Here is a 56,439-nt window from a genome sequence, read left to right as displayed (position 1 = left end):
CAGGGCCATGATCATCTGCGCCAGCCCGATCACGGTGGCGGCGCCGCCCATGTCCTTTTTCATCAACCCCATGCCTGCGGCAGGTTTCAGATCAAGCCCGCCAGTGTCAAAACACACGCCCTTGCCAACCAGGGTCAGCTCTGGCCCCGCGCTGCCCCAACGCAGGTCCAGCAAACGCGGCGCACGCGGGCTTGCGCGGCCAACTGCGTGGATCATCGGGAAGCCCTGCGCCAAAAGATCGTCGCCACGGACTGCGGTTGCCGTCGCGCTATGCCGGGCGGCAAGCGCGAAAAAGGCCTGCTCCAACTCATCCGGGCCCATGTCAGAGGCGGGGGTATTGATCAGATCGCGGGTCAACGCCTCGGCGTTGGCAAGCACCTCAAGGCGGGTGGCGTCAACGCCATCGGGGCATTTCAGCCGGGCTTTCAAGGCGGGGGCGGATTTGTAGCGGGTAAAGCGATACCCCGCCAGCAGCCAGCCCAACGCGGCCTCGTCGGCCTCGGTCGGGGACAGATCACCCACCAGATGCCACGCACCTTCCGGCAGGGCCTCGGCGGCGCGTGCAAGGTGAAAGCGGCCACGCGCGCGTGCCGCAAGGGTGCCAAGGCCAAACAGTGCCCCAACGGGCGCGCCCTCTGGCCCCGGCAGCACACAGGTCTGGCCCAGTGCCCCGGTAAAACCCTGCGCCTCGGCCCAAAGCCGTGTAGATTTTGAAAGCGCCGAAAAAGCCACCTCTGAGGCACCTTCTGGCAGCAGATAAAGTGGCAGCGACGGGCTGTCAGCGGCGGCAAAGCTGAGGGGCATGGTCAAACGTCCTTTTACGGTATCGCCATAGCCTAACGCACAGCGCAGCGCCCGCAAGGGGGGCTAAAGGCGGATGTCTTGCAAATCCCACACAGCGCTCAACGAGCGGTTGGTGATACGCACCAGCCGCGCCAGCGTGGCCGCCTGGCTGACGGGGTCACCCGACGCGGCGCATTGCGCCACATTCTCAGCAACCCGCGCCAGCGAGGTCATGCCCACCTGCCTTGACAACCGCGCCAAGGTTCTTGCCGCCGCAATCGGGTCTGCGGCAGCGCCTGGCAATACGGCTGCCTGAACTGCCGCCAGATGCACGGCCAATTCTTCCATCGCGGCTGAAATAACCCGTTCGGCCCCGACTTCCCCAAGTTCGGCATAAAGCGCCACCAGACAGTCAGGATCCAGCCGGACACCTTCCTGCGGCCGCAGTTTTGCAATCTTGTTCACCCATCACCCTCCGATCTTGCGTCCCCACGCTGATCGGTACTTTGACGCTATTGCCTCAAGAAAAGGTTGATGGATTCGACAAAAACCGCTCGAATTTGGAACAATTACAGCTTATCTAGAGCGCAGCCGCAAAAGGGGATGACGATGAAAGACCATGTTCGGCCGCTACCCACCTATCTTGTTCAGCGCTATCACGGTTGGAAAGCCACCACCTACGCCGAAAATCGGGCGTGGTATAGACGTTTGGCCGAAGACGGGCAGCGCCCGCGCGCCATGGTCATTTCGTGCTGCGACAGCCGGGTTCATGTGACCTCGATTTTCGGGGCGGATCAGGGTGAATTCTTCATTCACCGCAATATTGCCAACCTCGTGCCGCATTATACCCCCGACGGTGATCACCACGGCACTTCAGCGACGGTCGAGTATGCGGTGACCACGTTGAAGGTGGCGCATCTGATCGTGCTGGGCCACACGCAATGCGGTGGCATTGACGGCTGCGATGCGATGTGTAGCGGTCATGCCCCCGAACTGGAAAGGGAAACCTCGTTCGTCGGCAAGTGGCTTGATATCCTGCGCCCCGGTTACGAACAGGTCAAAGATCTGCCCGAAGCCGAACGTATCGCCGCGCTTGAGCGTAAGGCAGTGGTGGTGTCGCTGGAGAATCTGATGACCTTCCCCTTCGTGCGCGCGGCGTTGGAGGCGGGCGAAATGACCCTGCACGGGTTATTGACCGACATTGGCGAGGGCGGGTTGATGCAATACGATGCCGAAACCGGGGGCTTTGTGCAGGTCTGACCTTTTCTTGCCATTCAGTTCAGCACTTTCCCCTCGGGCCAGGTCAGGGTCGTTTCCAGCCGGATCTGTTGCGTCGCGCCTGCCTTTATATCTGACTCCCACGCCAGAACGCCGCGGGCGCCGTTGCGGTCGATCTCGCTGGGGGCGGGTGTCGCGGTGTAGCGGATTTTCAGATCGTCTTGTTCGGAATAGGGCACCCGGTCCAGAACGCGCAGGGGCCAATCCTCGTCCGTCAGGTTTTCAACCTTCAGCAATGCCACCTCTTGCAGCTCGTTCGATTTGGAGATCACCCCACGACCGCCTTCACTGCGTTGCGGCACGGTGCGGGTTAGCCGCAGCCCGTCGATCGGGCCAAAGCCCAGGCGCATCTTGTCGCCTGTGGCCGTCAGGCCCAGTGCCGCGCCCCCAACCAACGCCCCATCCAAAAACAGCACCGCCTGCCCGGGTAGCAGCACCTGACCGCTATCATTCGTGCCCTCGGCCACCAGATAGGCAACGCTATCCTCGGCCGGCACTGCCTCGGCGATGATCGTGGGTGTCAGTGCCACGTCATCCAGCTTCAGGCGCAGATCCTCGACCCCGTCGCGGATATCGACGGGCGTTGCGTAGTGATAGGTGACGGTGGCGCCCATCATCTCGACCCCGGCGGTTTCCATCAGGACCGGCGCGGCGCCGGCATAATCCATGCTTTTGCTGGCGCGAGCCAGTGGGCTGGGGGCCAACTCTGCCAAGGGCGCCGGATCGTCGATGCGCCGCAGCCAGGGCCAAAGCGCCGACGGCTCTGACCGCTCGGACGGGCGGGCGGTTGACAACACCAGATCAACCCCGCGCCAATCCTCGCCCGACGATTGCGACACGACGACGCCGCGTTCCATATCCAGCCGACCCGCCGCGCGGTCCAGCCGCATGTCATAGACCGGACGCCAACTGGCAGTGTCGGTATAGCTTGTCACCTCGACCGCGCCGCCGCCTTCGCGGGACTGCACCATCAGCGACAGGGCGGCATGGTTTTGGGCGCCATCGGTCAGCGCGGCCAACGCCTGACGGGCCTTATCAAGCGCCGTCACGTCACCTTCGCGGGCGCGACTGGCGGTATCCGCCTCTTGTCCGGCGGTCAGGGCGCGTTGGCTTGCGGCCAGAACCTCGTCAGCGACCATCCGCGACAGGGCGCGCAGGTCTTCGGCGCTGGCAGGGGCATCTGACTGATTCAGCCCGCGCAGGAATGCCACCTGTTCATTTGCCGCATCCGCTCGCAGCCGGATCGCTGCAATGGCGGCGTCCTTGCCGCGCAGGACCTCTTCCAGCCGTTTGACCTCTTCCTTGGCGGCCTTGATCGCCGGGCGGGGGGTGTCATCCGTCACCGGCAGGCGGCCATGTATCAGGCTGACGGCGCCAATCGTCACCCCGTCGCCGCTGACGCGCAATGTATCGGCCGTGGTCGCCATCGGCAGATCCGCCACGATCAGCTCATGCGCACCTTCGGGGGCCGAAAACGCGACCCGGCGGGTAACGGTCGCACCCCACGGGTAAAGCGTGACCTGCGTGACCTTTGAATTTGCCTCGATCGTTTCGGCAAAAAGTGCTGCGGGGGCGGTGGACATGGCAAGCGCAAGACAAAGGCCAAGACGGGGCATCGGACTCTCCGTGTTCAGACTGTGCACAGGTTTGGCTGCGCGGCCTGAAAATGCAAGCACCGCGCGGCACCGCCCCGGTCATATGATTGTGTCCCACTGCAAGGCGGCTGCGGGCCGCATCGCTGCAATAGCGCCCCGGTCAACCGATGGCGCTTTCATCCCCCTTGGGATGGACGTGATGGTAATAGGTGCGCAGTTTCAGCCCCGCCGCGGCCTCTTGATCCAGAACGACGGTGACGTTGCGGTGCAACTGCAAGGCGGATGCGGGGCAAATCGCGGCAACCGGACCCTCTACCATCGCCGCCACGGCATCGGCCTTGGCACTGCCGGTGGCCAGCAATAGGCAGGACTTCGATTCAAGAATGGTCGCCACACCCATGGTCAGCGCATAGCGCGGGGTATCATCGAAACTGTCAAAATAGCGCTGGTTGGCGCGACGGGTATCTTCGGTCAGGGTCTTGAGCCGGGTTCGCGAGGCAAGGCTTGAGGTGGGCTCGTTAAAGCCGATATGGCCGTTTTGACCAATGCCCAGCAGTTGCAGATCAATCCCGCCTGTCGCCGCGATCAATGCCTCGTAGCGGGCGGCTTCGGCGGTTGGGTCGGCGCTGTCGCCATGGGGCAGGTGCGTGCGGGCGGGGTCAATGTCGATATGATCAAACAGCGCCTTTTGCATATAGTGGTGATAAGAACAGGGATGATCCGGGGAAAGCCCGATATATTCATCAAGGTTGAAGGTTGATACCCCCGCAAAAGAGACACCTTCGGCCAGATGCCGGGCGCGCAGACAATCATAAAGCGGAAGCATCGTGCCGCCGGTTGCCAAGCCCAAAACGGCATCCGGTTTTTGCTGAACCATGGTCACAACAAAACCGGTGGCCCGCGCGACGGCTTGTGCGGCCGTCTCAAGAATAAGAACCTTCATACCATACCTTCCCATTCGACAGGGGCCATTTGCTTACCAGTCGTGACCACGCCAGCCCAATTACCGCTATCAGGTCAGTGCCTCGCGTGACAATGGCGGCGACGCGCCACGCGGTTTTCGGCAGCCTCCGGCTAGGCGTCAGGGCTGTGCGGGGGGCGTTCTGCGCGGTCGACGTCTGCCTTATGCATTGCTTTCAATATAGTGGCTTCCTCCAGCACCTGATCCAGAATGGTCAGGATCATGCCGACGTCCTCGGCGTCAATCGTCAGGGGGGGGCGGATTTTCAGGATGTTGTCAAACGGGCCTTCGCTGCCGATCAGGATCCGGTTTTCGCGCATCCGGTTCTTGACGTAATCCGCGATTTCGGTGCCGGGGGTGCGGGTCTCGGGGTTGCTTACCAGATCAACGCCGATAAACAGACCATAACCCCGGATATCGCCAACTATATCATAGCGATCCTTTAGCTGCATAAGGCCGTCTTGCAGCAGCGCGCCCATGTTTCGGGCGTTTTCCATCAACCCCTCATCATCGACAATATCAAGAACCTCTTTGCCCATCCGGCACGACAGGGTTGAGCCGCCGAAGGTTGAGAAATACTCGGGCCCATTGGCGAAACTGTCGGCAATTTCGCGGGTAGTCACCAAAGCGCCCAGCGGATGACCATTGCCGATCGGCTTGCCCAGCACGACGATATCGGGCGTGGCTTCCTGCTGCTCAAAGCCAAAATAATACTCGCCCAGCCGCCCAAGACCGGTTTGCACCTCATCAGCGATACACACGCCGCCGGCCGCCCGAATCCGCCGGTAAACCGCGGCCAGATAGCCCTTGGGCGGGATGATCTGGCCCCCGACACTGGGAAAGGTTTCCGCGATAAACCCGGCCAGCTTGCCGCCGCGCGCCGTAATGGCGGCCAGCGCATCATCCACTTCGGCTGCGAATTTCTCGGCCCGGTCGGGGTCATCCCGGCGATGACTGCCGCGATAATCATCGGCGACTTCGACAAGGTGTACCCAGTCGGGTTTGCCGATGCCGCCCTTGGCGTTGAATTTATAGGCCGAAATGTCAATCGCGCCGGTGGTGTTGCCATGATAGCCGTGATCGGGGGTGATCATGTCCTTGCCGCCGGTTTTGGCGCGGGCCAGACGCAGCGCCAGTTCATTCGCCTCGGACCCCGAGTTGACAAAAAAGCAGATCGTCAGCCCGTCGGGCATTTTCGACAGGATCTTTTCGGCAAAGGCAGTCTGCGCCGGGTGCAGATAGCGGGTGTTTGAATTCATCCGCTTCAACTGATCCGCCGCCACCGCCTGAATACGCGGATGGGCATGGCCCACATGCGGCACGTTGTTGTAGGCATCAAGGTATGGCCGGCCCCATTGGTCGAACAGATGGTGCCGCCAGCCCCGCACCAGCATCACCGGGTCGGCATAGCTCAGCTTTAGATTACGGCCAAACAGGCGTGTGCGGTCCGCCTGCACCGCTGCCGTTTGGGTCGGGGCAAAGCAAGTTTTGGCATCCGGCAGGTTCAATAGCGCCGCGGGGTTGGGGCAGACGGCGCCCCACAGATACATCTCATCGGGGTCGGCCACGCCGGGCCAATCCTTGTCCATGCCGTCGGTGGTCAGGGCCAACTGAAAATGGACATGCGGCGCCCAGCCGCCCGATTGGCTGACATCGCCCAGCCGGGCAAATGCCTCGCCCTTGGCAATGCGTTGACCAACCTGCAAACGCACAAGGATTTCCGGGTTCAGGTGCCCATAAAGCGTGAAGAACGGATCCCCTGCCGGGGTCTTGTGCCGCAAGATCACCACGCCGCCGTAATCCAGATGATCGGTGCGGTTTTCGACCACATGCACGGTCGCATCCATGGGTGCATGCAGCACCGTCTGCGCCGGGGCAAAAGCGTCAATCGCCAGATGCACGGTGCGCCGGTTCGACGCCTTCCAAGGGCCTTTGCGAAAGGCGGGTGCGGTGTAGATCAGCCGCGGTTCGTTGTAATAGCCCAGCCAGACAGGGCCGCCAGCCTCAAACTCCTGCCCGATCGTCGCGGCCTCGGCCAAGGGCAGATCAAAGGGGTTTTGCGGTGCCGTCGCATTTTCGACCGCCAAAGAGCCCATCGGCGCGTCATCCAGATCCGCGCCCAGAATCGGCGCGAAACTGCCGCGCTGCTGGTCAAGCCAAGTCAGAATGCGCGGTGCCGCGTCCGTCACCGGCAGGCCGCAAGCCGCCCGCAGGCGCGCCGCTATCAGCCCGTCATTGACCAGACCCGATTCAAGAAACTCCCATGCCGGCTTTTGCGAAATCACCACATAGGGGTCAGCAGGGTTTTCCTGCGCCATCAGGGTAGAGTTCACCACGCTGACCGCCAGCCGAAGGCGCAACAGCGGCCAGATCAGATCAACCTCGGGCGCGGTCAGCGGCCAGGCGGCGTGATAGCCTGCCACCACTACCGCCAACGCCTGTTCAGGGTCGGGCTGGCCCAGCACCATATAGGCGCCCACAATCGCCAGATCGCAGACACGCGGGGCGGCGCACATATCCCCCAGATCAATCAGCCCGGCAACATGCGGTGGCTGCGTCAGGCTACCGGCAACGATGATATTGTAATCGTTCACGTCATTATGGATGGCGGTTGGCGGCAAAGCGGCCAGCGCAGGTTTGACGCCGCGAAAATCGGACACGATCCGATCAATCAGGGCGCGGCGGGCCGGATCTTTGATCACCCCGGCCTGATCGGCAATCCAGTCGCCCTGCGTCAGGTTCCATTTGAAATCACGCGCCAGCGACGGGTGGGTAAAATCGGCAAGGGCGCGGTCCATCGCCCCCACCGCATGCCCGACATCGCCCAGCAACGCGGTGCTGTGCGGCCGGAAACCGGCATAGGTCCGCCCCTCGACCTTTTCCAATAACCAGATCAGCCGCGGCACCCCGGCCTTATCGGGCGCCGACGCGAAGAGATCGCCCGCTTGGGTCTTGATGATTCTGGGCACCGTCACGCCCGGCGCATGGGTGGCAATATGGTCGAACGCCCGGCATTGCAGGTCAATGAACGCAGCATCGCACCCCGCCCGCATAACCTTGAGCACATAGTCCTGCGCGCCGGTGGCCATGAAGTTCAGGTCATATTCACCGTCAAGCGGGGTGAGGGTTGCGCTAATACCCCAGATGTCCTGAAGCACCTGTTGCCAATGTCCTGTCATGCCTTGCCCCCAGCCGTTCAATGCCAAATGATTTGCAATACCCGCTCTGATATGGATCAAAGGGCGCGGGCTGTCGGGCGCAGGTTATGCTGTCTGATGCTGAGGGTTCAAGTGATGCTGATGGTGCAGCGCGGCTTTTTTACGCCGCCCACTGTTGGCGATCCTGCGCCCTTGCGAAATAAGGCTGTTGGCCCGGCCCTGCGGCTATGGCGTTTACGCCCCGGTCCTTTGCTGTTTGGGGACGACCGGCGCATCGGCCAGCCGCAATGTTGCATTGATTATACCTTTGCGGCCATCTTCATATCTTACCTCCGTCTCGGTATGGATGCTGTCCCGGTTCGTATAGAGCGCGTCAATCAGGTCAGGGAACCTGGCCGTTACGACCGTGCGGCGCACCTTGCGGGTGCGTGTCATCTCTCCGTCATCGGCAGTCAGTTCCTTATGTAAAATCAAAAACCTGTGGATCTGGCACCCGGCCAGAACCGGGTCGGCCGCGACCGCTTTGTTGACCTCTGCAATGTGGTGCCGGACCATTTCATAGACCATCGGGTGGCTGGCCAGTTCTTGATAGGACGCATGGGCGATGCTGCGGCGCCCAGCCCAGTTTCTTACCGCTGGCAGGTCGATGTTGATAAAGGCGGTGCAATGATCACGGTTTGCCCCAAAGACTATGGCTTCCAGAATATTGGGATGGGATTTCAGCTTGTTTTCAACGAATTTGGGCACGAACAACCGGCCATCGGCCAACTTTCCCACGTCATTTATCCGGTCGATGATCCGTAAATGCCCAGTGGATTTTTCAAAAAAACCTGCATCCCCGGTTGCCACCCAGCCGTTTGCATCTTTGGTGCGGGCCGTGCTTTCGGGGTTCTTGAAATATTCTACAAAAGCCCCGGCGCTACGGTAGAAAACTTCGCTATTTTGCGCAATTTTTACCTCGACGCCGGGGCTGGGCAGGCCCACCGTATCAGCCCGGGCCTGCCCGTCGGGCTGCTGGGTGATGAACACCGATGCTTCGGTTTGCCCGTAAAGTTGCTTTAGATTGACCCCCAAAGAGCGGTAGAAATCAAAGGTCGCAGACCCGATCGCCTCGCCCGCAGTATAGCTTATACGGATTTTGCCAAACCCCAGCGCAGTCTTTAGCGGCTGGTAAACAAGGATATCGCCCAGCGCATAGGCCAACCGGTCGCGCAAACCTACGGGCTTATTTTCCAGGATGTTCGGCCCGACCCTGCGTGCAACGGTCATGTAGCGATCAAACAGCCATTTCTTTAACCGTCCCGCATCCTTGATACGGGTCATCGCACTGACCAACTGCCCCTCAAACAGCCGGGGCGGGGCAAAGAAATAGGTAGGGCTGATCTCGTGTAGGTCGTCCATTATGGTGTCAGGGCCTTGGGGGCAATTCACGGTAAAGCCTGCCCACATTGCCTGCGCGACCGAAATGATGAAATCCCCCACCCACGCCATCGGCAGATAGGCCAGAACCTCCTCATTTTCACACAGGTTATCGAAATGACACGAGTTTTTGGCGGTTTCAATGATATTGCGGTTTGATAAAACCACGCCTTTGGGGCTACCGGTCGTGCCTGAGGTATAAAGCACCACACATGTGGAATCGTAGGATAGTTCCGCAATACGCCTGGTCAGTTCAGCCCTGTGTTGGCACTGTTTGGTGCGCCCTTCGGCCTGCACATCCGCCAGTGCGCGCAGGCGGCAATGACCAGCCGCTTGCGTGCCGGGCCCGTCTGTATGGATGATATTTCGAATGTTCGGGATTCTGTGCCTGATCTCAAGCACCTTGGCGATCTGTTTTTGATCGCCGCAAACCACAAAGCGCGCGCCGCAGTTTTCCAGTACAAGGGCCATCTCTTCGGTTATGGCGTCCTGATACAGGGGCACAGGCACTGCGCCGCACATCTGCGCTGCGACCATGGCCCAGTAGTGCGCCGGGCGGTTTCGTCCGATAACAGCGACAAAATCGCCCCTATCAACCCCCAGTGACAAAAACCCCATTGCCAGATCATGAATTTCGCGTTGCGCCTCGGCCCATGTCCAACTGTGCCAGACCCCGGATTTCTTTTCACGGTACGCCACGCGCGCGCCAAAACGCCCCACATTACGGGCCAGCAGCGCAGGAACGGATTGGGGCGCGGCGTCTGTCAATGTGGTTTTCGACAAATGGCCACCTCGTACCGGTTCAACGCCGCGCGCCCACGGTTGCCGTGTTGCACCCCTGCCGGATCAAGGGGCGGACTGCCCCGGTTGCCTCCGGTCAGATCATCCGGGACACATCCTCGCTCGCGTCTTCCAGCGATATGCCCAAAGCGTCAAGACCGTCTTCCAGATAATCCGCCAACATTGGAATACCCAGCAGATAGTCTTCGGTGGGAACGGTTGCCTCGGCCTTGGCGGTAGCGATGGCTTCGGCCAGCTCTTCGGCGTCATAGGTTTCGCGGCCAATCCACATGACGGCGACAAGGTTGGCCTTTTCATCGTCGTTCAACGCTTCGATAAAGTTGCGCAGTTCAGCCTCGTGCCCGGTGCCGGGAACCCCGGCGTCAAATTCGCGGGCAAGAATGATGATATAGGCAATTTTGGCTGCACTGATTTGAAGCATCTGATCCTCCATTGAAACCAGTGTCGTCGCTTACGACAAGGCGTGCAAGTTAATCATGGCAGGCGGGGGTTAGATAAGCGGTTTCAGGGGAACCACCCGCGACGGCGCATCGGGGGCAAGTTCTTCAAAGTCGAAATTGTCCAGCCGACGGGCGCGTTTGCCGGCCTTGTCGGCTGAAATCTTTATGTCTTCGATGTCCTTGGCAGCCTGCCCAAAATGCCGATCAAGGCTTTCAACGCGGGTGCCCAGACGGTCCACATCGGCATAAAGCGCGGCCAGTTCCTTGCGGATAGCGCCAGCCTGTTCGCGCATCCTTGCGTCCTTCAGTACCGCCCGCATGGTGTTCAGCGTGGCCATACAGGTCGTTGGCGACACGATCCAGACCTTGGCGGTAAAACCGTCGCGCACCAGTTCGGGGAAATTGGCGTGCAGTTCGGCATAGACCGCCTCGGAGGGCAGAAACATCAGCGCGCCATCGGCGGTTTCACCCTCAAGGATATAGCGTTCGGAAATGGCCTTGATGTGGCTACGCACGGCAATGCGCATCATTCGCTGCGCCTCGATCTGCTGGCTTTGGTTTTCGGCGCGGCGCAGGGATTCGTAGGCTTCCAGCGGGAATTTGCTGTCAATCACGATGGGGCCGGGCGGGTTGGGCAGATGCACAAGGCAATCGGCGCGCCGCCCGTTCGACAGCGTTGCCTGCATCGTATAGGCGTCTGAGGGCAGCGCCTTCAGCACGATATCATGCAGTTGAATTTCGCCAAATGCGCCGCGGGTCTGCTTGTTCGACAGGATGTCTTGCAGGCCCAGCACATTGCCCGAAAGCTTTTCGATATTGGCCTGCGCTTTGTCAATTGTTTCAAGACGTTGCTGAAGATCCCCCAGGGACCGCGCGGTGCGGGTGGCGGTGCCATGCAGCGTTTCCGTCATGCCGCGCGACACTTCGGCAAGGCGCTGCTCCATCAACGTCAGCATCCGCGCCTGCGCGCTGGCCTGCGCCTCAGAGACGTGATGCAAGCCGCCCGATAGATGGTGTTGGCCATCCGAAAGCGCCTGTATATTGGCCCCCAACTGACCAATCTGCGCCTGCATCGGCGCGACCATTCGCGCCGCGCGGGTTGTGGCCCGCAGAGTTTGAAGCAACACGATCAGCACTAAAAGCAACCCGCTGCCGACCACTATCAGACCCGGCAGATCGCCTGATATTATCGGCTGACCATTCAACGTAATCATGTGCGGCCGAAAAGCCGCTCAATATCGGCCAGTTTCAGTTCCACATAGGTTGGGCGGCCATGGTTGCATTGGCCGGAATGGGGCGTCGCCTCCATTTCGCGCAGCAGGGCGTTCATTTCCTCGGGGCGCATCTGGCGACCGGACCGGACCGAGCCATGACACGCCATGCGCGACAGCACCGCGTCGATCCGGGCTTGCAGGCGCAGGCTGTCGCCCTGATCTGACAACTCGTCCAGAATATCGGCAAGCAGGGCGGCGGCGTTGATCTCGCCCAGAATTGCGGGGGTTTCGCGCACGGCAATGGCGCTGCCGCCAAATGGTTCCAACGTCAGGCCAAGGCGGGCAAGATCAGGCGCAAGGTCCAACAATCGCGCCGCGTCAGAGGCCGACAGATCAACAATTTCCGGGATCAGCAGCGCCTGTGCGGCAATACCGTTTTCTGCCATCTGCCGCTTTAGCCGCTCATAGACCAGCCGTTCGTGGGCGGCGTGCTGATCAACGATGACAACGCCGCGCGCGGTTTGCGCGATGATATAGTTTTCATGCACCTGCGCGCGGGCGGCCCCCAGTGGATGATTGGTGTCCGTGCCGTCGGGGCCAGTTTCAACGCGGGCGGTGGGGCTGGCGAAGGGCGTGGCAAAGCCTTGGGGCGCCTCGGCAAACATCGGTGCTTGCCCGGCATAGGCAGTGTGCCGCGCACCAAGGCTGGGACGGTCCATCTGATAGATGCGCGGACCGCCAGACACGGCCGGCCCATAGTCTGGCCGCATTGCGCCCAGCGTCGCGTCGGCCACCGTCGTTGATGCCCGGTGCCCCGCCTCTGCCAGCGCATGACGCAGCGCGGTCACGATCAGCCCGCGCGCCAGACCCGCTTCGCGGAACCGGACCTCGGCCTTGGCGGGGTGGACGTTCACATCCACGCGTTCAGGATCGCAGGTTAAAAACAGCACCGCTGCCGGGTGCCGATCGCGCGACAGAAAATCCATATAGGCGGCGCGCAGCGCACCGGTCAGCAGCTTATCCCGCACCGGGCGGCCGTTGACGAACAAGAACTGTTCCACCGCAGCCCCGCGCGAATAGGTCGGCAAGGCGGCATAACCGGTCAGGCGCAGCCCGTCGCGTTCGGCATCTATCGGCAAGGCATTCTCGATGAAGGCGCGCCCGATTACACGCCGAAGGCGGCCCGCCAGTGCGCCAAACAGTTCGCCCTGTTCCGCATCGGCGCGAAAAATCTCGCGTCCGTCAGCGCCGCCGGACAGATCACGCAGGGTGAAGGATACATAGGGCTCGGCCATCGCCAGGCGTTTGACGACATCGGTGATAGCCTGGGTTTCAGCGCGGTCCGAGCGCAGAAATTTCAACCGTGCAGGCGTGGCAAAGAACAAATCGCGCAGCTCTACCACGGTGCCACGGTTCAGCGCAGCGGGCCGCACCGGCGTTTCGCGCCCGCCCGCCACCGCGATTTGCGCCGCGTCATGCCCGTCAACCCGCGAAACGATGCTTAACCGCCCCACTGCCCCCAGACTTGGCAACGCCTCGCCACGAAAGCCGAAGGTGTGGATGTTCAGCAGGTCTGACCCGTCGATCTTTGAGGTCGCATGACGCGAAAGCGCCAGTGGCAGGTCCGCAGCCGTCATGCCGCAACCATCGTCGGTGATACGGATCAGCGTCTTGCCACCATCGGCAAAGGCAATGTCGACACGGCTTGCCCCCGCATCCAGCGCGTTTTCGACCAATTCCTTGACCGCCGAGGCAGGACGCTCAACAACCTCGCCCGCCGCGATACGGTTCGCGGCGGTTTCATCCAACTGCCGGATGACGGGGCGGTCCGCGCCTTGCGGCGCGCCTATATTGGGGTGTGCGGCGTTCATGCCACTAGGGTTAGCACAAAGCCGGAACAGAGGCTATAGATTCGGGGCTGCCCTTCGCGCCCCGCATATCAGTTGGTCAACCCGACCGGACGACCCACCACCACAAAGCGCAAACTGTCAGCATCCAGCAGACGCGCGGCCACGCGGGCGACGTCTTCGCGGGTAACGGCCTCGACCTTGGCGTTGCGGGTGTTGACGTAATCAATGGGCAGATCGGAAAGCTGCATCCCCACCAGAATATCGGCAATCGGCCCGTTGCCATCAAACCGCAGCGGATAGGCGCCGGTCAGGTAGGTCTTGGCCTCGTCCAGTTCCTGCTCGGTCACGCCGTCTTTCGCCATACGCGCCCATTCCGCCCGGATCACCGCAATCGCCTCGGCCACCTTTTCATTGGCCGACGCGACCGAACCCTGCCACGTTTCGGCCAGATCCTTGGGCACCAGATAGGACGCAACGCCGTAGGTCAGCCCGCGCTTTTCGCGCACCTCATCCATCAGGCGCGATGAAAATCCGCCGCCACCCAACACCTGATTCAGCACATAGGCGGCGAAAAAGTCAGGGTCATCCATGGCAAGACCTTCCTGCCCGAACAGCACCATGGATTGCGGGCTGTCATAGTCAACCACCGTCACACCGCCGGTCAGACCCAACGTCGCCCGCAGTGGCATAGGCGCACCGGTCGCTGGCAGCGGTCCCAGCAGCGTATCCAGCACCGCCCCCAGTTCCTCGGGCGTGATATCACCCACTGCCGACACAAAGATCCGGTCACGGGCCATCACGCGCGCCTTCGCCTCAATGATATCGTCGCGGGTCAAGGCCGCCACGCTATCGGCGGTGCCGTTGATTGAACTGCCGTAGGGATGGTCGCCATAGGCCAGCCGGGCGAAAGTTTCACCCGCAATCGCGCCGGGGTCTTTTGCGTCTGACGCAATAGTCGACAGCACCTGCCCGCGCACCCGGTCAATCGCGCTTTGGTCAAACCGTGGCGCATTCAGCGCCTGCCCCAACAGCGCCACGGCCTGATCGCGATTTTCAGTCAGCATTTTGGCCGAAACGGACAGAACATCATCCGACACGTTGAAAGAAAAACCCGCGGCCAAGGCCTCGGCCGCCTCGGCAAAGCCGTGGCTGTCCAGATCACCGGCGCCTTCTTCGAGTGTAGCGGTCATCAGGTTGATCGCCCCGCGCTTTTCGGGCGCATCAAGGCTGGCACCGCCCTGAAAGCGGATTTCAAGCGCGGTAAAGGGAATCTCGTGGCTTTCCACCAGCCACGCCGTAATCCCGCCGGAGGAGGTGACTGATTGAATATCAACCGCCCGCGCCGGCAGGGCAGCAAACACCAACAGGGCCGCAAAAACGAAACGGATCATTGCGTGACCTCCACAGCGGCAGGTTGCGACAGCCAGCCGGTCACGGCGCGGCGGCGGTCAAAGACATCTTTCGCGGCGGTCATCACGTCGGCCTCGGTCACGGCGCGCAGCGCATCGGGCCAGCCTTTCACATCGTCCACCGTCAGCCCGCTGGCCAGCGCCTCGCCATAGCGCTGGGCAAGGCCCTGTACCTGGTCCAGGGCGTAAATCTCGCCTGCGGTGATCTGGGTCTTGATCCGGGCGAATTGCGCGGGGTCTACACCCTCATCCATGAATTTGGCCAAAGTGGCATCCATCGCGTCTTCAGCCTGTTGCAGTGACACGCCTTCGGCGGGAACGACAAACAGATTGAACGTGGTGTCGTCAATCGCCATGCCGTCATAGCCCGCGCCAACGTAAAGGGCCTTGGGCGTGCCAAACATCAGCGCCTTGCCCAGAACCGAGGTCGCACCATTGCCGCCCAGTACCTGGGCCAGAACGGTCAGTGCAGCGGCTTGCGCCTGATCGCCGGGGTCACGTTCGGGGGCCAGGTAGCTGCGGGTGACATACGGCTGGGCTACACGCGGGTCGGCAAAGGTCATGCGCCGTTCCGCCAATTGCGGCGGTTCTTGCGCGCGTTGGCGGGGGCCAAGATCGGGCGTAGGGGCCAGCGGGCCGTAGTATTGTTCCGCCAGCGCCTTCACCTGATCGGGCTGCACATCGCCCGCCACCACCAAAACCGCATTATTGGGGGCGTAATAGCGCCGATACCACGCCAAAGCATCGTCACGGGTCAACTGCTCCATCTCATGGCGCCACCCGATAACGGGCGTGCCATAGGGGCTATTGAGGTACTGCGCAGCCCGGCGTTGTTCACCGAAAATTGCGGCAGGGTCGCTATCGGTGCGCTGGTTGCGCTCTTCGATGATCACCTCGCGTTCGGTCTGCCAGTCATCTTCCGACAGGATCAGATCGCGCATTCGGTCCGCCTCCATCCGCATGACCAGTTCCAGCCGATCAGCGCTGATGCGCTGGTAATAGGCGGTGTAGTCGTAAGAGGTGAAGGCGTTATCGGACCCGCCATTGGCCTCGACTACCTTTGAAAGTTCGCCGGGCGCGAGGTCATCGGTGCCCTTGAACATCAGGTGCTCCAGAAAATGCGCAACCCCCGATTTACCACGCTGCTCATCGGCGGATCCTGCCTTGTACCAGACCATCTGCACCACGACCGGGGCGCGATGATCCTCGATCACGATGGCCTCAAGCCCGTTGGGCAGGATAAAATGGGTCACGTTTTCGGCGTTAGCAGGAAGGCTGAATGCGGCCAAAAGCCCAAGCATCAGAATCGGTCGGAACATGTAAACCTCCGGGGAATGCGCCCCATAGCTACGCCATGGCGTGCCGGGATCAACCCATCTGACGCGGAGTTGATTACGGATTCAGCAATTTGGCCGGCGGCGGCGCCGCAGGTGTGCGCGCGCCAACCTTGCGCCAACGCTCCAACTCGGCGTGCTGATCCAGCGCCATCGGGGCATAGGCCTTGAAATATACGTTTACACTGAACAGACGTTCCATCAGCCGGCCATCGTTTTTGCGGCGGTATTCCAGATCTTCGGCGGCCAACTGGTCACGGATCGCCGCCGAGGTGCCAAAACGGCCCGCTTGCGCAACCAAAGCCCCGTCACCCGCGCCAATGCCCCTGCGCGCCAAAGCCGCAGGATTGCCGCCCAGGGCCGCCACTGCGTCTGCCTCTGGTGTGGGGTCAGTGATGCTGGTGCCCCCCGGCGTTGGGGTAGGTAAATCGGCCAGATCCTGCGGCATCTGCAAGGGCTTGGTCGGCAGGATACCGAATTCATCCGGCCCCGCCGTGGTAGACCGCAGGTTCATCAGCTGCGGCTGCTTGTCACTACCACAGGCGGCAAGCATCAAGGCCGCCACCGCAAGCGCCCCAAAAGTGCCGATTTTCGCCCGCATGCGCCACTCCCTCACCAATATGCCCCCGTCTTAACGCAAGAGTTTGCGCGCGTCACGAGGGAAACCAAGACTTATGCCCAACCACTTAGCGCTTGCGGGCCTTGGCCGGGCTTGCATCGTTGCGCCCAGCGAAAAAAACCAGCCCCGCCGCCCCGGCGAAAATCGCAATATCAGCGACATTGAACGAATAGGGATTATCGATTCCGGGCACCGACAGGTTCAGAAAATCTGCCACTGCCCCGTAAAGCAGCCGGTCCACCACATTGCCCAACGCCCCACCGACCAACAGCCCCGCCGAGACCTGAACCAGTCTTGAATGCGCCTCGCGCCGCACCCAAAGCCAAACCCAGACCGATATTCCCAGCGCCAGCAGGATCAACCCCCAGCGTGTCCAGTCGCTTTGCCCTGAAAACAGGCCGAAATTCACGCCCTGATTCCACGCCATACGAAAATTTACCCAAGGCGGAAATACGTCAATAGTCAGTTTGCGATCCAACCCGAGAACATGAACCACGACGTATTTCGACACTTGATCCACGGCCATGATCGTCGCCGTTACCTTTGCCGCAAGTCGCATGAACGCCTCCATATATTCACTTTGGCTTTTCGTTGGCGCAAATACTCCCGCCGGAGGCGTCTTTTGCAAGGTAGGGCCTCCGGCGGGAGTATTTGCGCCAACGAAAAGCCGAATCATCAGTGGCGGAAATGCCGTATCCCGGTAAAGACCATTGCCAGACCCGCCGCATCGGCGGCCGCGATCACTTCGGCGTCACGCATTGAGCCGCCGGGCTGAATCAGGGCGGTGGCTCCCGCCTCGGCGGCGGTAATCAGGCCGTCAGCAAAGGGGAAGAACGCGTCCGAAGCGACGACAGCCCCTTGGGTCAGGGGCGAGGACAGGCCCAGCGCCTCAGCCATGTCCTGGGCTTTTCGGGCAGCGATGCGGGTGCTGTCGACGCGGCTCATCTGGCCTGCGCCCACGCCAACGGTTGCACCGTCCTTGACGTAGATGATCGCGTTCGATTTGACGTGCTTGGCTACCTTCCAGGCAAACAGCAGGTCGGTCAGTTCCTGTTCGCTGGGCGCGCGTTTAGTTACCACTTTCAGGTCGGCACGCGTTATCGTGCCATTGTCCTTGCCCTGCACCAGGAACCCGCCGCCGACCTGGCGGTAGGTCAGCACATCGCTTAGCGGATTTGCCAGTGCGCCGGTGGTCAGCAAGCGCAGGTTTTTCTTGGCAGCAAAGATTTCGCGGGCGGCGGGGTCGGCATCGGGGGCGATGACAACCTCGGTGAAGATGTTGCAGATTTCTTCGGCCGTCGCCGCGTCCAGCTTTTGGTTCAGCGCGATGATACCGCCGAATGCCGATGTGCGGTCACAGTCATAAGCCCGCTTATATGCCTCAAGCAGGGTTTTGCCTTGTGCCACACCGCAGGGGTTGGCGTGTTTGATGATCGCCACCGCGGGCCCTTGCCCGGCAAATTCTGATACCAGCTCAAACGCCGCGTCGGTATCGTTGATGTTGTTATAACTGAGCTCTTTGCCCTGCCACTGTTTGGCCGTGGCCACGCCCGGGCGGTTTGATCCGTCCAGATAGAACGCTGCTGACTGATGCGGATTTTCGCCGTAGCGCAGCGTCTGGGCAAGTGTTCCGGCAAAGGCACGGCGGCGTGGAGTTTCTTCTCCGATTATCGTTGCCATCCAGGTGCTGACTGCTGCGTCATAGGCCGCTGTACGGGCGTAGGCTATCTGCGCCTGCCGCTGGCGGAAAACCAATGAGGTACGGTCATCGTTCTTGTCCAATTCCGCCAGCAGGGCATCATAATCCTGCACGTCAACGACCGTTGCGACAAAGGCATGGTTCTTGGCGGCCGCGCGGATCATCGCGGGGCCGCCGATGTCGATATTTTCAATACAGTCGGCATAATCGCCGCCCTTCGCCACGGTCTCTTCAAACGGGTAAAGGTTGACGATCAGCAGGTCGATCGGCTCGATCCCATGGGCTGCCATGGCAACCTGGTGTTCGACATCATCGCGCAGCGCCAAAAGCCCGCCATGCACCGCCGGATGCAGGGTTTTCACACGGCCATCCATCATTTCGGGAAAGCCTGTCACCTCGGCCACGTCCTTCACACGCACGCCTGCCGTGCGCAGCGCCAAGGCGGTACCGCCGGTTGACAGGATTTCGACACCCCGTGCGGCCAATGATCTTGCAAATTCGATCAGCCCGGTCTTGTCGGATACGGAAATCAGCGCGCGGCGAAGGGGGACGAGATTGGTCACTGGGAATGGTCCTTTGGCTCAGTCAGTTTCGGGGGTGCGTCGGTGTCGTCAAAAGTTGCGGTTTCAAGATCGCGGATGGCAGCGGGGGTATCTTGTGCCTTGGCCAAGGTCCAGCCAATCTGGCACGCATAGTCCAGAACCCGCCCGGACAGAACGATCTGGCGCGCGGCACGCGGCCGCAGCCGCCCCTTTTCCAGAAAAACCGAGGGCTCCAGAGACATAGTCGCCGCGCCGTCATGCCGAAACACCCATATTTCACCGGATTTGAGCACCATCGACACGGCGGCGCCCCCCATATCCAGCGCCGCATCCACGTCGGGATGCAGATGAAAGCGGATATCAAACGCTATCCCCTGCAGGCCCGAACGGTCCATGATCACTTCAAACCGCTTGCGATCCTCGCTGGTCATTGCGCCAAGCGTATCTTCGCCTTTCAACGTCCGGCCATCGGGCGATAGCATGAGGTCGCGCATATGGGTCATTCCGTGGGTGGCGGCATAGCCATTATGCCCGCACAAAAGCCGGGGGCCATCTTCGGTCTGTTCTTGCTGGGCCCAGACCTCGGACGGAATATCGCTTAAATACCCTCGGCTGGCACTGCCCAACATGCCGTCAGGGCCAAGGCGTGACGAGGAAAAGCCAACGATGCCCAGCGTTGAATGGCTGGGGGTTGCCCGGCCTGCGCGGTGCCAATCGCGGCCAAAGGACGCCCCCGAGCCGCAATTGACAACCAGCGGTCGCCGCCCCGAGGTCAGTTCCAACGCCAAAGTAGATGCGTGAGCATTGGCCGAGGCGGGCCCCGATGGCGGAACCGCCGCGTCAACAATCAGCGTGGTGCGCCCCCCGTGCAACCGGGCAAACCCCATCGCCAGCCCGTCAGAAAGCACCGCCCGCACGCCTGCTGCTGCCAATGCCTGGTCCAGCCGTCCTTCCTGGCCACGCCCACCGCCATGAAACCGCGCCAGGCCGCCGTCGGCGTGGCGAAGGGTGCGCAAGGTGGGGGCGATACGCCCGATCGCCGCCAGATGCGCGGCCGAGGGCGTGCGCCCGGCCTCGGACAGGGCCGCGGCGGCCCAGGTCAGAAGGGTGAATACCTCCAGTAATTCTTCGGGGTTGCGGGTGGGGATGCCGCCTTCGGCATCAATCTGGGTGTTGCATTCATGGGCCAGTGCGCTTGCGGCGGCGGCAACGTGGCGCTCCATCCCGGTCAGGGCAAGACCCGCGTAGATCAGACCTGTCAGCGCTTCGAATCGCGGCAGGCCGGGGCTGGCCGCTTTCCAGCGCCGCGCAAGAAAGATGGTCTGTTGGCCAAGACTGCGGAAAAACGCATCGGCGGCGGCGCGGTTTTGCCCATTCAGCAGCAACAGTGCGTTGTTGATCCAGCGGATCAGGCGCCGCCCGGTCAGATCCGGCGTCCAGCCCGGCCCTTTGCCTGCGCCAAAATGGGTGATCCAGTCAAAGACCCAGGTCTGCGCACGGTCGCGTGCCGCGCGGTCGCCCACAGCGGCAAGATCATCCAGCCAGGCATTGCCATGTAGCGCCTCTTCAAAGCTGGGATCGGGCATCGGCAAGTCCCACAGTGTTTTGCCGGGGCCTTCGATCAGAAATCCGGCAAACAGGAAATTGCCGGCGATAAGTTGCCGCCCCCGCGCAAATGATCCAATGGTCCGGGGCTCGGGCTGGCTGACAAATCCGGTGGCGGGGCGGGCGCGGGCGGCGCGCATGGCAGCAAGGCGGTTGAACAGGCGTGTCTTGCGGTCGGGCCAACTGCCCGCCGCCACTGCCGTCGTTCTGCCCCCGAATGATGCCTGCCGTGCCATGCTGCCCCGGATATTGCGACGCCACCGCTTTTTATAACGTCGGTTTCGGGGGCACCATAGTCGGGCCTGAAAGGACTGTCACCGCAGAAGTGGCACTACCCGGCAAGGTCACGCGTAAGACAGGCGATATAGAATCCGTCCATGCCGCCGGTTTCGGGCCAATAGTCGGGGCGCAGGCGCAAGCCGCCCTCGGCGGTGATCCATTCCGGGTCGATGCCCGGCAGGGCGAGAGCGCCCGGCTGGGTGCGCAGGCCGGGGTGGCGGGTCAGGGCCGCGGCAATCTGCGCCTCGCCCTCTTCGGGCAAAAGCGAACAGGTGCAATAGACCAGCCGCCCATTTGGCGCCAACATGTCAAGCGCGCGGTCCAACATCTGGGCTTGCAGCGCAAACAGCTCGCGTAAGGACCGTGGGTCTTTTGCATAGGGCACGTCGGGGTGGCGTCGCACCGTGCCCGTGGCGGAACAGGGCGCATCCAGAAGAATCGCCTCAAAAGGTGCATCGGGCTGCCAATGCAGCGCATCATCGGTGACAATACGGGCGGACAGGCCGCAGCGGGCCAGATTCTCTGCGATCCGCTGGGCGCGTGGAGAGGAGATGTCCAGCGCCGTCACATCAGCGCCCATCGCCGCAAGTTGCAGCGTCTTGCCGCCCGGCGCGGCGCACAGATCCAGGGTGCGCGCACCCGCTGCGGGGGCGAGGATTCTGGCGGCAAGGGCAGCGGCGGCATCTTGCACCCACCACGCCCCTTCGGCAAAGCCCGGCAGATCCGACACCTGCCCCCGTGCGGCCAGCCGCAGGCTGCCGGTGGGCAACAGCGTGGCGCCTAGCGCCTCGGCCAGTTCGGGCGCGGTATCGGCGGATTTTGGAGTAACGTCCAAGGGGGCGGCGCGCAGGTGGGCCGCCTCGATCCGCATCGTTGTCTGTTTGCCCCAAGCCGACATCAGCCGCCCCCGCAGCCAGTCCGGCAAGGCCGGAGGCGGCAGGCTGTCCCATGTCGCGGGGTCGGTTTCAGCCACCTTGCGCAGCACCGCATTGATCAGCGCGGTGAAGCTGTCGGTCCGCGGGCCGCCGGTGCGCGCGATCGTCACCGCATCGTTCACCACACCGTGCGGTGCTGCACCCTCTTCCAGCATTTCGACCGTCGCAAGGCGCAACAGCGCCTGAACGTCAGGCGGCGGCGCGCGACGCATCAGCTTTTTAAGAACCGCATCGGCGCGGCCCAGGTGGCGCAGCGTGGCCAAGGCAAGCCGCTGGGCGCGGGCGCGTTCAGCCGGAGGTAGCCCGCCAAGATCGCCGGCGGCGAGTTGGTCAGACAAGGGCTGCGCGTGTTCGGTAACGCCCAGGATCAGCCCCAGCGCCGCTTTGCGTGCGTCTTCCCCCATGCTCATATGACCGTGACCCTTTGGCTTGTTACGAGTACCGCTGCCCACTATATCATGACCGGACCCTTCACAAGGAACGTGCAAGATGACCGACCTCACCAAAAAACCTGACTTGGCCCCAGCCGCGCTGCGCGCGTTGTCAGAAGCCGAAGAGCGGCGCAAAGCTGCAGGCACAACGGCATCGCCGACTGAACTGGGCGGGCGCGATGGACTGGACCCGGTGCGCTTTGGCGATTGGGAGAAGAAGGGGATGGCGGTCGATTTCTGACCCGCCGAGGGTTTTTCATCCCGAACCCCCAAAGAGCATTCAAGAGGTTGCTGAGGAAATCGGCCTTCGACCCGGATTGATCATGGCAATCGTCGCCGGTCAAAAGCAACGTCACCCTTGCCATGAAATCAGCAATGGCAGGGTGCTGTCCGTTGGAAATTGAGGCGCTGGCACGTTGTTGCTGATCTGACAGGGGGCATGACCGTGGCGTTGAACTTATTCCGTCATGCTTTTCGATGAACAAAAGGAACGGCGCCATCAAAACAGGGGCTCAAAGATCTAGGCACCGACAGGTTCCGCAGTGCGTATCGTTGGGTTTTGCAGTGCTGATTGCATCAGCGGGGTAAAACCGGCGAGCGTTGTGCCCCCTGTCAAGGGGACGAAACGGCAGATAATGCGTTGGCCGTTGGCAAGTGTGGCTTCACCTGCCCAGGCAGTGCGATTGCCAATCTGTGTGGTAAAATCGCGTGCCGTGGCCCAGATCGGACTGGGCTGGCATTTATCTTGCCATATACGAATCGAATCGAGCGCCGTCACCTGCCCCAGGGTTGTGCGCGGATCGACACCCCACATCTGTGCATAGGCCGCATTCGATGTAACCAGTTCGCCCGATGGCTGGAATACCGCGACTGCCTCTTGTAGCGCATCAAGCACCTCGTGACCCAGTTCCAATTCAGCACGAAATCGCCGCGTTAAAGACACTTCGGATGATATATCCTCAAAGAGGAACGCCACGGCGCCATCGGGATGTGGGCGGCCTGTGACCCGATAGGTCTGACCCGAAGGTAGTGACCAGGTCTCTGAATGGTGGCCCGCTGCGGCCGCCTGCTCCAAGGCTGTCATCTGCTGACGCCAGCTTCGGTAATCCTTCATCTCGGGCATCATCCTGCCTTCGCGAAGGCGATCAAGGAAAGCATAAAGTGTTGGGCGGCAAGATAGGAATTCAGCCCCAAGCTGCGTCAATTCAATCAGTGCGGGGTTGAATAATTGCAACTGCCGCTGCCGATCAAAAATGGCCAGCCCAATGGGAAGATCGGCAAAGGTTTTCGTCAATGTCTGGACGAAATCACGAAGGGCGCGTTCTGCGCGCACCGTTCCATCTATGGAAACAGCAAAGTTCAATGTTCCACTTTCAAGACGGTAGCTCTGCCATTCGAACCAAAAGACTTTACCGTCTGGCGCATTTATTTTCATGCGGCGTGGGCCGCTTTCAGGTGTCGCAGCCTCTGCCCCAAAAAGATGTGGAAGCGGCCAAGTCAGCGCATCATCGGCATTTGCAAGCGCATCTGACCGCAAGATATAGGCGCGATTTGCCCAAATCACGCTACCCGTGGCGTTCTCGCGCCAACATAAAACCGGAGCGCGATCCATTGTCACGCGCAGATGTTCCAGTTCGTCTTCCAGCGCGCGGTGTGACAGCCCGTCGACCACGACCCCGTGCCCCTCAACCTCGGGGTCGGTAAGCGCTATGCGCGCCATGCCGTTGACATCTTCTGCGAAAAGCCGCAGCGGGGCCGTGCCATCGGGTGAGCGGGCGACCATTTCGATTGTGCCACGCGACGATAAACTGCCCAGAATTGACGCAAAATCATCGAATCGCGTGGCGAGAAACGCTGATAGCCTGGCCCAATCACTACCGCCCATTGGAGAGGCGTTCAAAAGTGCGCGCGCCGGGGCGGTTGCATCAACCAGATCCTGATCGTCAAATAGAAAGACTGATTGTTCCAATGCGGGCTGCACCGCGAGCGCCGCAGCCTTGCGCCGCTGACCAAGCTGAACAGAAATAATCATCAGCGCGATTAACGCCGATCCGACCGAGGTTGCCACAATTACAAGTGCCAGCATCCACTGTTCCATCGCTTCGACCTTTCTGATCGCCTGTGGACCAGCATCCGCAACAATGGTTAATGTGCCGTTAAATGTGCTCAGGGCGTAAACTGAAGGTTTTCTCCCAATGTACCAAGATCATCGGCAACAATCCTTTCAACGGGCCAGACCACCTCAACAATTGCGCCAGACCGTGCCGGATGTTCGTCGTCACGCAAAAAAGGATCGGTTCCGTTTGCGAATTTCAACCGTGCGCCGGTGCGTTCCAACAGCGTTTTCGCAATGAACAGGCCAAGGCCCATGCCCTCATATTCGGGGCGCTGGCGGCGATCCGACTCGCCCCTGCGCGCACTGAGAAACGGGTCTCCGATACGGCCTAAAACGCCCGGGGCATAGCCGCGCCCGTCATCGCAGATGCGGACGATAATCTCAGTCGCGGTCCATTGCGCATCTATCCAGACAGTCGAATGCGCAAAATCAACGGCGTTCTGCATCAGGTTTCGCAATGCGTGGATAAGTTCGGGGAAGCGGTAGATGATCGGCTGACGCTCACTGCCGCCCGGCCCTGGCGACGTGTCAAAAAGGAGTGTCTTGCCGCGGTCCTGGTGCGGTTCGGCAGCTTCGCGCAGGACGGCTAACAACGGTGCGGCGCGCAGGTGCGTATCATCTTTTCCGGCCCGTCCCATGCTATGTAGAATGTCCCGGCAACGGTCAGCCTGACTGCGGATCAACAACGCATCCTCGCGTAGATCAGGATGGTCCCCAAGCTCGTCTGCCAGCTCCGCGCTGACCAGTTTTATCGTGGCAAGAGGTGTCCCAAGTTCGTGCGCTGCTGCAGCCACCACCCCACCCAGATCTGTCAGCTTCTGTTCGCGCGCCAGTGCGCTTTGGGTCGCAAAAAGCGCATCACCCATCGAGTGGATCTCAAACGCTACCCGGCGCGCATAGGCCCCCAGAAATATAACCCCGATAACAATTGCCAGCCAGTAACCAAAGCCAAACATCGGCGGCACGGCAATGACTGTTCCATCGTGCATCACTAGGGGCGCGCTGTAAAAGGCGACCATGGTAATCATCACGATTGTCGCTGAGCCCACAAACACGGTGGAGCGGGTCTGAAGCGCCGTCGCCGCAATGGTGGCCGGTGCAAGTATCAGCAACGCGAACGGGTTATTCAACCCTCCTGTCAGCGCCAGCAGCAGGGCCAATTGTGCCGTATCAAAGAGCAACATCGCAAGCGTTTCACCTGCGGAAAGACGTTTGCTTTCTGGGAAAAGAAAGATCGCGACCAGGTTTGCAGCCGCCGCGGCCCCGACCGTCGCCAGGCACAACGGCATGTCCAGCGCTATACTGTAGATCAGTGATGCGGCCAACAGCGCCGCCAGTTGCCCGAAAATGGCCGTCCACCGCAGCAGGATCAGTGTTCGCAGGCGCACCCAATCGCTGTGCGTTTCGTGCAGATGCGTGTGTTCCGGTAGGCTGACAGCGTTCGGCATGATGGGTCCTGTTGTCACATCGCAGCGGTTTGCATTGATAGTCGGCCCGCAATGCGCAATCAATGAGCGTCCTGCTACCAGATTCTGAGGTTATTGATGCCCATTTCCGCCCGCACCACCGCTATCGCCGCCGCTGTTGTCATTGCGGCTGGGTTGGCGGTCGCCTATTTCGTTACGCGCCCGGGCGAGGAAGACCGTTTTGCCCAATGCCGCCGTGGCGTGGTCGCGGGCGGTGGCGGCAGCATTGGCGGCCCATTCACGCTGATTGACGAAACGGGCGCCACCGTCACCGATAAAGATGTGATTACGACGCCGGCCCTGATCTATTTTGGCTATACCTACTGCCCGGATGTTTGCCCGCTTGATAACGCGCGCAATGCCGAAGCGGTTATGCTATTGGAGGATAAGGGTTATTTCGTAACGCCGATCTTCATCTCGGTCGATCCGGCGCGCGATACGCCAGAGGTGCTGGCCGATTTCACCAGTGTGATGCATCCACGAATGATCGGTCTGACCGGCACACCAGAGCAGGTAAAGGCCGCCAGTCAGGCCTACCGCACATATTTCAATATAAAGGATCCAAGCGATCCCTATTATCTGGTCGATCACTCAACCCAGACCTACCTGGTGTTTCCAAAGTCCGGCTTTGCCGAGTTTTTTAACCGTGACACGACCCCGCAGGAAATGGCGGACCGCGTGTCCTGCTTCATCGACGCCGAGAATGGCTGAGGCGAGGGCGCCTGCATTTATACCAAGCAAGAAATTGACCATCGTCGCGTGACCCCCTAGAACTTGTCTGAAGTAACTAGTTGGGGGCACAGATGGCCGAGGATGATTTTGCGGAGTTGGGTAGTGATCGCACCTTGCTTCTGGTTGATGATGATGTGCCATTTTTAACGCGCCTGGCGAGGGCGATGGAAAAGCGTGGTTTTCAACCCGAAACCGCTGAAACCGTTGCCGCCGGCAAAGCGATCGCGCAGGCGCGACCGCCCGCTTATGCAGTTATAGATCTGAGGCTTGAGGATGGGAACGGCCTTGATGTTGTCGAGGCATTGCGCGAACGCCGCCCCGATGCGCGCATCGTTGTTTTGACCGGGTACGGCGCAATTGCGACCGCTGTGGCGGCAGTTAAAATCGGCGCAACCGATTATCTGTCCAAACCTGCCGATGCCAATGACATTACAAATGCATTGCTCGCGCGTGGGGAAACCATGCCTCCGCCCCCCGAAAACCCGATGAGCGCAGATCGTGTCAGATGGGAACATATCCAGCGTGTTTACGAATTATGCGAGCGCAATGTATCGGAAACGGCAAGGCGCCTGAACATGCACCGTCGCACTCTCCAGCGGATTTTGGCCAAACGCAGCCCCAAGTAGAGTTCTTTACTAATTGTGTGAGTTTATTTCTTGATTTATTCCATTCGCCATTAGATACAGCGGCATCTTTTACAGTGCTGGAATAAAACATGGACATCAATCTCGACGCACTTCCTCTGGCAGAGCTCAAGGCCCTTCGGAACCGGGTCGAACGTGCTATCGCTACGTTTGAAGACCGAAAAAAGAAAGAAGCACTGGCCGAGTTAGAGGAAACCGCGCGCAAGATGGGGTATGCCCTCGCGGACTTTACAGGTGAGTCCAGCGCCAAGAAACGCAAACCAGCGGCGCCGAAATATGCCAATCCGGCGGATGCCGCTGTTACATGGACAGGTCGCGGCCGCAAACCACGCTGGGTCACGGCAGCATTGGCGTCTGGAAAATCCTTGAAAGACCTGGAAATCTGATTTTTGTCTGCCGGGCGGGTAACATACTGTCATGTTGGCCCGCCTCAGACTTCAGACTTGAGCCAATCTATGAATATCTGAGCCTGTTTTGTTACGGGGCCAGGCGACCAGACTATATAATAACCTAAAGTGTCATCCCGTAATTCATGCACCTTAACCAACCAGCCATTAATCAAATCTTCCTCAACCAATGCCTTACTTTCCAGATGCAGGCCGATCCCTTCGCGGGCCGCAGAAAGTGCCAATTCTTCATTTGGGAACTCGGTGAATTTCAACTCATCTGGGTTTAGGCCGATGGATTTCAGCAACTGCAACTGTTCAGGCCAGGTGCCTTCGTGCACCCAAGGCAGCGCAGACATTTCGCGTAGGCTTAGCTGGGTGCGCCCCTCCAGCAATCTTGGCGCACCAACCACAATCTGAGGTGCTGCGGTCAGGAATTCTGACACAACGTCGTTCCACCCCCCGTCACCAAAACGGATACCCAGTGTCGCCCCCTCACGGCAAAGATCCACCACGCGTGAATCGGGCAAAAGTGACAGCGGCACGTTCGGATGGCGTTTCCAAAACCGTGACAGACGCGGCATCAGCCACTCTGCGGCAAAGGCGGGCGGCAGAGTGACGGTCAGGGGGCGTTCGCCATTCTGCCTTATCATTGTGGTCAAAGCAGTCTCTATGGCGCCGAATCCATCGTTTAGCGCCAATGCCAGCCGTTCACCCTCGCCGGTAAGACGCAGGTTGCGACCATCCCGCCACACCAGGGCAATGTCCAGACGTTCCTCCAGCGCGCGTACCTGCTGGGCGACGGCGGCGTGAGTCACGTTCAGCACGCGCGCGGCGGCGCTGAAGCCACCCATTCGCGCCGTCACCTCAAAAGACCGAAGGGCCGTCAGCGCGGGCATGCTGCGCCAGTCAATATCATGCATATGTTAGCCTAACTATCAATTGCAATAAAATTACTGACTGGCTTTCACGCAGATATCAAGCGTAAAGAAGCGCAATGACGACATAATAGGAGGGTCAGGATATGATCCGTATGATAGCAGAAGTAATGACGATCGCCATGGGTGGCTATGCGTTGTCTCGTGCCGAACCCATCCAGCGTTCAGGGCAGTTGGGCAAGGATACTGGCCAGTAAAGACTGGTGGCGCGCAGTGTAGTCTGCGCGCACCTCGGCGGGGGGTCTTAGCCGGATGGTCAGCCCCCGCACCAAGGCCGGATCAAGTCTGCCGAACAGCTTGTCCGCCTCGGCCCTGGAAAACCCGGCAATCTGCTCTGCCTCCATCCTTGCGGATACTATATCGGCGGTTTTGATTGCCTTTTTGATTGGCAAGGGCAGCGCCGCAGGCAGGCCAAAGCGCAGATGCACCGCGGCCGTCAACCGCGCATCCAGATCACCGTAACTGGGCCCGATCGCCGCCTTTACCGGCGAGATCATATCCCCGATCACATATTCCGGCGCGTCATGCAGCAGTGCGGCCAACCGCCAACGCGGCGCAATACCGGGATTGGCACGGTTGAAAATATCTTCGACCAACAAGGAATGTTCTGCGACCGAATAGGCAAAATCGCCCCGCGTCTGGCCGTTCCAGCGCGCCACGAAGGCCAGGCCGTGTGCGATGTCTTCAACCTCGATATCCAGCGGCGCGGGGTCCAGAAGGTCCAACCGCCGCCCCGACAACATTCGTTGCCACGCGCGTTTCATTGCTGCACCGTCAACGGATCCGGGAACCGCGCCAGATAGCGCGCCATCGCGCGGCCCGACAGCAGGTGTTTTACCATCATCCGACGTAACCTGCTGCTATTAGGGGCAAGCCCCTTTCCCACCGCGATGGGCGGAAGGGTTGGGAAATGCACAGCCAAAAACCCGGCCAAGGCGCGGGAAAAGCGCGGCGGATATTGCCCGTCCGTATCATTCCAAGGCTTCAACGGTCCGATGAAATGCACGATATGCGCGCCTTGCATTGCCTCGAATAGCCGCGCAGCCCAGCTGTATTGCCAGTTCCAAACAGGGCTCAGTTCGGCCCAGTGGCGGTGCAATACGCAGTTCAAAAGGGTCTGATCATGCCGTAAAAGCCGCCCCTTGCATGCGGTGCCAAATTCGATGCAGTGGTTTAGCACCGCATCCGCCTGCCAACGCGCGCAGTCAATCAGCATCACCCCAGAATTGAAATATGGCGCAACGCCCAGCCCCGCTGCCTTGAATTCAGCAGGCATCCGCCCCGGCGTGCGCCATTGCTGGTTATCGCGTACCGCCGCCACCGGATTTGGCCCCATTTCTACGGCCAGCAGCGCTGACAGATCACCCCCCTGCACATAAATATCCGCATCGAGATAAAGTATCCGGTCATAAGCGCCTGCAAAAGCATCAGGCAGTAGCAGTCGCAGATACATGCTCATCGTGCGCCGGGCGTCAGTTCCGAAACCGTCCAGCAGCCCGTCGGCCGTCAATTTGCAGGCCCGCAGATGTAATCCGGCCAAGCTACGCGGTATTTCGGGCATTTCTACATCGCAGATGCAGATGTCGAAATCCCGCGCAGGGTGTAGCGCGGTAATCTGCGCTGCCGCAAACAGCGCGTAGGGCAGATAGTTGGCGTCGCAGCAAAAAGCCACAGCTTTGCGGGCGGTCGCAGGGGTCTGAGACTCAAGTGTGATTGCCATAGGTCTCTCGTTAACGGTCTGGGTGTTGATACATCGGCGCGATGGGCTGAACAACCAAGACAGAGTCAACGCGCCTCAACCCGTTTCGCACGCGCTGTGCGGCGCCGTTCAATGGCCCGTGACGTGGCGCCTATTGGCTGAGCAGATTATTGCTGATTGATTGTTCAAATGCTAAAAGCGCCCAAATTCTGAATTTAGGAGCCATCATGGCCGATTACATCGTTAAAGATATTGCGCTTGCCGCTTATGGCCGCAAAGAACTGGACATTGCCGAAACCGAAATGCCGGGCCTGATGGCGCTGCGCGAAGAGTTTGGCGGCTCAAAGCCGCTTTCGGGTGCGCGCATTGCTGGCAGCCTGCACATGACCATCCAAACGGCCGTTTTGATTGAAACGCTCAAGGTGCTGGGCGCCGACGTGCGCTGGGCCAGCTGCAATATTTTCTCAACGCAGGATCACGCGGCGGCGGCGATTGCTGAAGCGGGTATCCCGGTTTTCGCCATCAAAGGGGAAACGCTGGAGGATTACTGGACCTACACCGACAAGATTTTCCAGTTTGACGGTGGCACCTGCAACATGATCTTGGATGATGGCGGCGATGCGACGCTTTACATTCTGCTGGGGGCGCGGGTTGAAGCGGGTGAAACCGGTCTGATCGACGTGCCGACCTCGGACGAAGAGGTGTGCCTGTTCAATCAGATCAAGAAGCGCCTGAAGGAAAGCCCCGGCTGGTTCACCAAGCAGCGCGATGCGATCATGGGCGTTTCGGAAGAAACCACCACCGGCGTGCATCGGCTTTACGATCTGCACAAAAAGGGCCTGCTGCCTTTCCCGGCAATCAACGTGAACGATTCTGTCACCAAGTCGAAATTTGATAACAAATACGGCTGCAAGGAATCACTGGTCGACGGGATCCGCCGCGCAACCGACACGATGATGGCAGGCAAGGTCGCCGTGGTGTGCGGTTATGGCGACGTCGGCAAAGGCTCGGCGGCAAGCCTGCGCGGTGCGGGTGCCCGTGTGAAAGTGACCGAAGTAGACCCGATCTGCGCCTTGCAGGCCGCAATGGATGGGTTCGAAGTTGTGGTACTGGAAGACGTGGTGAACAGCGCCGATATCTTCATCACGACCACCGGCAACAAAGACGTGATCCGCATCGAACATATGCGCGATATGAAAGACATGGCGATTGTTGGCAATATCGGCCATTTCGACAATGAAATTCAGGTAGCCGCGCTGAAGAACCACAAATGGACCAATATCAAGGAACAGGTGGACATGATCGAAATGCCTTCGGGCGCGCGGATCATCCTGTTGTCAGAGGGGCGCTTGCTGAACCTTGGCAATGCCACCGGCCACCCCAGCTTTGTGATGTCGGCCAGCTTTACCAATCAGGTGCTGGCGCAGATTGAACTGTTCACAAAGGGCAAGGAATACGTCCCTGGTGTTTATATCCTGCCCAAGGCGCTGGATGAAAAGGTTGCCCGCCTGCATCTGGCGAAAATCGGTGTAAAGCTGACCGAGCTTAGCAAGGATCAGGCCGATTACATCGGCGTGGCCATGGAAGGTCCGTTCAAAGCCGAACATTACCGTTACTGAAGCATCTGCCCCGGGCGTAATCAGGCGCCCGGGGCAGGTTTGCGGGCCAAGGGTATGATTCCGGCAGAATTCCGTTTGAGCCGTGGTCGATTTCGCCTTAACCTCTGCCACAGTCACGGGCCCGTTGCCCGTGCTGGGATATATCTTATGTGGGACAGGTAGGAGTGAGAAATGGGTAAGAGAGACGATTTGATCGCCAAATATGCCGATGATCTGAAAAACAAATGCAACATGACGCCGGATATGGATCTTTTGACCAAGGTCACCGTCGGCTGTGGTCCGGCAATCTATAACGCCGATTCTTCAACTGTCGCCGCTGGCCAACCGGCTGAGCTGGAAACCGTCAAGAATAACTTTCTGGTCAAAAAGTTAGGGTTGAAAGACGGGCCGGAACTAATGGCCGCAATTGATGCCGTGATCGAAACCTATGGCAGATCCGAACGCAATAAATACCGCGCAGTTGTTTATTACATGCTGACCAAGCATTTCGGCAAAGAAAGTGTTTACGGCTGAGCCATTGGGCTTGCTGTTTGGGGGCGCCGTCAAGGCGCGCCCTTTTTCCATTTCAAAGCAGTGCCTTGATTGCGGCAACATGATCGGCATTCGCGCCACGCGCATCGCCGGCCAAGGCCACTACTTCCGCGTCCAACGCTTCGGGTGCGATAATCCGGTCAATCAGCCCCCAGGCCAATGCCTCCTCTGCGGTGATTTTTTGTCCAGCCATCAGGATCATCTTCGCCCTTGAGGGGCCGATCAGCGCGGTCATTCGCGCCGGATCCGAGGGCTGTGGCAAAAACCCCAGCTTCATCACGGGGTAAAAGAACTTTGCCCCCGGCACCGCGATGCGCAAATCACACGCAAGCGCCATACCAAAAGCACCACCCGCCAAGGTGCCGTTCAATGCAGCGATTGTCAGGCACGGCAGGGCGGCGATTGCGCCTGACAGTCGCTCCCACACCCCGTCTGTGGCTAATCCTGCGCGGGCCTCATCCAGATCGGCGCCCGCAGAAAACACTTTGCCAGTGCCGCGCAAGACGAAAACCCGCGCGCCGTCAGCCGTGGCCTGTGCAGCAGCATCCGCGATTGTATTCAACATGTCACGGGTCAGGGAATTGGCTTTTTCAGGGCGGTTGATAATGACGGAACAGATACCATCGTCTTTTGTTACCATGATCATGCCGCACTCTCCTTGCAAAAACCGCTCAAGCGTTCCTAACAACAGCGCAGACCCTTGACCATTGCTTGTTGGCACAGGATGCTTGACGCAACATATTTCAGCAAGGACACGACATCATGACAAAATGGAACAGGGTGGGCGCCGGTGCGGCGTTTGCAGCTTTTTTGGGCTCTACCGCAATTTATGCAGACGTCACCGCACAACAGGTCTGGGATTCCTGGACCGGGTACTACACCTCATTTGGCTATGATGTGTCCATCGGGGCGCAGAACATGGATGGCGATACGCTGGTCGTCACCGATGCGGTCTTTACCTCGACCATGCCCGAGGGCAAGGGAAGCGCGGTCATTACCGTGCCCGAAATCCGCCTGAAAGAGGTGGGTGATGGCACCGTCGACGTGGTGACCTCGGAAGTCATTCCAATGGACGTGACCACGCAGGAAGATGATGAAACCGTCAAAATGGCGATGACCCTGCGCCAGACCGATACGCTGACAAAGGTTTCCGGTACGCCCGACAATATGGCCTACAACATCACCGCCCCCATGATGGCGGTGGAAATGGGCGAAGTGGTGACAAATGGCGATGCAATACCGGTCAAGGTGCGTGTTGCCCTGACTGACAGTAGCGGCACTTATGCGGTGGACACCGCGTCCGGATCGCAGATCAAATCGGATTTCTCCAGCGCCAGGATGGACTTTACCGTTTCGGGGGCAGATCCCGAAAGCAGTACCACCTTCAATCTGAATGGCGATCTGGTCGATCTCAAGATGCTGGGTGATTTCGTCTTGCCCGCCAATATCGACATGAACGATATGGCTGCCGCCCTGAACCTGGGGCTGAAAATGACCGGCAACTTTACCTACGGCGCCGGCCAATACATGATGGATTTCGACGGCCCTGATGGTGCAGGCAAAATCAATGCCTCGGCTGACACCGGCAAGCTCGACTTTGCGATGTCCAAAGAGGGGCTGCACTATGGCGCGGGCGGCACCAATACCAAGATGGAAATGGCCGTCCCCGACATGCCGTTCCCGATAAACGCCGCGATTGACGAGACATTGGTCAGTTTTGCCATGCCGCTGGCCAAATCCAGCGATCCGGCCCCGTTTGCCGCTACGTTGAAGCTGGTCGGTGTTTCGGTGTCCGAAGAGCTTTGGGCAATGTTTGACCCAACGGCGCAGTTGCCGCATGACGCAGCGACGCTGATTGTTGATCTGGCGGGAACGGCCACGCTGCTGGCCGATATTTTTGATCCCGCCATGGCAAGCGCTGATACCCCGCCGGGCGAGCTGAACTCGCTGGACGTCAAGGCGGTGCAGTTGACCGCCGCCGGTGCCGAGCTGACAGGCAATGGCGCGATGACGTTTGATAATTCTGCCGGGGCGCCAGTGCCTTTGGGCGCCATAGACCTGAAACTGGTCGGGGCCAACGCGCTGATGGACAAGTTGGTGGCGATGGGGCTGTTGCCGCAAGATCAGGTGATGGGTGCGCGGATGATGCTGGGCCTGTTTGCCGTGCCTACCGGCGAGGATGAACTGACCTCGAAAATCGAGTTCAAGAAAGGTGGCAGCATCTATGCCAATGGCCAACAGTTGCAATAGGCTGGCTTGACCGAACCGGGGCCGCCTGGATTTTCCTGGGCGGCCTTGCCATTTCATTTGTCACAGGTGCCCTTTATGCAAGACCGGCTTTCCACGCTTACCGCTTCGCTTTTGAAAGCTGCCGCTGATGCGGGGGCCAGTGCTGCTGATGCCATGGCTGTCGAGGGGCGATCCGTTTCGATTGACGTACGCGAAGGGCGGCTGGAACAGGCCGAACGCTCGGAAGGGGTCGAGATTGGCTTGCGGGTGCTGATTGGCGGGCGGCAAGCCTGCGTCTCGGCCTCGGATATATCCACGCGCACGATTACAGATATGGCGGAACGCGCGGTTGCCATGGCGCGTGAGGCGCCCGAAGACCCGTTCGCCGGGCTCGCGGACCCCGCTCAACTGGCCCGCGCGTGGGATATTGCAGCACTGGAACTGGTCGATCCGACCGAAGAGCCGCCAGCCGCTGCGTTGGAACAAGACGCCCGCTCCGCCGAGGCGGCCGCCCTTGCCGTGGGTGGAATTTCGCAGGTCCAATCCGCCTCGGCCAGCTATGGCCGGCGCAGTGTGCATATTGCTGCATCGAACGGTTTTGTGGGGGGGTATGCGCGGTCGTCCCGGTCCACCTCGGCGGTCGCCATCGCCGGTGAGGGACTGGGGATGGAGCGTGACTGGGCGGCTGAATCGCGCACCTTTCAGGCTGATCTGCCCGAGGCCGCGGGCATCGGCACATTGGCAGGGCAACGCGCCGGCGAACGCATTGGCGCCCGCAAACCCCCAACCGGCGCCTATCCCGTCGTCTATGACGAACGCATTGCCGCCGGGCTGATCGGCCACCTGTTGGCGGCGATTAACGGCACCGCCATTTCGCGCGGGGCAAGCTGGCTGCTGGGCGCGTTGGGCCAGCCCGTTTTGCCCACCGCGCTGTCGCTGCACGAAGACCCGCACCGCCCGCGCATATCAGGGTCACGCCCGTTTGACGCCGAGGGTCTGGCGACCCATCCCCGTATGATCGTTGAAAACGGTGTGCTAACCGGCTGGACGCTGGATCTGGCTACGGGGCGCAAGCTGGGGATGGCCTCAACCGCCTCGGCAGGGCGCGGCACGTCATCGCCACCGTCACCGGGGGCGGGTAACGTAACCCTTACGCCGGGCACCATCAGCCGCAATGACCTGATCCGTGACATGGGTACGGGGTTGTTGATCACCTCGATGATTGGCTCGTCGATCAACGCGACCACGGGTGATTATTCGCGCGGGGCGTCGGGGTTCTGGGTTGAGGGTGGTGAAATCGCCTATCCGGTCAATGAATGCACTGTCGCGGGCAATCTGCGCGATATGCTGATGCGCCTGACCCCCGCCAATGACGCGCGGGCGCATCTTTCCCACCGGGTGCCAAGTCTCTTGGTTGAGGGGCTGACCCTTGCCGGAAAATAACCCGCAGCCTATTCACATGCCCACAAAGGCCGCGCAGGGTTTCGATTGAATATCTGATTGTGGGTCTGTGCAAGGCGAACATGCCCGATATCTTATAACTCGCGCGCCGACCCTTGCCAGCCTGCGCGCGTGAATTAAGTCTGGGGCTAGAAAAGGCAGGATCAATATGCACCATGGCAAGACGGCCACACCGGTCGAACACATTCCCGACCCGAAAAATCCGCGTGCCTACCGCGATGCGCTTAGCCGCTTTGCGACCGGCGTAACGGTTGTTACGGCGCGCGAAACCGGCGGCGGTGGCCCGGTGGGAATTACCGTCAACAGCTTTGCCTCGGTATCGCTGGACCCGGCCCTGGTGCTGTGGTCAGCGGCGCGATCTTCGCTTCGGCACGCGCATTTTTCGGGGGCACCGGCCTTTGCCATTCACGTTCTGGCGGCAGATCAGGCAGAGCTTGCCGCCCGCTTTGCCAAGCGGGGCACCGGGTTTGACGGGCTTTCCTATGTGCTGAACGATCAGGGCGTGCCCTTGTTGTCCGGCACGCTGGCGCGGTTTGAATGCCTGACCGAAGCACGCCACCAAGGCGGCGATCACACGATCATCATTGGCCGCGTGACCCGTTTCACTACCGATGCCGAGGACGAGGCTTTGGTGTTTGCCCATGGCCAATACGGGCGGTTCACGCCCTTGGCCTAACAAATGTCAGCCCAGCCGCGCGATCTGCTCTGCCAGACGTTTGATCGCGCGCGATTGGGCGGCGGCAATGGCGGCGGGGCCGGTTCCCTCGATCGGGATCGACAGATCAAAGCGGCGCACCACATCACGCCCCGCCCCATAACCCGCAGGCGACACGAAATACTGCCCGCTTAGGCGCATGACACCATCGGCGTGCGCCAGCATCTGCTCAACCCGCACCTCCAGCCGTCGTTGCGGTTCGGCGGCCAAGGGCCAAGGCTCGGCCACCACGGTTGCGCCTGACACTGAGGAAATCTGCCGTGCCAATGCCTGTGTGATTGCGCGGGCGGGATCGTCTGCCCAGATCTGATCGGGCCGCGACCGCAGCGCGCCATCTTCGGTCTGGTAGGCAATTTCCTGCCCCGAGGCGTATTGCGGCAAGGATACTTCGCGCAGCTCGGTCAACCCCAGCATGTCAGGTAGCTGCTTTTCCGTTGCCGGCGGGTCGATCATGTAGCGCCCGGTCTTTTCCGGGTTCGAGCAGGCAGCCACAAGGGTCAGCGCCACAAGGGCAAAACGGGTCATAGTCATGGCACTCTCCTATCGGCCCAGAATAAAGGCACGCGGGTTGCGTTCAATGGTGCGCGCCAAGGCACCAAAGGCGGCAGTGGCGCGGCGCAATTCGCGCATGGTATTCAGCATTTCGGCGTTGAATGGAGAGCGGTCCCCATAAGAGGCGATCAGGCCGTCGGCGCGGGCAATCAAACCCTCAAGCCGTTCGGTCAGCGCGGGCAGATCGGCACTGGCGCCCGCCAGCGCGTCCGCCGCCGTCTGCGCCGATCCAAGCGCCGCATTCAGGTTGTCGGCCGCCCCCCCGGCGCGAAGCTCGGCCAAAAGGCCGGCAGCCTCGGTAAGGGTATCCGACAGCGCGCGCGGCAGCTTTTCAGCGTCATCAGACCCGAGCATCGTGCGCAGATCAGACAAAATCCCGTCAACCTGATTGCCAATATCTTCAAGGGGTATCAGCGCGGCATTTGCAGCCAGCTTTTGCAGCTCGACCAGCGTTTCCGGCAAGCCTTCGACCGAAGCGTAAAGCTGTTCAGCCGCGCTCATCACCTGATCAAGGGCTGCAATCGTCTTGTCGGCGGCGCCTTGATCGTTCAGCGCCTTGGTCAGGTTGCCAAGCTCCTCCAGCAGGATCGACAGTTCGCCCGGAACGGCGCGGGTATCATCGCTTTCCGCCACAACAGAGATGGAATCCATCATCCGAATGGTTGCCGCAAACAGTTCTTCGATCGGCAACGCGCTGACGCGGCTGAGTACCCCTTCTGCCGAGGCGGCAAGGTCATTTGCGGCCGCAGGTGCAACCGGCAAAATCGGGAACGGATCGCCCGCCATATCCATTTTACCGGGCGCCATATCCGGAATATCGGTCAACTCAACCACGAGGGTGGTGCCCAAAAGCCCGGTGCCGGCCAGACGCGCGCGTAGACCGCGCTCGACCTCACCTTCTAAAAAGCCTGCGACTATGTCGGGGTCTGCGTCAGGGGTCATGCCAAGGCGTTCGGGGTTGATGGCGATAACGATCTGTTGGCGCACGATACGATCACCAAAGCTGTCTTGCGACACCTTGACCGACAGATCCTTGACCTCACCCGCCTCAACACCGCGAAACAGCACCTTTGTGCCGCGCTCAATACCGCGCACGGCTTCGTCGAACAGGATCGTAAAGCGCACGGCAGTATCGGAGCTGCCGTCAAAAATGGAACTTTGCGCCTCGGTTTCGCCGGAATAGAGCCTGAAGCTGTCTCCCTGCATGATCGGTTGCCCGCCCGAAGAAAAGGTTGCAAACTCAATCCCGCCCTGCACCAGAGACGCCAACGAGCGCACATCAAGTTTGACGCCGCCGGCCCCCAGTGACAGCGAAAAGCCTGACGTATCCCAAAACCGGGTGCGACTGCTAAGGCGTTTGTCATGGGGTGCCTTGATGAACGCGTCGACGGTAACGCCTTCGTCGGTTTCAGATAGCCGCAGATTTTGCAGCCGGCCAACCGTCAAACCGCGAAAGATGACGGGCGCGCCTTCTGCCAGACCGCCTGCGTCATCCGCATGTAGCGTGACCCAGGTGCCCGATGTGGGATCAGGGGCAAGCGGCGCGCGGTCCTGCCCGGTAAAGCGAGTTTGTGGCGTTGATGGCTCAGCATCCCAATACCCTTCGATAAAGGTGCCCGACAAAACAGTATCCAGCCGCGAAATGCCCTGCGCCGAAACTTCGGGGCGGACCAGCCAGAACTTTGCGTCACTGTCGATGAACGGTGCCACGTCTTTTTGCACACGCACACCGATGCGCACCGATTTCAGGTCACTGGTAAAGCCCACGGTTTCCACGCGGCCCACCTCGACCTCGCGGAACTTAAGGACGCTTTCACCGGGGCGGATGCCAGTGGCATCGGCAAAGTCGATCTCGATCAGGATGCCCCGTTCGGAATAGCTTTTCCATGCGACCCCCAGTGTAATTGCCAGCGCCAGCAGCGGCACCAGCCAGATCACCGAAAGGCGGGTCCAGATCGGACTGGGCGCCTGTGTCTTGATCAGGGCGGCAGGGGTCGGGTCTTGGGACATGTTACGCGTTACCTGTTGAATCAGAAGGGCCGCGCCAAATAAGCCGCGGGTCAAAACTTTGTGCCGAAAGCATGGTAAAGGCCACCGACAGCGCGAACGATGCCGCCGCCGGCCCCGGATTGACCGAGGCGACAAAACCCAGTTGCACCAACGCCGACAGGATCGCCACAACGAAAACGTCGATCATCGACCAACGGCCAATAAATTCCACCACCTCATAAAGATGCAAATGTAGCTGCCCACCTGCACGCCGCTCATTTCCGACGGCCAGCGCCAGATAGGCGATGGCAATGAATTTGCCGACCGGCACCACGATCGAGGCGCCAAAGACAATGGCGGCCACACCGTAGTTGTGATGTGCCACCAGTTCGATCACGCCGCCAAGAATGGTATTTTCCAAATGGCCCGTAAGGGTGTTGGTCAACAGCATCGGATAAAAATTGGCTGGAATGTAAAAGATCATGCCGGCGATCAGCCAGGCCCAAACCGCCTGCAACCCACGCGGATCGACCGGCACCAGCCGCGCGCCGCAGCGTCCGCAAACGCGCGTTTCCAATGGCCACACCCGCCCACATCCGCGGCAGCCCACCAGCCCCGCATCCCGCGCTGTCAGGATGGGTGCCTTTAACGGGTCTGACTGATGGCGTTCCATATGGTCCATTTGCTCATGAAAGAGTTTTTCAGTGCCACAACGATGATCAGCACGCAAAACGCCCAGAATGCGGGGCCAAGGCTGACAGTAGCCAGCCCCGCTACCTTGACCAGCGCCACCGCTGTCCCGATCACGAAAATCTCGGCCATCGACCAGGGCTGCGTTGCCTCGGCCAGACGAAAGGCAGTGGCGGCATGCGGCCAGGGCGCGCGGCCGTTGGCCAACGGCCACAGCGTATAGATCAGCGCCGTAAAGCGCAAAACCGGTAACGCCACGATCATCAGCAGCACCGCAAGCGATAGGGGCGCCATCAACCCATCTGAAAACGCCAGCGCCGCCCCAAAGACCGAGCTATCATGCGACAACCCCTGCGCCGAGATTTTCAGGAACGGAAAAAAGACCGCCCCGACCATCAGGATCATTGCCGTAAATGCCAGCGCAACAACATGAAGAAATGACCGGGCCCGTGGCGCAATCAGCAACGTACCGCAGCGGGCGCAGCTGGCACGCTCGGTATCGGCCAGGTCTTCGGTCAGGTGCAGCGCATCGCATTGCGGGCATGCGATCAACTGATCCCGAACCAAAACAAGGGTGCGCGTGTCCAACATCGGGCGAAACATAACGCGCAAGGGCCGTAGCGCAAGGCAGACGAGGAAATATGCAGGATTTTAGGGTTTAAGCGGGCGTTAATGCCACGGTGATAGGTCTTTTCGCGGGTGAAGTGAAAGAGGTGGCGGGATGGCAACGCGTAACAACGCGGCGTCAGTCATTATCAAACGGAAGAAGGTCGTGAAAAGCGATGGGCACCACGGTGGGGCGTGGAAAGTGGCCTATGCTGACTTTGTGACGGCCATGATGGCCTTCTTCATGTTGATGTGGCTGCTGAATGCAACAACGGAAAAACAACGAAAAGGGATTGCAGACTATTTCAGCCCGACAATTCCGATAAACCGAATTTCGGGTGGCGGTGATGGGGCCTTTGGTGGGGATTCGGTGTTTGCAGAAGACCAGATGGCGCAAATGGGAAAAGGGGCAACGGCCCAGCAACCTTCACATCAGCGCCAAGCCAAGGGAAAACAATCCGCGAAAGACGCCAAAGACACCGAAACCGCCAAGCTTGAACAGGTTGCAAGTGCGCTTGAGCAGGAACTGACGGCGCGAAGTGGCGACTCGATGGTCAGCCCGCAGACTGCACGCCATATTGTGACCCGCGTGACCGATGAGGGCCTGATCATCGAATTCTTCGATCTGGAGGATGAACCCCTGTTTGTAGGCGACACGGCCCAGCCTACGGCAATCACCAAAGAGGTCGCGGCGATGCTGACGCGTGTTTTCGGTCGGGTTGAAAACGGAGTTGCGCTGAACGGGCATGTCCGCGCCTACCCCGAGATGTTGAAGGAAAATCCGGTTTGGGATCTGTCAACCAAACGGGCACAAGCGCTGCGCATCGTGTTGGAGGAAAGTGGTTTGCCACGAACGCGGACCCAACGCGTAACGGGGTTTGCTGACCGCAAATTGATGGTGAAAAACCCGATGGCGGCACGAAACAACCGAATGGAGCTGATTTTGTTACGCTCGGATCAATAGGCTATGATCGGGTTGGCCGGGGCAGGGGGGCAATAGCCTGCCCGTTTTCTTGCCCTGATAACCCGTCATGCGGTTGGCTCAGGTTTCCGCACTCTCGTCAATGCGGGGCAGGAACCATGCCAACAAACCCGCAAGTGGTAAGAAGGAACAGATCCGATAAACCGTATCGACGCCATAACTTTCCGCCAACACACCCAGAAACGCCGCCGCAATGCCACCAAGTCCAAAGTTCAATCCGTAAAACAGCCCACCGATCAGCCCGATCCGGTTGGGCAGCAGATCCATCGCGTAGATCAGGATCGAGGCAAAGGCGCTGGCCATTATCAGATTGATCATGACCGTCAGCACACCCGTCCAGAACAAATCGGCATAGGGTAAGATCAGCGTCAAAGGCAGCGGCCCCAATACCGAGATCCAGATGATCCGGTACCGACCTATCCGATCACCCGCAATTCCGCCGATCAACACACCGACCGCCGCGGCCAGCAGGAAAATAAACAGCATTATCTGCGAAGAGGGAATGGAAAGCCCGAACCGTTCCATCAGGTAGAATGTATAGAATGACCTAAAGCTCTCTCCATAGGCATTCTTGGCGAACATCAGGAAGGTAAGAACAACAAGCCCGGTGCCGATGGTCAAAGGTGCGTGCCGAGGCCCTTGGGTAGACTTCTTGCCACGCGCCCGCATCGCCACGAAATCAGCACTCATCTGGCGTTGCTTGCTGCCGATCCACGTCAACAGCATCATAGCCAAAAGCGCAGTGACTGCGAACCACGCAAGGCTTGGCTGGCCCCATGGCACGACGATCAGCGCGGCAAAAACCGGCCCCAATGCGCCACCGGCCTGGCCGCCCACCTGGAAAATACCTTGCGCAAGCCCCTGACGGCCGCCGGCGGCATAACGCGCCATCCGCGTGGCCTCTGGGTGAAAGATCGAAGAGCCAATACCGATCAATGTTACCGAAACCAGGATTATCGCGTAGCTATGGGCAAAGGCGAGGCTGACCAGTCCGGAAAGCGTGAACATCATCCCGACAACCGGCGAATAGGGGGCGGGGTATCGATCCGTCGCCATCCCGATCACCGGTTGCAGCATCGCGCCTGCGATCTGGAATGTCATTGTGATCATGCCAATCTGCACAAAATCCAGTGCATAGGTCTCTTTCAGGATTGGATAGGCCGCCGGGATCAGCGATTGCATCATATCGTTCAGCAGATGTGTCATGCCCAAAACCGCCAATACGGTCAGGTGGGTTCCAGAGCGGGTCGCAATTCTCATGTCAATCGGCTTCGGCTTTTGGGGGGACGATGCGGCCAATTGCTCATACCGTCAGGTTAATCGCAAGGGGCATAGATGTCAGTTTTTGCTTATAGCCAAAGACACCGCCGTTGGGCCCGATGATGCGGCGTCTCGGGGGGTGGTTGTGGCAAAAGGTGCCAAACCATGCATCAAGGTTGTGCGGGCGACGATAGATCTTTTGCCCATATCCTGATCCATTGTTCTTTCACCAAAGCGTAACCGCTGCAGGTTGACCAAAATTTCGCGTCCGGGCTTTCTTGGCTTGCGTAGACGGGGCTTCTGCCGCAGCTTGGCACGCAAATCTGGAGACCTTTATGCGCGTATCCATTGCCTTTCTGGTCGCCGGCTATGTTTTGAGCCAATTTTACCGTGCATGTCTAGCAGTGCTGGCGCCGGTTTTGGGTGTGGAAATCGGTGCGACGCCGGGCGATTTGGCGGTATCGCTGGGGCTTTGGTATATCTCATTTGCCGCGATGCAGATTCCGGTGGGAATTGCCCTGGACCGGATTGGACCGCGCCTTACAGTGGGGGTTTTGTTAGGCGTCGGCGGTGCGGGGGGCGCTGTGGTTTTTGCGCTGGCGGGCGGGCCTTTGGCGGTGCATCTGGGGATGGTGTTGATCGGGGTTGGTTGTGCGCCGGTCCTGATGGGTGCCTACTATATCTTTGCGCGCAGCTTTTCGCCGGCAGTCTTTGGCACAGCGGCCGGGGCAGTGATGGGGGCTGGCAGTCTGGGCAACCTTGCCGGCGCAGCGCCCTTGGCCTGGATGATCGAAACGGTGGGCTGGCGCGAAACATTGTGGGCCTTGGCTGTGGTGACGGCGCTGGTGGCGGCGGCCATATTGCGGTTCACCCAAGACCCCGAGCGGATCGAACGCAGCGACGCCAACCGTGGCTCGTTCTGGGGTTTGCTGCGGATACCCGGGCTTTGGGTGATCTTGCCACTTACGCTTGTCAACTACAGCGTGGTTGCGGGGTTGCGCGGGCTATGGGTTGGCCCTTTCCTGGCCGAGGTCCACGGTGCCGATACGATATTGATTGGCCGGGTTGCGTTGGCAATGGGGGTGGCCATGGTGGCCGGCAACTTCATTTACGGCCCGACTGACCGTCTACTGGGCAGCCATAAGCGCGCGGTTATCGGCGGCAACCTTATTCTTGCGGTGGTTTTGGCGGTACTATGGGCGGCGCCCGGCGCGGGGATCTTACAGATTACCCTGCTGATGGCCGGGGTCGGGTTGTTCGGGGCCAGCTACCCGGCGGTGATGGCGCATGGGCGCACCTTTTTCCCCAACCATTCAGTTGGACGCGGGGTATCGCTATTGAATATGTTCTCCATCGGAGGGGTGGCGATTTTGCAGTTTGCGTCGCGGCCGGTTTATGAGCATGCAATCGCCATGGGCAATGCATCAGATGCATTCGCAACGCTGTTCATGTTCTTTCTTGTGCCGTTGCTGATCGGGCTTGGGTTTTACGTTTTTTCGCGCGACGGCGCGGCCCATTTCAGGTAAACCCGGCCCATGCCTCAGATGCCTGTTTCCCAGATCGACGTTATTGCGCCCAACCTCAAACGCCGCCTGTCGGGCGTTACCGCTACGGTGGCGCGGCTGGTGCCGGTGCAGGCGCGCCAGATCGGCATTGCCGCAACCGGATCGGGCCTTCCGGCCAGCCTGCCGCATATTTCGTTGTGGCGCTTGCCGTTCTTGCCGCGTGACCGCTGGCGGATCTGGCACGCGCGCCGCAACGTCGAGATGCTGTTGGGCCTTGTGCTGCGGGGCGTGTTCCGGCGGCGGCTGAAGCTGGTGTTTACCTCGGCTTCGCAACGGCAACATTCGGGCTATACGAAATGGCTGATTTCGCGGATGGATGCGGTGGTCGCCACCTCGCGCAAGACGGCGGCCTATCTGGACCAGCCGCCCACGGTGATCTTGCACGGTATTGATACGGAAACGTTTTGCCCACCGGCCAACCGCGCGGCGTTGCGTGCGGGGCTTGGTCTGCCGGATACAACCCTGGTCGGGTGCTATGGCCGGATACGGGCGCAAAAAGGCACCGACGCCTTTGTTGATGCGATGCTGCTGGCGCTACCGTCGCGCCCACAGGTAACGGCGCTGGTGATGGGGCGCGCGACCGAGGGACATACCGAGTTTCTGGAAGAGTTGAAGGCCAAGGTGGCCGCCGCAGGCCTAAGTGAGCGGATCCTGTTTTTACCCGAAGTTACCGTGGACCAGATGGCCGATTGGTACCGCGTGCTGGATCTATACGTCGCGCCGCAGCGGTGGGAGGGGTTCGGCCTGACCCCGCTTGAGGCGATGGCCTGCGCCGTGCCGGTGGTTGCCACCCGCGTCGGCGCGTTTGAGGAACTGGTGGCCGAGGGTGAAACCGGTGCCCTGGTGCCCGCCGGTGATGTGCCCGCCCTTGCCGCAGCCGCCGCCCCCTACCTTGATGACCCGGTGTATGCCGCCAACGCCGGGGCTGCTGCCCGTGCCCGTGTGACAAGCGGCTTTCGGATCGAGGATGAGGCGGCTGCATTGATCCGTCTTTACCGCAGCCTGCTGGGCCCGGTGGCATGAGTCCGCTAGGGTTTTTACTGGCCCGGACTCTTCGGCAAGAGGCGCGGCTAGAGGCGCTTTCGGTGCCGCAGTCGGCGCTGCTGGGTGATCTGGCGGGCAAGCGGGTGGCGTTGGTCGGCAATGCCCGCGCCTTGGGCGATGCGCGCCACGGCGCGCAGATTGACGCCGCTGACATCGTGATCCGGATCAACCGCGCGCCGATGCCTGCTGCCACCTCGCATGGCACCCGCACCGATTGGCTGGCCCTGGCCACCAGCCTGCCCCGCACAGATTACACCCGCCTTCGGCCAAGCCGCGTTTTGTGGATGTCACCAAAACGCAAACGGCTAAGCCACGCTATCGCCACCAGCCCCGGCTTTTACCTGCACCCTTTGCACGATTACACCGCACTGCGCGACCAGTTTGACGCGCCACCGACAACCGGCCTGATGCTGATTGCGCTGCTGTCACGCGCGTCGCTGATGGGGCTGACGCTTTACGGGTTCGACTTCTTTGCGTCGCTGTCGTTATCGGGCAGGCGCACGGCGGCACAGGTGCCGCATAACTTTGCCGCCGAAGCGGCCTTTGTCGCCGCCCTGATGGCGCGGGATTCGCGCATCACCCGCGCAGAATAAGACGCGACTCACTTCCCCTTTGTGCCCCTTTCCGCTAAGGGGCATCGTTCTGTTTGAATGGAGGTCCTGATGGGCTACAAGGTCGTTATCGCTGGTGCCACGGGCAACGTGGGCCGCGAAATGCTGAATATCCTGGCTGAACGCCAGTTCCCGGTGGATGAAATCACCGTCCTCGCCTCGCGTCGGTCGCTGGGCACTGAGGTCAGCTTTGGCGACAAGACCCTGAAGACCAAGGATATTGAGGGCTTTGACTTTACCGGCTGGGATATCGCGCTGTTTGCGATCGGATCCGAAGCGACCAAGCAATACGCCCCTATCGCGGCCCGCCAAGGGTGCGTGGTTATCGATAATTCGTCGCTTTACCGTTATGACCCGGATGTTCCGCTGGTCGTGCCTGAGGTCAACCCCGAGGCGGTCGAGCAGTATAAAAAGAAAATGATCATCGCCAACCCGAACTGTTCGACCGCGCAAATGGTCGTGGCGTTGAAGCCTTTGCACGACCGCGCGCGGATCAAACGGGTGGTTGTCTCGACCTATCAGTCGGTGTCGGGCGCGGGCAAGGAAGGCATTGACGAGCTGTGGGACCAGACCAAGGGCATGTATGTGCCGGGTCAGGAGGTTGCGGCCAAGAAATTCACCAAGCAGATCGCGTTCAATGTGATCCCGCATATCGACGTTTTCCTGGAAGATGGCTCGACCAAGGAAGAATGGAAGATGGTCGCGGAAACCAAGAAGATTCTGGATAAGTCGATCAAGGTTACGGCCACTTGTGTGCGCGTGCCGGTCTTTGTCGGCCATTCCGAAGCCCTGAACATCGAGTTTGAGGATCATCTGGACGAGGCCGAGGCCCGCGACATCCTGCGCGAAGCGCCGGGGGTGATGGTGATCGACAAACGCGAAGCAGGCGGTTACGTCACCCCGGTCGAATGTGTGGGCGATTACGCGACATTCATCAGCCGCATCCGTCAAGACAGCACCATTGATAACGGAATCAATCTGTGGTGCGTGTCGGACAACCTGCGCAAGGGGGCTGCGCTGAACGCCGTGCAGATTGCCGAAACGCTGGGTAACCGCTGCCTGAAAAAGGGCTGAGCAAACGCGGCTTATACGCTCGCGCAAGGTTCCCTCATAGAGATGGGTAAGATACTTCAGTTGGCCACATATAGGCCAGCTGAAGCCCTTGTGAATATGACTCCAATGACACACAGGGCTGACGCGGCGCGCTATCCTTGGGGTTTGACGGCTATTTTATGAGTTCAGGAATACCGTCAAACCGGTATATCGCCTCGACCTGACGCCGGGTGAGATGGCCAAACACGAGGGCCGCGTTTCCCTTGGAGGCTTCGGATGCCAACAAGGGTCATCGAAAACCAATGGCCTCAGCAGAATCGAATAAGGGCACGCCAGACGAGGCGCACGCCGGTAATGAAACCGGGGCGCGCCAAGGGGCGGCTTCAAGATTGTAATTTGTCTGCTGCCTGAATGAAGAAGCGCGCCGCCAAAGCGACGCGCAATCATCCACATTTCTGATAAGGGGCCTGGGTTTCCCGTGGCGGCCCTTATCTTTTGCCCTGAAGCGCAATCAGCCCTGACGAGCTTTGAAGCGCCTTTGCGTCTTGTTGATCACATAGACGCGGCCCTTGCGGCGTACGATCTGGCAATCGCGATGACGCTGCTTGAGCGAGCGGAGCGAGTTACGGACCTTCATTGGTCTTCTCCTATTCGCGGCGCCGTCGCGCCATGAAACCTTTGGGCCCCCGAGGGGGCGGTGAAAATGGTGGGCGGTACTGGGATCGAACCAGTGGCCACTACGATGTCAACGTAGTGCTCTACCGCTGAGCTAACCGCCCACAACCCGAATGATTCCACCTGCCCCAAACAAATAGGACGCGGGCGGAACCGCGTCGGTCTGGGGGGTCTATAAAAGGAGTCGTCAGAGCTTTCAAGGGCTTTTGGTGCAGAATCGATTTGCTGTATAGTTGGTGGGATTAAGGGAGGGCAAATGGCCATGTCGCCTTTCGGGGCTGCTCCGTTCCAGCTTAGGTTGCCGCGCAAGCCCTTGAGCGGCGTGGTTTTTGCGTCGCCGCATTCCGGGCGCAACTATCCGGCAGATTTTCTGCGTCGCACGGTGCTGGATGAGCGGCAGGTGCGGTCGTCGGAAGATGCCTTTGTGGATCAGCTGTTGGAATCAGCGCCGGAGTATGGCGCCCCGATGATTGCGGCCCTGGCGCCGCGTGCCTGGCTTGACCTCAATCGCGGCGCTGACGAGTTGGACCCAGCCCTGATCGAGGGGATTCGCCCGCAACACCTTAATCCGCGCATCAGTGCCGGGTTGGGGGTGATACCCCGTGTGGTGGCTGCGGGCCGTTTGATCTATTCGGGCAAGATCAGCCGCGCCGAGGCCGAGGCGCGGATTGAATCCGTCTGGCGGCCCTATCACGCCGCTTTGGCGCGCCTGCTGGGGGCCGCGCAGGCAGAGTTTGGGCAATCGATTCTGATTGATGTGCATTCGATGCCGCATGAGGCCTTGGAGGCGATGGGGCCGAAACGCCCCGAGATCGTGTTGGGCGACCGCTATGGCGCCGCGGCTGGCAAAGAGGTGATGGCGGCGGTGGAGGCGGCTTTTGCCGCCGAGGGGTTGCGCGTCAGCCGCAACGCCCCTTTCGCCGGGGCCTATATCACGCAGACCTATGGCCGCCCGTCACATAACCGCCACGCCATTCAGGTAGAGATCGACCGGGCGCTTTATATGAACGAGCGGACGGTGCGCCCCAGTGTCGATTTTGACGCCTTTGCCGCAATGATGGGCCGAATCATCGGCCGGATTTGCATGATGAACGGGGCCGCAGGGGCATTGGCGGCAGAGTAGGGTCGCGTATCAGGGCAAACTGCGGCCCTTTTTGATTGCGTCGGGTCCAAAACGGGCGCGGATCGCGTCAGCCGCGCGTTCGGCGCGCGCGCGCGCGGGGGCGGTCGGGTCCAGCAGATCCCCTGGCGGATCATCGGTAGTGGCGGCGGTCAGGTCTGATAGGCCGATTCCGATCAGCCGAAAGGGGCCGGGCTCGACCACAGCGGCCAGTAGCGCGGTGGCGGCGCGAAACAGCGTATCGGCCAATTGTGTTGGGTCATGCAGCGCGCTGCGGCGGCTAAGGGCGGTGAAATCGGCGCGGCGCAGTTTAAGCATGGCGGTGCGCCCGACCAATCCGGCGGCCTTCATCCGTCTGGAGACCTGTTCGCATAGCGGCCAAAGCTGGCGTTCCAGCGCTGCGCGGTCTGCAATGTCGGTGGTGAAGGTGGTTTCGTTCGAGATGGATTTTGCCGGCGCATCGGCGGTGACGCGGCGCTGATCCTGACCGTGGGCAAGTTGCCAGATCCGTTCGCCCGAGGTGCCAAAACGGCGGATCAGGCCCGCACGGTCAGCGCGGCGAATATCGGCCAGTGTGCGGATGCCAGCGGCGGCCAGCGCGGTTTGCGTAGCCGCCCCGACGCCCCAGAGGATGCGCACGGGTTTGTCACGCAGAAATTCTTCTGTATCGGCGCGCCCGATGACCGAAAAGCCGCGCGGCTTATCCAGATCGGACGCGATCTTGGCGAGGAATTTGTTGTGCGACAGCCCGACCGAGGCTGTGACCCCCAGTTCTGTTTCAATCTGGCGGGCAAGGCGGGCCATCAAAAGGGCCGGGGGGGCGTGGTGCAGGCGCTCGGTTCCGGTCAGATCCAGAAACGCCTCGTCCAGCGACAAGGGTTCGATCAAGGGGGTAAGGCGCGCCATCATCGCGCGGATCGCGTGCGACACCTTGGCATAATGTGACATGCGTGGATGGATCACCACCGCATCCGGGCAGAGCTTTAACGCCTGAAACATCGGCATCGCGGAGCGCACGCCCGAAATACGCGCTATATAACAGCAGGTGGAAACCACGCCGCGCGTGCCGCCGCCAACGATAACCGGGCGGGCGGCAAGGGCAGGGTTGTCGCGCTTTTCGACCGACGCATAGAAGGCGTCGCAATCAATATGGGCGATGGCCAGCGAAAAGAGTTCCGGGTGCGCAATCACGCGCGGGCTGCCGCAGGCGGGGCAGCGGCTGGCCGGGGTAATTCGCGTCAGGCAATCGCGGCAAAGTGCGTGCGGGGTGGGCGTTGGCATGATGCGCCCTTTATAGCAGACCACAGATGCGATTGGATAGCGGATTGGCTTGAACCGGGGGCGTGATCAGGCCATGGTTGCGGCGGGATTTCAACCGTTGGGCAGTGAGGAATTATGATGAGTGTGCAGGAATTTATCGGGGTAAACGGAGTGCTGCTGGCGGTCGCCATATTCCTGTTTCTTACGGCGTGGTTAGGGGTTCGGATCGTGCCGCAATCAGAAAAGCATGTGGTTGAACGGTTTGGCCGTCTGCGCGCGGTTCTGGGGCCGGGGATCAACTTCATTGTGCCGTTTCTGGATAGCGTCGCGCACCGCATTTCGGTGCTTGAACGGCAGTTGCCCACGGCCCAGCAGGACGCGATTACCACCGACAACGTGTTGGTAAAGGTGGAAACCAGCGTGTTTTACCGCATCATCGAGCCGGAAAAGACGGTCTACCGGATCCGCGATGTGGATGCCGCGATTGCCACCACAGTGGCGGGGATCGTGCGATCCGAGATTGGCAAGATGGAACTGGATCAGGTTCAGTCGAACCGCACCGAGCTGACCGGCAAGATCCGCGAACAGGTGGCCGCGATGGTTGACGACTGGGGGATCGAGGTGACGCGGGCCGAGATTCTGGACGTCAATCTGGATGACGCCACCCGGCAGGCGATGCTGCAACAGTTGAACGCCGAACGTGCGCGGCGCGCGCAGGTGACCGAGGCCGAGGGCAAGCGCCGGGCGGTTGAGCTGGCCGCCGACGCCGAGCTTTACGCCGCTGAACAGATGGCCAAGGCGCGCCGGATCTCGGCCGATGCCGAGGCTTATGCGACGCAGGTTGTCGCGGTGGCGATCAAGGAAAACGGGCTGGAGGCGGCACAGTATCAGGTAGCGCTGAAGCAGGTCGAGGCGCTGGCGCAGGTAGGGTCGGGGGCGGGGAAACAGACGATTTTGCTACCCACCGCCGCGCTTGAGGCGTTTGGCGATGCGTTTTCACTGCTGAAGGGGAAGGCATGATGTGGTGGCAGGAAGCCTGGATATGGATCGCGGCGGGCGTGGTGCTGGGCGCGGCCGAGATGCTGATACCGGGGTTTGTATTGCTGGGCACCGCCATAGGCATTGCGCTGGTGGGGGTGCTGATCTGGCTGGGGGTTTTAGGCGGATCGCTGCCTTTGATGCTGCTGGTGGCGGCGTTGGGGGGGCTGTTGGCCTGGGCGATCTTGCGCCGGGTTGTCGGGGTGCGACCGGGGCAGGTGAAGCTCTGGGACCGCGATATCAACGATAACTAGGGCGCGCATTTTCGGCGCGCCCCGGAAAGGCGGGTCTTAGGCCGTGGCCAATTCTGCCAGAATGGCCTGTGCGGCGGCGCGGGGATCGGGTGCGCGCCAGATCGGGCGGCCAACGACGATATGGTCGGCCCCGTGGGCGATGGCCATGGCAGGGGTTTCAACCCGCTTTTGATCGCCCAGATCGGCGCCCGCGGGGCGCACGCCGGGGGTGACGATCAGCCGGCCCACCGCCTGCGGCAGAGTGCGGATTGCAGCGGCCTCTTGCGGGCTGGCAATGACGCCATCGGCCCCGGCCTCAAACGCGCGGGCGGCGCGTTCGACGACCAGACCGGCAATATCGCCGGGGCGGATCAGCGCACCGTCCAGATCGCTGCGGTCCAGCGAGGTCAGGATGGTGACGGCGAGGATTTTCAGGTCTTTGCCGGCGGCGCCTTCTTTTGCGGCGCGCACCACATGCGGGTCGCCGTGGACGGTCAGAAAATCCAGATCGAACTGCGCAAGGCCGCGCACCGCAGCCTCGATCGTGGCGCCGATGTCGAACAGCTTCATATCCAGAAAGATGCGCTTGCCGTGTTCTGATTTTAGCTCATTGGCCAGCGCAAGGCCGCCACCGGTCAACATGCCCAGCCCGATCTTGTAAAAGGATACGGCATCGCCCAGCCTTTCGGCCAGCGCCAGCCCCTCAAGCGCATTCGGAACGTCAAGGGCGACGATCAGGCGGTCATCGCGCAGGGGCAGGGATGGGGTATCAGCGGTCATTTGGGCCTCCGGGGTCTGGGTTGGTCCGTCATGGGGTGCCATGCCCTGCCCGTCAAGGTTTCAATAACGCCCGCCGGTTTTGCGGCGCGGCCCATCCGGTTGGGGCCGAAACGGTTGTGCGATGACGTTGACAAGTGGTTGCGCGCCGCTGCCCGCGCCGTGATTTTCTGTCGCACCGGGGTGCAACCCCTTGAACCATCTATTCGGCGCCCTCATTTTCTTACCAAGACCCGGACGGGCTGTGCCACAATGGGCAGTTGCATGCCGGGGGCTTTGACGAAAGGGAATGCCGATGAACATGGAAAAGTTCACCGAGCGGTCGCGCGGATTTTTGCAGTCTGCCCAGACCATTGCGATGCGCGAAGGCCACCAGCGTGTGGTGCCCGAGCATCTTTTGAAAGCATTGATGGATGATGATCAGGGCCTGTCGGCCAATCTGATCAGTCGTGCCGGGGGTGCCCCCGAACGCGTGATTGACGCGGTAAATCAAGCGGTGTCGAAACTGCCGAAAGTGTCCGGCGGTGACGGGCAGGTCTATGTCGAGCAAAACCTGGTCCGGGTATTGGACGAGGCTGAAAAGCTGGCCAAGAAGGCGGGGGATTCCTTTGTTCCGGTGGAACGGGTGCTGATGGCGCTGGCGATGGTCAACACCAAGGCCAAGGACGCGCTGGACGCTGGCGCCGTGACCGCGCAAAAGCTGAACTCTGCAATCAACGATATCCGCAAGGGCCGCACCGCCGACAGCGCCAGCGCCGAAGACGGCTATGACGCGCTGAAGAAATACGCGCGCGACCTGACCGAGGCCGCCGAAGAGGGCAAGATCGACCCGATCATTGGCCGCGATGATGAGATTCGCCGGACGATGCAGGTGCTAAGCCGCCGCACGAAGAACAACCCGGTGCTGATCGGCGAACCGGGCGTAGGCAAGACCGCGATTGCCGAGGGCCTCGCCCTGCGCATCATCAATGGCGATGTGCCGGAATCGCTGCGCAACAAGAAGCTGATGGCGCTGGATATGGGCGCGCTGATCGCCGGGGCAAAGTACCGCGGCGAATTCGAGGAACGCCTGAAAGCGGTTCTGAAAGAGATCGAGGCAGCGGCAGGCGAAATCATCGTCTTTATCGACGAGATGCACACGCTGGTTGGGGCCGGCAAGGCCGATGGCGCGATGGATGCCGCGAACCTGATCAAGCCGGCATTGGCGCGCGGCGAGCTGCATTGTGTCGGCGCGACCACGCTGGATGAATATCGCAAATATGTGGAAAAGGACGCAGCCCTTGCGCGGCGTTTCCAACCGGTGATGGTGACAGAACCAACTGTCGAAGACACGATCAGCATCCTGCGCGGGATCAAGGAGAAGTACGAGCTGCACCACGGGGTGCGGGTCTCGGACAGTGCCTTGGTCGCGGCGGCGACGCTGTCGCACCGGTATATCACCGACCGTTTCCTGCCCGACAAGGCCATCGACCTTGTCGATGAGGCGGCGTCAAGGCTGCGCATGGAACTGGATAGCAAACCCGAGGAACTGGATGCGCTCGACCGTTCGATCCTGCAGTTGCAGATCGAGGCTGAGGCGCTGAAGAAAGAAGACGATGCCGCCAGCCGCGATCGGCTGGAGCGGTTGGAAAAGGAACTGGCGGATCTTCAGGACCGCAGCAATGAGATGACCGCAAAATGGCAGGCGGAGCGTGACACGCTGGAAACCTCGCGCGGGTTGAAAGAACAACTCGACCGGGCGCGGGCCGAACTGGAGCATGCCAAGCGCGAGGGCAATCTGGCGAAGGCGGGCGAGCTGTCTTACGGCGTGATACCGGGGCTTGAAAAGCAGTTGGCCGAGGCCGAGACGCGCGAAGATGGGCTGATGGTGGAAGAGGCGGTCCGACCCGAACAGATTGCCGAGGTGGTCGAACGCTGGACCGGGATTCCGACCTCGAAAATGCTGGAAGGCGAACGCGAAAAACTGCTGAAGATGGAAGAAGAGCTGGGCAAACGCGTGATCGGCCAGCGGCGGGCGGTGACAGCCGTTTCCAATGCGGTGCGCCGGGCGCGCGCGGGCCTGAACGACGAGGGGCGGCCCTTGGGCAGCTTCCTGTTTCTGGGCCCCACGGGTGTGGGTAAAACCGAGTTGACCAAGGCGGTGGCAGAATATCTCTTTGACGATGATAGTGCGATGGTGCGCATCGACATGAGTGAATTCATGGAAAAACACGCCGTTGCCAGGCTGATCGGCGCGCCGCCGGGCTATGTGGGCTATGATGAAGGCGGTGTCTTGACCGAGGCCGTGCGCCGCCGCCCCTATCAGGTGGTTCTGTTCGATGAGGTCGAAAAGGCGCACCCCGATGTATTCAACGTGCTGTTGCAGGTGCTGGATGACGGGGTGCTGACCGATGGGCAGGGCCGCACGGTAGACTTCAAGCAGACGCTGATCGTGTTGACGTCAAACCTTGGGTCACAGGCGCTAAGCCGGTTGCCCGAGGGCTCTGATAGCTCTGCCGCGCAGGCCGAGGTGATGGAAGCGGTGCGGGCCCATTTTCGCCCCGAGTTCCTGAACCGTCTGGATGAAACCATCATCTTCGACCGGCTGACCCGCTCTGACATGGACGGTATCGTGACCATTCAGATGCGGCGGTTGCAAAACCGGCTGGCCGGGCGCAAAATTACGCTTGAGTTGAATGATGCTGCCCGTAAATGGCTGGCGGATGAAGGCTATGACCCGGTGTTTGGCGCCCGCCCGCTGAAACGGGTAATCCAGCGCCATCTGCAAGATCCACTTGCCGAGATGATTTTGGCCGGTACCGTCATGGACGGCGATACGGTTACCGTTTCGGCCAGTGATGATGGCTTGAAGGTTGGAGAGCACGTTTCAAGATCTGACAGGTCAACGCCCGAAGGTGTCGCGCTGCACTGAGCGAGAGGTGGGGGGCTTTAATGCCCCCCTTTTTGATGTTCGCGTTTCTTTGGGAGAAATACTCCCGCCGGAGGCACCTGTTTTTGGATAGGAGCCTCCGGCGGGAGTATTTTCCCAAAGAAAAGCCCGGAAGATTTACTTTGGCAAAAGCACGCGGTCGATGATGTGAATGACACCGTTGCTGGCGCTGATGTCGGCCGTTGTAACGTTGGCGCGGTTTACCTTTACGCCGTTGCGGCCATCCAGGTGCACGGTCTGGCCCTCAACAGTGGCCACATCCATGCGTTTGCCCGCCAGTTGATCCGCTGTCACTGCGCCTGGGACGACGTGGTAGGTTAGGATCTTGGTCAGTTTATCCTTGTTCTCAGGCTTGAGCAGACTGTCGACGGTGCCTGCTGGTAATGCCGCGAAGGCGTCATTGGTGGGGGCAAATACCGTGAACGGCCCCGGGCTTTTCAGCGTATCAACCAACCCGGCAGCGGACACGGCCGCGACGAGCGTTGAAAATTGCGGGTTTGAAGAGGCAATGTCGACGATGTCGGGCTGCGCCGCAGGCATCGGGGCGCAGGCAGCCAGGCTGATCGCGAGGCTGCTGCCCATGAGTGTCATTTTCAGATTGCGCGTGAGCATCAGGTCCATCCTTGAAAGGGGGTGAAAAATGGCGCGCGGCCTGGCCGGGCGCCATAAGAGGGGCTTACATTTTGGGCAGAATAACCGCGTCGATCACGTGGATCACGCCGTTTGTTGCCTCGATGTCGGCGGCGGTGATATTGGCGCCGTCCACTTTTGCGCCACCGTCTGTGGTAATTGTCACCTCACTGCCCTGAGCCGTTTTGGCCATCATGTTGTTACTCAGGTCAGTGGACATCACTTTGCCGGGCACAACGTGGTAAGTGAGGATCGCCGTCAACTTGTCCTTGTTTTCTGGTTTCAGCAAATCATCGACCGTGCCTGCCGGAAGGGCGGCAAAGGCAGCGTCGGTGGGGGCAAAGACGGTAAACGGGCCGTCACCTTTCAGCGTATCGACCAGACCTGCGGCCTGAACGGCTGCAACCAGCGTAGTGAAGTCACCCGCGGCAATCGCTGTATCCACGATGTCCATATCGGCAGCATGGGCCGGCAGGCTGAGGGCCATGGCGGTGCTGAGGGCAAGAAATGTTCTGCGGATCATTTTTATCTCCCTTG

General features: G+C 60.5%; 51 protein-coding genes and 1 tRNA gene (1 of these 52 only partly in view). 19 read left to right on the top strand and 33 right to left on the bottom strand.

All coding sequences use genetic code 11. The annotated features are described in order from the left end of the window. Both ACM62R_RS04500 and ACM62R_RS04495 read right to left on the bottom strand, forming a co-directional pair. A protein-coding gene (locus tag ACM62R_RS04500) for a leucyl aminopeptidase family protein (protein ID WP_415182862.1) crosses the window boundary here: on the bottom strand, nt 1-804 show its 5' portion. It extends 582 nt beyond the left edge of the window; only the first 804 of its 1,386 coding nucleotides appear in the window; its start codon is at nt 802-804; the stop codon falls past the left edge of the window. Nucleotides 805-867: 63 nt separating this feature from the next. After that, entirely contained in the window at nt 868-1,248 is a 381-nt protein-coding gene (locus ACM62R_RS04495) for a hypothetical protein (RefSeq protein ID WP_415182861.1), read from the bottom strand. A 144-nt stretch (nt 1,249-1,392) separates the two neighbouring features. On the opposite strand from ACM62R_RS04495, the gene ACM62R_RS04490 reads away from it, so the two are divergent. Further along, nucleotides 1,393-2,043: a carbonic anhydrase gene (locus tag ACM62R_RS04490; protein ID WP_415182860.1), complete on the top strand. Its 651-nt coding sequence runs from the start codon at nt 1,393-1,395 to the stop codon at nt 2,041-2,043. A gap of 14 nt (nt 2,044-2,057) precedes the next feature. Here the strand turns inward: ACM62R_RS04490 and ACM62R_RS04485 are convergent, their stop codons facing one another. The 14 genes from ACM62R_RS04485 to ACM62R_RS04420 form a co-directional block, all read right to left on the bottom strand. Beyond that, nucleotides 2,058-3,677 (bottom strand): DUF4139 domain-containing protein, encoded by a 1,620-nt coding sequence (locus ACM62R_RS04485; RefSeq protein ID WP_415182859.1) that lies wholly within the window; start codon nt 3,675-3,677, stop codon nt 2,058-2,060. Nucleotides 3,678-3,816: 139 nt separating this feature from the next. Further along, nucleotides 3,817-4,599, bottom strand: coding sequence for a glucosamine-6-phosphate deaminase (gene nagB / locus ACM62R_RS04480; RefSeq protein WP_415182858.1), 783 nt, complete (start codon nt 4,597-4,599; stop codon nt 3,817-3,819). Between the two features lie 131 nt (nt 4,600-4,730). After that, the gene (locus ACM62R_RS04475; RefSeq protein ID WP_415182857.1) at nt 4,731-7,796 is read right to left on the bottom strand and encodes an aminotransferase class III-fold pyridoxal phosphate-dependent enzyme; all 3,066 of its coding nucleotides are present in this window, start codon (nt 7,794-7,796) and stop codon (nt 4,731-4,733) included. A gap of 213 nt (nt 7,797-8,009) precedes the next feature. Beyond that, nucleotides 8,010-9,977, bottom strand: a complete 1,968-nt coding sequence (locus tag ACM62R_RS04470; RefSeq protein ID WP_415182856.1) for an AMP-binding protein — start codon at nt 9,975-9,977, stop codon at nt 8,010-8,012. 94 nt (nt 9,978-10,071) lie between these two features. Then, the gene (locus ACM62R_RS04465) at nt 10,072-10,416 is read right to left on the bottom strand and encodes a DUF3775 domain-containing protein (protein WP_415182855.1); all 345 of its coding nucleotides are present in this window, start codon (nt 10,414-10,416) and stop codon (nt 10,072-10,074) included. Between the two features lie 69 nt (nt 10,417-10,485). After that, complete coding sequence (locus ACM62R_RS04460; RefSeq protein WP_415182854.1) at nt 10,486-11,649, bottom strand: DNA recombination protein RmuC; 1,164 nt, start codon at nt 11,647-11,649, stop codon at nt 10,486-10,488. After that, nucleotides 11,646-13,520 carry a DNA mismatch repair endonuclease MutL gene (gene mutL / locus ACM62R_RS04455; protein ID WP_415182853.1) on the bottom strand — a complete coding sequence of 625 codons (1,875 nt, stop codon included), beginning with the start codon at nt 13,518-13,520 and terminating at the stop codon, nt 11,646-11,648. The genes ACM62R_RS04460 and mutL overlap by 4 nt, the downstream gene beginning before the upstream one ends. Before the next feature lie 68 nt (nt 13,521-13,588). Beyond that, entirely contained in the window at nt 13,589-14,890 is a 1,302-nt protein-coding gene (locus ACM62R_RS04450; RefSeq protein WP_415182852.1) for a M16 family metallopeptidase, read from the bottom strand. Continuing rightward, the gene (locus ACM62R_RS04445) at nt 14,887-16,227 is read right to left on the bottom strand and encodes a M16 family metallopeptidase (protein ID WP_415182851.1); all 1,341 of its coding nucleotides are present in this window, start codon (nt 16,225-16,227) and stop codon (nt 14,887-14,889) included. The genes ACM62R_RS04450 and ACM62R_RS04445 overlap by 4 nt, the downstream gene beginning before the upstream one ends. A gap of 73 nt (nt 16,228-16,300) precedes the next feature. After that, a complete protein-coding gene (locus tag ACM62R_RS04440; RefSeq protein WP_415182850.1) occupies nt 16,301-16,843 on the bottom strand; it encodes a DUF3035 domain-containing protein in 543 nt (180 codons plus the stop codon). 85 nt (nt 16,844-16,928) lie between these two features. Further along, on the bottom strand, nt 16,929-17,420 hold the full coding sequence (gene lspA / locus ACM62R_RS04435; RefSeq protein ID WP_415182849.1) for a signal peptidase II: 492 nt from the start codon (nt 17,418-17,420) through the stop codon (nt 16,929-16,931). A 116-nt stretch (nt 17,421-17,536) separates the two neighbouring features. After that, nucleotides 17,537-19,123, bottom strand: a complete 1,587-nt coding sequence (purH, locus tag ACM62R_RS04430; RefSeq protein WP_415182848.1) for a bifunctional phosphoribosylaminoimidazolecarboxamide formyltransferase/IMP cyclohydrolase — start codon at nt 19,121-19,123, stop codon at nt 17,537-17,539. Beyond that, nucleotides 19,120-20,943: a heparinase II/III family protein gene (locus ACM62R_RS04425; protein ID WP_415182847.1), complete on the bottom strand. Its 1,824-nt coding sequence runs from the start codon at nt 20,941-20,943 to the stop codon at nt 19,120-19,122. Before ACM62R_RS04425 ends, purH begins: the two co-directional genes overlap by 4 nt. 95 nt (nt 20,944-21,038) lie before the next feature. Further along, nucleotides 21,039-22,331, bottom strand: coding sequence for an RsmB/NOP family class I SAM-dependent RNA methyltransferase (locus ACM62R_RS04420; RefSeq protein WP_415182846.1), 1,293 nt, complete (start codon nt 22,329-22,331; stop codon nt 21,039-21,041). Between the two features lie 79 nt (nt 22,332-22,410). Between ACM62R_RS04420 and ACM62R_RS04415 the strand changes: the two genes are divergently transcribed. Continuing rightward, nucleotides 22,411-22,593, top strand: coding sequence for a DUF1674 domain-containing protein (locus ACM62R_RS04415; protein ID WP_415182845.1), 183 nt, complete (start codon nt 22,411-22,413; stop codon nt 22,591-22,593). A gap of 279 nt (nt 22,594-22,872) precedes the next feature. On the opposite strand, the gene ACM62R_RS04410 is transcribed toward ACM62R_RS04415, so the two are convergent. Together ACM62R_RS04410 and regB are read right to left on the bottom strand one after the other, a co-directional pair. Continuing rightward, nucleotides 22,873-24,438 carry a PAS-domain containing protein gene (locus tag ACM62R_RS04410; RefSeq protein WP_415182844.1) on the bottom strand — a complete coding sequence of 522 codons (1,566 nt, stop codon included), beginning with the start codon at nt 24,436-24,438 and terminating at the stop codon, nt 22,873-22,875. Between the two features lie 80 nt (nt 24,439-24,518). Continuing rightward, nucleotides 24,519-25,916: a sensor histidine kinase RegB gene (gene regB / locus ACM62R_RS04405; RefSeq protein ID WP_415182843.1), complete on the bottom strand. Its 1,398-nt coding sequence runs from the start codon at nt 25,914-25,916 to the stop codon at nt 24,519-24,521. A gap of 96 nt (nt 25,917-26,012) precedes the next feature. Between regB and ACM62R_RS04400 the strand changes: the two genes are divergently transcribed. From ACM62R_RS04400 to ACM62R_RS04390, 3 genes are all read left to right on the top strand, one after another. Further along, nucleotides 26,013-26,645: an SCO family protein gene (locus tag ACM62R_RS04400; RefSeq protein ID WP_415182842.1), complete on the top strand. Its 633-nt coding sequence runs from the start codon at nt 26,013-26,015 to the stop codon at nt 26,643-26,645. A gap of 92 nt (nt 26,646-26,737) precedes the next feature. Then, nucleotides 26,738-27,292, top strand: coding sequence for an ActR/PrrA/RegA family redox response regulator transcription factor (locus ACM62R_RS04395; protein WP_415182841.1), 555 nt, complete (start codon nt 26,738-26,740; stop codon nt 27,290-27,292). A gap of 89 nt (nt 27,293-27,381) precedes the next feature. Then, nucleotides 27,382-27,696 (top strand): H-NS family nucleoid-associated regulatory protein, encoded by a 315-nt coding sequence (locus ACM62R_RS04390; protein ID WP_415182840.1) that lies wholly within the window; start codon nt 27,382-27,384, stop codon nt 27,694-27,696. Nucleotides 27,697-27,740: 44 nt separating this feature from the next. On the opposite strand, the gene ACM62R_RS04385 is transcribed toward ACM62R_RS04390, so the two are convergent. From ACM62R_RS04385 to ACM62R_RS04375, 3 genes are all read right to left on the bottom strand, one after another. Beyond that, nucleotides 27,741-28,619, bottom strand: a complete 879-nt coding sequence (locus ACM62R_RS04385; RefSeq protein WP_415182839.1) for a LysR family transcriptional regulator — start codon at nt 28,617-28,619, stop codon at nt 27,741-27,743. Nucleotides 28,620-28,798: 179 nt separating this feature from the next. Continuing rightward, complete coding sequence (locus ACM62R_RS04380; RefSeq protein WP_415182838.1) at nt 28,799-29,398, bottom strand: hypothetical protein; 600 nt, start codon at nt 29,396-29,398, stop codon at nt 28,799-28,801. Further along, nucleotides 29,395-30,354 carry a glycosyltransferase family 8 protein gene (locus ACM62R_RS04375; protein ID WP_415182837.1) on the bottom strand — a complete coding sequence of 320 codons (960 nt, stop codon included), beginning with the start codon at nt 30,352-30,354 and terminating at the stop codon, nt 29,395-29,397. The genes ACM62R_RS04380 and ACM62R_RS04375 overlap by 4 nt, the downstream gene beginning before the upstream one ends. Before the next feature lie 206 nt (nt 30,355-30,560). Here ACM62R_RS04375 and ahcY point away from each other — a divergent pair, with 206 nt between their 5' ends. Both ahcY and ACM62R_RS04365 read left to right on the top strand, forming a co-directional pair. Then, nucleotides 30,561-31,952, top strand: coding sequence for an adenosylhomocysteinase (ahcY, locus tag ACM62R_RS04370; RefSeq protein ID WP_415182836.1), 1,392 nt, complete (start codon nt 30,561-30,563; stop codon nt 31,950-31,952). 171 nt (nt 31,953-32,123) lie between these two features. Continuing rightward, nucleotides 32,124-32,465: a DUF2853 family protein gene (locus tag ACM62R_RS04365; protein WP_415182835.1), complete on the top strand. Its 342-nt coding sequence runs from the start codon at nt 32,124-32,126 to the stop codon at nt 32,463-32,465. Between the two features lie 52 nt (nt 32,466-32,517). Here ACM62R_RS04365 and ACM62R_RS04360 read toward each other — a convergent pair whose 3' ends face one another. Beyond that, nucleotides 32,518-33,129 carry an enoyl-CoA hydratase/isomerase family protein gene (locus ACM62R_RS04360; protein WP_415182834.1) on the bottom strand — a complete coding sequence of 204 codons (612 nt, stop codon included), beginning with the start codon at nt 33,127-33,129 and terminating at the stop codon, nt 32,518-32,520. A 116-nt stretch (nt 33,130-33,245) separates the two neighbouring features. Here ACM62R_RS04360 and ACM62R_RS04355 point away from each other — a divergent pair, with 116 nt between their 5' ends. From ACM62R_RS04355 to ACM62R_RS04345, 3 genes are all read left to right on the top strand, one after another. Beyond that, complete coding sequence (locus ACM62R_RS04355; protein ID WP_415182833.1) at nt 33,246-34,733, top strand: DUF2125 domain-containing protein; 1,488 nt, start codon at nt 33,246-33,248, stop codon at nt 34,731-34,733. A 75-nt stretch (nt 34,734-34,808) separates the two neighbouring features. Next, nucleotides 34,809-36,155: a TldD/PmbA family protein gene (locus tag ACM62R_RS04350; RefSeq protein WP_415182832.1), complete on the top strand. Its 1,347-nt coding sequence runs from the start codon at nt 34,809-34,811 to the stop codon at nt 36,153-36,155. Nucleotides 36,156-36,321: 166 nt separating this feature from the next. Then, complete coding sequence (locus ACM62R_RS04345; RefSeq protein WP_415182831.1) at nt 36,322-36,849, top strand: flavin reductase family protein; 528 nt, start codon at nt 36,322-36,324, stop codon at nt 36,847-36,849. A gap of 6 nt (nt 36,850-36,855) precedes the next feature. On the opposite strand, the gene ACM62R_RS04340 is transcribed toward ACM62R_RS04345, so the two are convergent. From ACM62R_RS04340 to ACM62R_RS04325, 4 genes are read right to left on the bottom strand one after another with little or no spacing between them, the layout of a single operon-like run. Then, nucleotides 36,856-37,419, bottom strand: coding sequence for a membrane integrity-associated transporter subunit PqiC (locus ACM62R_RS04340; protein ID WP_415182830.1), 564 nt, complete (start codon nt 37,417-37,419; stop codon nt 36,856-36,858). A gap of 9 nt (nt 37,420-37,428) precedes the next feature. Further along, complete coding sequence (locus ACM62R_RS04335) at nt 37,429-39,450, bottom strand: intermembrane transport protein PqiB (protein ID WP_415182829.1); 2,022 nt, start codon at nt 39,448-39,450, stop codon at nt 37,429-37,431. Nucleotide 39,451: 1 nt separating this feature from the next. Then, on the bottom strand, nt 39,452-40,102 hold the full coding sequence (locus tag ACM62R_RS04330) for a paraquat-inducible protein A (RefSeq protein ID WP_415182895.1): 651 nt from the start codon (nt 40,100-40,102) through the stop codon (nt 39,452-39,454). After that, nucleotides 40,075-40,710, bottom strand: coding sequence for a paraquat-inducible protein A (locus ACM62R_RS04325; protein ID WP_415182828.1), 636 nt, complete (start codon nt 40,708-40,710; stop codon nt 40,075-40,077). The genes ACM62R_RS04330 and ACM62R_RS04325 overlap by 28 nt, the downstream gene beginning before the upstream one ends. A gap of 130 nt (nt 40,711-40,840) precedes the next feature. Here ACM62R_RS04325 and ACM62R_RS04320 point away from each other — a divergent pair, with 130 nt between their 5' ends. Then, nucleotides 40,841-41,689 (top strand): flagellar motor protein MotB, encoded by an 849-nt coding sequence (locus ACM62R_RS04320; RefSeq protein WP_415182827.1) that lies wholly within the window; start codon nt 40,841-40,843, stop codon nt 41,687-41,689. Nucleotides 41,690-41,767: 78 nt separating this feature from the next. Here ACM62R_RS04320 and ACM62R_RS04315 read toward each other — a convergent pair whose 3' ends face one another. Next, nucleotides 41,768-42,967 (bottom strand): MFS transporter, encoded by a 1,200-nt coding sequence (locus ACM62R_RS04315; protein WP_415182826.1) that lies wholly within the window; start codon nt 42,965-42,967, stop codon nt 41,768-41,770. Between the two features lie 335 nt (nt 42,968-43,302). Between ACM62R_RS04315 and ACM62R_RS04310 the strand changes: the two genes are divergently transcribed. The 4 genes from ACM62R_RS04310 to ACM62R_RS04295 all read left to right on the top strand — a co-directional run bounded on the left by ACM62R_RS04310 (nt 43,303) and on the right by ACM62R_RS04295 (nt 47,261). Then, a complete protein-coding gene (locus tag ACM62R_RS04310) occupies nt 43,303-44,493 on the top strand; it encodes an MFS transporter (protein WP_415182825.1) in 1,191 nt (396 codons plus the stop codon). Nucleotides 44,494-44,502: 9 nt separating this feature from the next. Continuing rightward, nucleotides 44,503-45,555 carry a glycosyltransferase family 4 protein gene (locus ACM62R_RS04305; protein ID WP_415182824.1) on the top strand — a complete coding sequence of 351 codons (1,053 nt, stop codon included), beginning with the start codon at nt 44,503-44,505 and terminating at the stop codon, nt 45,553-45,555. After that, on the top strand, nt 45,552-46,169 hold the full coding sequence (locus ACM62R_RS04300) for a glycosyltransferase family 29 protein (protein ID WP_415182823.1): 618 nt from the start codon (nt 45,552-45,554) through the stop codon (nt 46,167-46,169). Before ACM62R_RS04305 ends, ACM62R_RS04300 begins: the two co-directional genes overlap by 4 nt. Before the next feature lie 69 nt (nt 46,170-46,238). Next, nucleotides 46,239-47,261: an aspartate-semialdehyde dehydrogenase gene (locus ACM62R_RS04295; protein WP_415182894.1), complete on the top strand. Its 1,023-nt coding sequence runs from the start codon at nt 46,239-46,241 to the stop codon at nt 47,259-47,261. A 490-nt stretch (nt 47,262-47,751) separates the two neighbouring features. On the opposite strand, the gene ykgO is transcribed toward ACM62R_RS04295, so the two are convergent. Together ykgO and ACM62R_RS04285 are read right to left on the bottom strand one after the other, a co-directional pair. Next, on the bottom strand, nt 47,752-47,877 hold the full coding sequence (ykgO, locus tag ACM62R_RS04290) for a type B 50S ribosomal protein L36 (protein ID WP_096433353.1): 126 nt from the start codon (nt 47,875-47,877) through the stop codon (nt 47,752-47,754). 67 nt (nt 47,878-47,944) lie between these two features. Further along, nucleotides 47,945-48,019: transfer RNA gene (locus ACM62R_RS04285), tRNA-Val, on the bottom strand. A gap of 158 nt (nt 48,020-48,177) precedes the next feature. Between ACM62R_RS04285 and ACM62R_RS04280 the strand changes: the two genes are divergently transcribed. Beyond that, on the top strand, nt 48,178-49,038 hold the full coding sequence (locus ACM62R_RS04280) for an N-formylglutamate amidohydrolase (protein ID WP_415182893.1): 861 nt from the start codon (nt 48,178-48,180) through the stop codon (nt 49,036-49,038). 9 nt (nt 49,039-49,047) lie between these two features. Here the strand turns inward: ACM62R_RS04280 and ACM62R_RS04275 are convergent, their stop codons facing one another. Further along, nucleotides 49,048-50,316, bottom strand: a complete 1,269-nt coding sequence (locus tag ACM62R_RS04275; protein WP_415182822.1) for a DNA polymerase IV — start codon at nt 50,314-50,316, stop codon at nt 49,048-49,050. 117 nt (nt 50,317-50,433) lie between these two features. Between ACM62R_RS04275 and ACM62R_RS04270 the strand changes: the two genes are divergently transcribed. Further along, a complete protein-coding gene (locus ACM62R_RS04270; protein WP_415182821.1) occupies nt 50,434-51,315 on the top strand; it encodes an SPFH domain-containing protein in 882 nt (293 codons plus the stop codon). Next, the gene (locus ACM62R_RS04265) at nt 51,312-51,587 is read left to right on the top strand and encodes an NfeD family protein (protein WP_415182820.1); all 276 of its coding nucleotides are present in this window, start codon (nt 51,312-51,314) and stop codon (nt 51,585-51,587) included. The genes ACM62R_RS04270 and ACM62R_RS04265 overlap by 4 nt, the downstream gene beginning before the upstream one ends. A gap of 36 nt (nt 51,588-51,623) precedes the next feature. Here ACM62R_RS04265 and pyrF read toward each other — a convergent pair whose 3' ends face one another. Continuing rightward, nucleotides 51,624-52,346, bottom strand: a complete 723-nt coding sequence (gene pyrF / locus ACM62R_RS04260) for an orotidine-5'-phosphate decarboxylase (RefSeq protein ID WP_415182819.1) — start codon at nt 52,344-52,346, stop codon at nt 51,624-51,626. Between the two features lie 292 nt (nt 52,347-52,638). Between pyrF and clpB the strand changes: the two genes are divergently transcribed. Beyond that, the gene (gene clpB / locus ACM62R_RS04255) at nt 52,639-55,254 is read left to right on the top strand and encodes an ATP-dependent chaperone ClpB (RefSeq protein WP_415182818.1); all 2,616 of its coding nucleotides are present in this window, start codon (nt 52,639-52,641) and stop codon (nt 55,252-55,254) included. Between the two features lie 135 nt (nt 55,255-55,389). Here clpB and ACM62R_RS04250 read toward each other — a convergent pair whose 3' ends face one another. Next, on the bottom strand, nt 55,390-55,884 hold the full coding sequence (locus ACM62R_RS04250; RefSeq protein WP_415182892.1) for a fasciclin domain-containing protein: 495 nt from the start codon (nt 55,882-55,884) through the stop codon (nt 55,390-55,392). Between the two features lie 64 nt (nt 55,885-55,948). Further along, a complete protein-coding gene (locus ACM62R_RS04245; protein WP_415182817.1) occupies nt 55,949-56,425 on the bottom strand; it encodes a fasciclin domain-containing protein in 477 nt (158 codons plus the stop codon). Nucleotides 56,426-56,439: the final 14 nt, after the last annotated feature.

This window comes from Phaeovulum sp., from assembly GCF_047638075.1.
Classification (GTDB): domain Bacteria; phylum Pseudomonadota; class Alphaproteobacteria; order Rhodobacterales; family Rhodobacteraceae; genus UBA6197.
This window is presented reverse-complemented; position numbering and strand designations above follow the sequence as displayed.

Excerpts from the sequence above, each read along its gene's own strand:
- ACM62R_RS04490 (WP_415182860.1), top strand. The coding sequence starts at position 1,393 with ATGAAAGACCATGTTCGGCCGCTACCCACCTATCTTGTTCAGCGCTAT.
- ACM62R_RS04485 (WP_415182859.1), bottom strand. The coding sequence starts at position 3,677 with ATGCCCCGTCTTGGCCTTTGTCTTGCGCTTGCCATGTCCACCGCCCCC.
- nagB (WP_415182858.1), bottom strand. The coding sequence starts at position 4,599 with ATGAAGGTTCTTATTCTTGAGACGGCCGCACAAGCCGTCGCGCGGGCC.
- ACM62R_RS04475 (WP_415182857.1), bottom strand. The coding sequence starts at position 7,796 with ATGACAGGACATTGGCAACAGGTGCTTCAGGACATCTGGGGTATTAGC.
- ACM62R_RS04465 (WP_415182855.1), bottom strand. The coding sequence starts at position 10,416 with ATGCTTCAAATCAGTGCAGCCAAAATTGCCTATATCATCATTCTTGCC.
- ACM62R_RS04460 (WP_415182854.1), bottom strand. The coding sequence starts at position 11,649 with ATGATTACGTTGAATGGTCAGCCGATAATATCAGGCGATCTGCCGGGT.
- mutL (WP_415182853.1), bottom strand. The coding sequence starts at position 13,520 with ATGAACGCCGCACACCCCAATATAGGCGCGCCGCAAGGCGCGGACCGC.
- ACM62R_RS04450 (WP_415182852.1), bottom strand. The coding sequence starts at position 14,890 with ATGATCCGTTTCGTTTTTGCGGCCCTGTTGGTGTTTGCTGCCCTGCCG.
- ACM62R_RS04445 (WP_415182851.1), bottom strand. The coding sequence starts at position 16,227 with ATGTTCCGACCGATTCTGATGCTTGGGCTTTTGGCCGCATTCAGCCTT.
- ACM62R_RS04440 (WP_415182850.1), bottom strand. The coding sequence starts at position 16,843 with ATGCGGGCGAAAATCGGCACTTTTGGGGCGCTTGCGGTGGCGGCCTTG.
- lspA (WP_415182849.1), bottom strand. The coding sequence starts at position 17,420 with ATGCGACTTGCGGCAAAGGTAACGGCGACGATCATGGCCGTGGATCAA.
- ACM62R_RS04425 (WP_415182847.1), bottom strand. The coding sequence starts at position 20,943 with ATGGCACGGCAGGCATCATTCGGGGGCAGAACGACGGCAGTGGCGGCG.
- ACM62R_RS04420 (WP_415182846.1), bottom strand. The coding sequence starts at position 22,331 with ATGAGCATGGGGGAAGACGCACGCAAAGCGGCGCTGGGGCTGATCCTG.
- ACM62R_RS04415 (WP_415182845.1), top strand. The coding sequence starts at position 22,411 with ATGACCGACCTCACCAAAAAACCTGACTTGGCCCCAGCCGCGCTGCGC.
- ACM62R_RS04410 (WP_415182844.1), bottom strand. The coding sequence starts at position 24,438 with ATGCTGGCACTTGTAATTGTGGCAACCTCGGTCGGATCGGCGTTAATC.
- regB (WP_415182843.1), bottom strand. The coding sequence starts at position 25,916 with ATGCCGAACGCTGTCAGCCTACCGGAACACACGCATCTGCACGAAACG.
- ACM62R_RS04400 (WP_415182842.1), top strand. The coding sequence starts at position 26,013 with ATGCCCATTTCCGCCCGCACCACCGCTATCGCCGCCGCTGTTGTCATT.
- ACM62R_RS04395 (WP_415182841.1), top strand. The coding sequence starts at position 26,738 with ATGGCCGAGGATGATTTTGCGGAGTTGGGTAGTGATCGCACCTTGCTT.
- ACM62R_RS04390 (WP_415182840.1), top strand. The coding sequence starts at position 27,382 with ATGGACATCAATCTCGACGCACTTCCTCTGGCAGAGCTCAAGGCCCTT.
- ACM62R_RS04385 (WP_415182839.1), bottom strand. The coding sequence starts at position 28,619 with ATGCATGATATTGACTGGCGCAGCATGCCCGCGCTGACGGCCCTTCGG.
- ACM62R_RS04380 (WP_415182838.1), bottom strand. The coding sequence starts at position 29,398 with ATGAAACGCGCGTGGCAACGAATGTTGTCGGGGCGGCGGTTGGACCTT.
- ACM62R_RS04375 (WP_415182837.1), bottom strand. The coding sequence starts at position 30,354 with ATGGCAATCACACTTGAGTCTCAGACCCCTGCGACCGCCCGCAAAGCT.
- ahcY (WP_415182836.1), top strand. The coding sequence starts at position 30,561 with ATGGCCGATTACATCGTTAAAGATATTGCGCTTGCCGCTTATGGCCGC.
- ACM62R_RS04365 (WP_415182835.1), top strand. The coding sequence starts at position 32,124 with ATGGGTAAGAGAGACGATTTGATCGCCAAATATGCCGATGATCTGAAA.
- ACM62R_RS04360 (WP_415182834.1), bottom strand. The coding sequence starts at position 33,129 with ATGATCATGGTAACAAAAGACGATGGTATCTGTTCCGTCATTATCAAC.
- ACM62R_RS04355 (WP_415182833.1), top strand. The coding sequence starts at position 33,246 with ATGACAAAATGGAACAGGGTGGGCGCCGGTGCGGCGTTTGCAGCTTTT.
- ACM62R_RS04350 (WP_415182832.1), top strand. The coding sequence starts at position 34,809 with ATGCAAGACCGGCTTTCCACGCTTACCGCTTCGCTTTTGAAAGCTGCC.
- ACM62R_RS04345 (WP_415182831.1), top strand. The coding sequence starts at position 36,322 with ATGCACCATGGCAAGACGGCCACACCGGTCGAACACATTCCCGACCCG.
- ACM62R_RS04340 (WP_415182830.1), bottom strand. The coding sequence starts at position 37,419 with ATGACTATGACCCGTTTTGCCCTTGTGGCGCTGACCCTTGTGGCTGCC.
- ACM62R_RS04335 (WP_415182829.1), bottom strand. The coding sequence starts at position 39,450 with ATGTCCCAAGACCCGACCCCTGCCGCCCTGATCAAGACACAGGCGCCC.
- ACM62R_RS04330 (WP_415182895.1), bottom strand. The coding sequence starts at position 40,102 with ATGGAACGCCATCAGTCAGACCCGTTAAAGGCACCCATCCTGACAGCG.
- ACM62R_RS04325 (WP_415182828.1), bottom strand. The coding sequence starts at position 40,710 with ATGTTGGACACGCGCACCCTTGTTTTGGTTCGGGATCAGTTGATCGCA.
- ACM62R_RS04320 (WP_415182827.1), top strand. The coding sequence starts at position 40,841 with ATGGCAACGCGTAACAACGCGGCGTCAGTCATTATCAAACGGAAGAAG.
- ACM62R_RS04315 (WP_415182826.1), bottom strand. The coding sequence starts at position 42,967 with ATGAGAATTGCGACCCGCTCTGGAACCCACCTGACCGTATTGGCGGTT.
- ACM62R_RS04310 (WP_415182825.1), top strand. The coding sequence starts at position 43,303 with ATGCGCGTATCCATTGCCTTTCTGGTCGCCGGCTATGTTTTGAGCCAA.
- ACM62R_RS04305 (WP_415182824.1), top strand. The coding sequence starts at position 44,503 with ATGCCTCAGATGCCTGTTTCCCAGATCGACGTTATTGCGCCCAACCTC.
- ACM62R_RS04300 (WP_415182823.1), top strand. The coding sequence starts at position 45,552 with ATGAGTCCGCTAGGGTTTTTACTGGCCCGGACTCTTCGGCAAGAGGCG.
- ACM62R_RS04295 (WP_415182894.1), top strand. The coding sequence starts at position 46,239 with ATGGGCTACAAGGTCGTTATCGCTGGTGCCACGGGCAACGTGGGCCGC.
- ykgO (WP_096433353.1), bottom strand. The coding sequence starts at position 47,877 with ATGAAGGTCCGTAACTCGCTCCGCTCGCTCAAGCAGCGTCATCGCGAT.
- ACM62R_RS04280 (WP_415182893.1), top strand. The coding sequence starts at position 48,178 with ATGTCGCCTTTCGGGGCTGCTCCGTTCCAGCTTAGGTTGCCGCGCAAG.
- ACM62R_RS04275 (WP_415182822.1), bottom strand. The coding sequence starts at position 50,316 with ATGCCAACGCCCACCCCGCACGCACTTTGCCGCGATTGCCTGACGCGA.
- ACM62R_RS04270 (WP_415182821.1), top strand. The coding sequence starts at position 50,434 with ATGAGTGTGCAGGAATTTATCGGGGTAAACGGAGTGCTGCTGGCGGTC.
- ACM62R_RS04265 (WP_415182820.1), top strand. The coding sequence starts at position 51,312 with ATGATGTGGTGGCAGGAAGCCTGGATATGGATCGCGGCGGGCGTGGTG.
- pyrF (WP_415182819.1), bottom strand. The coding sequence starts at position 52,346 with ATGACCGCTGATACCCCATCCCTGCCCCTGCGCGATGACCGCCTGATC.
- clpB (WP_415182818.1), top strand. The coding sequence starts at position 52,639 with ATGAACATGGAAAAGTTCACCGAGCGGTCGCGCGGATTTTTGCAGTCT.
- ACM62R_RS04250 (WP_415182892.1), bottom strand. The coding sequence starts at position 55,884 with ATGCTCACGCGCAATCTGAAAATGACACTCATGGGCAGCAGCCTCGCG.
- ACM62R_RS04245 (WP_415182817.1), bottom strand. The coding sequence starts at position 56,425 with ATGATCCGCAGAACATTTCTTGCCCTCAGCACCGCCATGGCCCTCAGC.